Source organism: Hymenobacter algoricola (assembly GCF_039539525.1).
GTDB classification, from domain to species: Bacteria; Bacteroidota; Bacteroidia; order Cytophagales; family Hymenobacteraceae; genus Hymenobacter; species Hymenobacter algoricola.
On the sequence record NZ_BAABDH010000034.1, the window covers coordinates 1 to 57479 of the forward strand.

The following is a 57479-nucleotide window of genomic DNA, read 5'->3' on the forward strand; positions in this document are numbered from 1 at the left end:
CATCGACTGGATTACCAGCCAGGATGCCAAAAACTGGTTCGACCACTGCGGCTACCATACACAGACCACTTAACCACTGGCCACACCGTTCACGAATCCGCTATAGCACGTTGAGCCACTGGATGAAATAGCATTCCTGAAGTGACAGCGCAGGAAGTTAATCATGTCTTATTTTCGAAAAAATTTCTTAACATAATCGGTGTTATAGCCCGCGTCTTGGAATCGGTGCCATTTTTACCCCCACCATCCCAACCCTTGATTTTGGCACTTTAGTTATTTTGCTCCCGTTGGGGGCACCGCTAGTGCTTCCAACCACTCGTACACCTGCGCCAGACCAAGCGTCCCACCTCCACTCGTGCCGCGAATGGTCTTAGTGCCCTCTTCGTACGTCACCAGCAGGGTGACGCGGGGTCGGTGATTCTCATTGCCCGTTCCGTACCGGGTTGAACAAGACGCAAACCGCACGTAATTCAACAGGTCTGCCACTTCGGCCTGCTGGGTCGGGCGTAACTGCCGCTGCCCGTACCTCGCGGACGCGGTGGTATCGTCCGCTGCGCCACTACGGGAGGAGTAGCGGGCCAAGCCCGTGGAATCGATGGCCACCTGGATGTCGTGCTGCCCGTGATAATACAGGCGGGAGGTGTAGGTAATGCTCCGGATGCGGTGGGCCGTCGGACGTTGCTCGTAAGGAATAAATCCACCGCCTTTGTAAGTCAGCAGCAGGGTTCGGCGGCCCGTCAATTCGCCCGATGCACCCCGACGGCGGGCAAAGGATGTATAGCAAAGCATCGACTTTCCTCGTTTTTGCACTACGCGGGCCATGGGCTGGCGCTCGTCAAGTGCGCTGTAAAAATTGCGCACGACGTGCAGCCGGTTGTTGCCAGAATCCAGCACGCAAAAGACGAAAGGGATGTCTCGGCGTCGGCCCACGACCAACAAATCCAGCCAACCGTTGCCATCTAAATCAGCCCGGTACCACGTCTTTCCCTGCCACCGGAAAGCCGTACGGGCGTACGGTTGATAGACTGAGCGAGCGGAGTCCCCGAGCACGAGTTCTTCAAATTCCCACCCGAACGGTCGGACCAAAGCCTGCACCTGCGTATCGGTGGTCAAGGCAGCAATTTGACTGTTAGGCGAGAGGGCTTGGCCCCAAGTGCCGAAAGAAGCCAATAACGCCCCGAGAAGCAGAAAAGAGCGCGGGAGATTCATGCGACAAAATACGCTGTCGTTCCCATTCGTACCGCACTATCAACGACCATCCAAAAAAGTGGTAGAGCTTATAACGTGTTGCAAACGGTCGTCTGCAACACGTAAAACAACGGCCTTAAAGGTCGCTTCCTGAGCCTTAGCGTGCTACATCCTCCGTTTTCTGAGAGGCCCCCTTGTAAGCAGAAAAGCCCTGACGTAACGCATACATCAGGGCTTTCGGCTGAAAAAGCAATTTCTACATTTCAGACGACGGATGGATGCCGCTCGATGCGCGGAATGTCCTTCGTCATTACAAGGCCACGTTAAGCCAGCTCCCGGGCCTTCACCCGGGCTTCCAGCTCTTCCTGGGTAGCGTTGGCGGTTTTGGTGGGCACCACCGTCACCACTACGTACTTGGACGTAGGCGTGTTGCTTACTTTGGCCACGCTGGCAATGGGTACCAGGGGGTTGGCCTCGGGGAAGTAGGCGCAGACGTTGCCCTTCGGGATGTCGTAGGGCACGGCCACGAACTTCTCCACCGTGCGCTGGTCGCCCTGGAAGTGGCTGGTGATGTCGATCAGGTCCTTGGCCTTGATGCCGCGGGTGGCCATGTCCTGCACGTTCATAAACAGCACCCGCCGCTCACCGTGAATGCCCCGGTACCGGTCGTTGTATTCGTAGATGGTGGTGTTGAACTGGTCGTGGCTGCGCACGGTCATCAGCACCAGCTGGTCGGGCTGCAGGGTGTGCTCGGGGAGCTCCGTGGTAGTGAAGTTGGCCTTGCCGTTTTTGGTTGTGAACTTCCGCTCCCGGGGGCCGTTGGGCAGGTAGAACCCGCCGGGGCGGCGCAGCTTCTCGTTGAAGTTCTCGAAACCCGGAATCACGCGGCTGATATGGTCGCGGATGACGTCGTAGCTTTCGGTCATGGCTACCCAGTTGGCGATGTTGGTTTTCTGGCCGAGGGTGGCAATGGCCATGCCGCTGATGATGGCTACTTCGCTCATCATCTGACCGGCCAGCGGCACAAGAACCCCTTTGTTCTGGCTGACTACGCCCATCGAGTTTTCGCAGGAGGTCATTTGCTGGCCGGAGCGCTGCATGTCGATGTCGGCGTGGGTGAAGCAGGGCAGCAGCAGGCTGGTTTTGCCGGTGACGAGGTGGCCGCGGTTGAGCTTGGTGCCCACGAACACGGTCAGGTTCTGCTTGCGCATACCATCGGCAATCAGCTCGGTGTCGGGGCCGGCCGCCAGCAGGTTGCCGCCCAGGCCGAAGTAGACCTTAATGCGGCCATCGACCATGCCTTTGATGGTTTCCACCACGTCGAGACCGTCTTCGCGGGGCGCGGTGAAGGTGAACTCCTTTTCCAGCGCATCGAGAAAGCCGGAATGCACCCGCTCCCAGATGCCCATCGTCCGGTCGCCCTGCACGTTGGAGTGGCCGCGCACGGGGCAGGTGCCGGCACCGGGCTTGCCGATGGCGCCCTTCATGAGCTGCAGGTTCACGATTTCCTGGATGGTCTGCACGCCGTCGCGCTGCTGCGTGACGCCCATGGCCCAGCAGGTGATGATCTTCTGCTTGGTGGCGATGATGTTGGCGGCTTCCAGCAGCTGCGCCCGCGAAACGCCGCTCTGCTCCTCGATATCTGCCCAGGAAGTGCTGCGGATGTTCTGCTCGAAGGATTCGAAGCCGGTGGTGTGCTCCGCAACGAAAGCGCGGTCAACAACCTGGCCCGGATTCAGGTCTTCGGCCTCAAACAAGTGCTTCATGATGCCGCGCAGCAGGGCCATGTCGCCATTCACCCGCACTTGTAGGTACAGGTCGGTAATCTGGGTGCCGTCGCCCATCAGGGCGCCCAGGGCCCGCAGCGGGTTCATGAAATCCTGGGGATTCTTGAACGCGACGAGGCCGGCTTCAATCAGGGGGTTGACGCTGATGATTTTGGCCCCGTTGCGCTTGGCCTTCTGCAGGGCCGTGAGCATGCGCGGGTGGTTGGTGCCGGGGTTCTGGCCGATGATAAGGATGACTTCGGCCTCGTGAATATCGTTGAGCGTGACGGAGCCTTTGCCCAGGCCCAGCGTAGGGCTAAGCGCCGAGCCGCTGCTCTCGTGGCACATATTGGAGCAGTCGGGCAGGTTGTTGGTGCCAAACTGGCGCACGAACAGCTGAAACAGGAAGGCCGGCTCGTTGGGCACTTTGCCCGAGGTGTAGAACGTAGCCTCGTCGGGCGACTTGAGCGCATTCAGCTCATCGGCGATAATCTGGAACGCGGCGGGCCACCCGATGGGGGAGTAGTGGTTGTCGCCGGGGCGCATGACCATGGGGTGGGTGAGGCGGCCGGCGTTGTTCTGGTCCCGGTCGGTCATGCGGGAGAGCTGGGCCAGGCTGTGCTGAGCGAAGAACTCGGGACCCGCGGCTTTGTCGTCGGCGTCGGAGGCGGTGGCTTTCGCGCCGTTTTCGCAGAACTCGGCCACGGAGCGGTGGTTGTCGGGGTCGGGCCAGGCGCAGCTGGAGCAGTCGAAGCCGTCTTTCTGGTTCATGCCGAGCAGGGCCTTGGAGCCGCGGCCTACGCCGCCTTCGGCCCAGCTGAACTGCATGGACTTGATAACGGCCGTAACGCCCGCGGCCACTTTGGACCGCTCTTCCAGCCGCAGGCCGGTCAGGGCCTCGGGGGGCTGAGCCAGGATGGGGAACAGGTATTTGGCGTTAGCCGTTTCGGGGGCGGGAATATGCTGCTGGGGCACGTTGGCGCTGGCTTCGTGGCTGGATTTGGTAGGCTTGTCGGCGTTGGGAATCTCGTAATCGGCGGCGGGCGCGGAGCCCTGGTCGGGCCGCTCACCGCTTTTGGGGGCATTGCTGGCCGCCTGCTCGTGCTGCTTGCCGGCTTTGCTAGGATCAGTGACGGGGGAATCTTCCATGACGTGGGAAAAAATGGCGGTGGGGAGGAATTAGCAAAACCAGAGAACGGGACGCTTAATGCTTGCAGTCTAAATCCTTTTCTACCAGAATATGCAGCACTTGGTTGCCAGCAACTGGTAACTGTCCCCGCAGACTGATGGTTTCGGTGCTGGTCCAGGCGTCGGCAAGCGGGGCGGGCAGGGCAATGGTGATGTGGCCGGGGGCATAGATGAGCTGAGGCTCCGAGCCTGCCAGGTCGGCGGCGCGGACCAGGGCATAGGTCAGCGTGTCGGTGGCCGCCAGCCCCAGCAGTAGTACGGTTTCCAGGCGCCCGGCCCGGCTGAACTCGGTCAGGTCTGCCGCCGAGAGGCGCAGGCGCAGGGTGTTGTCTTCAAGGCGAAGCTTCATAGTAGCACAGATTTACGCAGATTGTCACGCAGATTTCGTTCAGGTGGGACAACCGCCGGGGCCCCGCTTACTGCTGGGTGGGTGTGGGTTCATCCGGGAAAATAATTCTCCGGGGATGGCTGTAGATGTTGAAGCGCTGCTGCCGCACGAAGCCGCAGAGCGTCATGCCAAAATCGTGGGCGGCGGAAACGGCCAGGGAGCTGGGGGCGCCCACCGCAGCCAGCACCGGAATGCCCGCTACGGCGGCTTTCTGCACCAGCTCGAAGCTGGCCCGGCCACTCACCAGGAGTAGCGTGTCGTGCAACGGCAGCTGGCCGGCCAGCAGCGCCGCCCCGATTACCTTGTCCAGGGCGTTGTGGCGACCCACGTCTTCGCGCAGCAGCAGCAGCTCGCCCGCCGGCGAAAACAGCGCCGCCGCGTGCAGGCCGCCGGTTTGCTCAAACAGCGCCTGGGCCGCCCGCTGCCGGGCCGGCAGCTCATGAATCACGGCCGCGTCCACGTAGGGGCCGTCGGGGGGCAGCACGGGGCAGGAAGCGGCGTGCACGGCGTCGATGCTGGTTTTGCCGCACACTCCGCAGCTGCTGCTGGTGTAGAAGTGCCGCTCCAGGCGGGGCAGGTCCATGCTCAGACCCGCGGTCAGCTCGGCGCGCACCACGTTTTCGCGCTCCTCGTCCTTCTCCACATCGGGACAGTAGAGGATGCCCGTCAGGTCGGCCCGGCTGCGGATGATGCCCTCAGTGAGCAGGAAGCCGGCCGTCAGCTCGAAGTCGTGGCCGGGGGTGCGCATGGTGATGGACAGCGTGCGGTGCTCCCGCTGCCCGGCCGGCCCGTAGCCCAGGCGGATTTCGAGCGGCTCCTCGGCGGCCAGCACGTCGGTAGCTTCCTCGGCGCGGGTGCCGGCTACTTTCTGTACAGAGGTGTACTCGTAGCTGGTCGGGGGCAGAAAAACGGGTGGGGTCGGCATCGGCAGGCAAAGAGGCAGGGGCGGGAAACGGCTAAGCTTACGTTAAACTTTCGGCGTAAGCCGTAAGTTTAAGCACGGCTTGCCACCGGGCTCAACTGCGCCGGGTGGTATGATTGCCGGGCCAACCCCGTAGATGCCGGACTGCTGCCTTGGCCGGCGGTGCCTTTTTCTTTTGCCCTTCCACCAGTAGTGCCCATTGCCCGTGCCGCTTACCGCTTCTCCCGCCGCCCATCCTCGTATCCGCTTCGACCGCAACGAGCTGGCCGGCGCTTTCGGCGACCTGGGCACCGACCTGCCCCTGCTCATCGGTATTATTGCCGCCTCCGGCCTCGACAGCGCCGGGGTGTTGGTAGTGTTTGGGCTGCTGCAGGTGTTTTCGGGGCTGTGGTACGGTATGCCCATGCCGGTGCAGCCGCTCAAGGCCTTTGCCGCCCTCGTTATTGCCCAGAAAATTCCCGGCCGCATCATCTTCGGGGGCGGCCTGGCCATTGGCCTCAGCATGCTGGTGCTGGCGGCCACCGGCCTTATCGACGCCCTGGCCCGGCTGATTCCTAAGCCCGTGATTCGGGGTATTCAGTTCGGGCTGGCCCTGCAGCTGGCCACGCTGGCGCTGAAAGAGTACGTGCCCGCCGACGGCCTGCCCGGCTTTGCCCTGGCCGCCGCGGCCTTTCTGATTACGGTGGTGCTGCTCGGCAACCGCCGCTGGCCTGCCGCCCTCATCGTCATTGCCCTGGGCGTAGCCTATGCCCTCATCTTCAAGCTCGACCTGGCTACGGCCCAGCGCGCGGTGGGCCTGCACCTGCCCGGCTTCCACATCCCGCAGCGCGCCGATATCCTGACCGGCGCCCTGCTGCTGGCCCTGCCCCAGATTCCATTGTCGCTCGGCAACTCCATTCTGGCCACCAGGCAGGTGCTGGCCGACCACTTTCCGGAGCGCAAGATTACGGTGCGGCAGATCAGCTTTACCTACGCCTGCATGAACCTGGTGGCCCCGTTCTTCGGGGGCTTTCCGGTTTGCCACGGCTCGGGCGGGCTGGTGGGGCACTACGCTTTCGGGGCCCGTACGGGCGGCTCGGTGGTACTCTACGGGGCGCTGTTTCTGGTCCTGGGCCTGTTTTTCAGCCAGGGCTTCGCCGAAGTGGTCCAGATTTTTCCTCTTCCGGTGCTGGGCGTGCTGCTGCTCTTCGAGGCCCTGACGCTGGCCGCCCTGCTCCGCGACATCATCACCAGTAAAGCCGACCTGACCGTGGCGCTGCTCGTGGGCCTGCTGTGCGCCGGGCTGCCCTACGGCTACCTGGTGGGCCTGGTGGTGGGCACCGCGGGGTACTACGCTATGCAGCGCGGCTGGGTGGGGCTGGGCAAGTAGCGGCGGCAAAGCAGCGTAAACGCGCTAGAGCCTTCTCCAGGGCGCTAGTGGGAAAGCAGGGTGCCGAAGGCACCCTTTTGCTCGAAGGAGCGGATAACTTCTTCTTCCAGCGGGGTGCGCTTCACTGCCGGGTTGTTCTGCCACTGCGCCGCGTTGTAAGTGGTTTTCTTGATGGTGGCCAAGTCGGCCTGGGTTGCGCTGGCGGGGGCGTAGGTGGCGCTGGCGGGGGTGGTCTGCCCGTCGTAGAAGTAGGTGAAGGAGGACGTCTGCACCTGCACTGCATCGCGGAAGGGCCGGGTCAGGGCGGTCTGGTAGCCGATATGAACGTAGCTCAGGCGGGCCGCTCCGGTGGGGTTAAACTCAAATACCAGCTCAAACGTGGTAGCCGGATTCTGGAGCTTAAACATTGGGTTGTTCGACCTGGAGCGGGAATCCGGCGTGGTTAGCTGGAAGCGCAGAATCTGCCCCGAGGCTTCGTCGATGGTCAGGCGGCCCCGGTAGTTGTGCGGATTTACGTCGGGCTTGCTCACAAACCCGATTTCGACCAGCTGCCGGGGGCCATCCTGGGTTACGCCCAGTACGCTGAGCGTGTAGTTGCGGGCCGTGTTCAGGCTCACCACTGCCGTGGAGGCGCTGCTGTCGGCCTTGGTGTCGTAGAGGCTGTAGGCTTTGGTGAAAAAGGAGAAGTTCTTGAAGTTGACCAACGCCTCTTTTTCCGCGTAGCGGGCCTGCGCCAGGGCGGTGCCTTCTACCCCCGCACTGCTGGTTTTAGCGTCCCAGATCATTTCCTGCACCTCCGTGGCGGCGCCGTCGAGGCGGGTAATTTGCCGGTAGAAGGCGTGGGCGTAGGTTTTCTGGGGGTAAGAGCGGTGCAGCTGCCGGTAGGCTTTCTTCAGCAGCTCGGCGGTGTAGCTTCCCGTAGTCACGTCGGGCAGCAGCACGGTGGCGGGCAGCAAGCGGATGCTGAGCGGCCCGCCCGCGGCCACGGCTACCGTGTCGCGCACGTGCGTCAGGGCCGATACGATCAGCCGGGCGGGCAGGCGCAGGGCCGGCAGCTCAAACTCGCCTTCGGCATTGCTGGTCGTGCCCTGGGAGCTGGCGGCGACCACCACGCTGGCGTAGGCGACCGGCTGGCCGGTGGCGGCGTCGGTTATCTTGCCCGTGAGCCGCTGCTGGGCCCGCAGGCCCCGGCTGCCGGCCAATAGCAGCAACAGAAGAAAATAGGATCGGAAGGTCATAAGCAGGGGAGCGCGGGGCGCCGAAAACGTCAGGTTGGTAAAAGGATATAAGCCAGCCCGGAGTTGCCGCTGCGGCGCGGCCGGACTGACTTATATCGGCTGGGTAACTCACCCGCTACCCGGACCTGGCAAACCAAAGCGCCGGGTAGCGGCTGGGGTTTCCGGTAGCCTACAGCGGGATTTCCGTGTCACCGATTACGATGACCCACTCGCCGTTTTCGAGGCGCTGCTCCAGCTCCTCTACTTCGAACAGATTCGTCAGCTCCACTTCGGTGGTGCGGGCTTGGGCGTTGCTAAAATTTTCCATGGTAAAAAAGAAAAAAGGGTTTGAATGTGCGAGTGAAAAAGAACCGCCGTAAGCTCACTCGCTTAAAACTCACGGCAGGTTTGGGGGCTGCTCCGGGGCCGGGCACTACGTAGCTCCGCGCCCTGGGCAGCGGTTATCAGACGGGAATGTCGTAGGGGTAATCGACCACGACGCCGCCGGGGCCCACGTGAATATCCCAGCCTTCATTTTCGAGGCGCTGCTCCAGCTCTTCGACTTCGAACAGGGCGGTGAGGTCCGCGGCAGCGGGGGTAGTCTGGGGCTTGAGGCGCTGGATCATAACGGGGGTTGGTTAGAAGGGTGACCAGGGGAAAGACGAGAGAAAAAGCTTTGCTCAGGTGGCCTGCGCCGGCCGCCAGCGGCTCAACACCAGCAGGTAGCGGATCAGCATCAGGTAAAAGGTGCAGACGATCAGCGGGACCTGGCTGACTTCGGCCAGGGCCGGGGAGCCGGCGGCCAGGTTGCGGAGCAGCTGGAACACCAGGCGGGGGAAGTCAAGCAGCTGGGGGCCGTAGCGAAGCACGGTGTAGGCGGCAAAAACCGCGAACAGCGATGCGTTGGCCACCCCGTAGGCGAAGAGGAAGATGCGGCGGCTGAGCAGTACCCGGCCCCGGCTGCGTACCAGGCGCCGCAGCCCCTGCCACGAAAGTCCTTCCCGGGTGGTGTGCGCGGCCTTGGCCAGCAGGTTGGGCGTATTCGTCAGGTCCGAAAGCAGCCAGTACCCGTCGCGTCGGATGAACGGGTTGAACTGCCACAGGGCCAGGGCGGCGCAGGCCAGGGCGGCTACCAGCAGCGGCGGGTAGGCCACGACCAGGTAGCCGACAGCCAGCAGGCTGGCGTAGAGCAGCTGGCTGAAGATGCCGCCCAGGTTGGTGATGATGCGCCGCTGCCGGCTGGCCTGCCAGATATTGGTGACGTCGGCATACAGCACCGGAAACACGAACAAGTAGAAGCCAAAGCCGATACCACCGTGCCGCACGCCAAAGCGCCGGCAGGCCGCAATGTGCCCGAACTCGTGCACGAAGATGGAGGCGTAGATAAGAGGAATAGCTACCCCAAAGTCGGCGCGGGAAGGTGCTGCCAGGCGGGGGAAGTGCAGGTACACCGCCAGCAGAAACAGCAGCAGGCCGGCAAAAGCTGCCCAGAATACCCGTGGCGCGTACAGGGCCCGGAGCGGGGCCGCGCACAGGCCGGCGGCGCGGGCCGAGAGCAGCTCCACCTGCAGCTTGATGGCACTCGGCGGCGTGGAGCGGGCTTCCTCCTGATCTTGAGTCAGCAGGCCGTAGCCGCCGAAGCGGCTGTAGACCAACGCCTCAAACTCCGCAGGCAGCAGGGCTAGGCCAAACTCTTGGTTGAAGCCGGCGCGGGCCAGCTCCAGGGTGGCGGTTGTTTGCAGCAATTCAAAGAGCCGGGCGGTGGCCGTGTTTACCAGCAGGTTGTGGCCCGTAGGAGTGTTTAGCACCCAGCGGTGGCTGTCGAAGCGGCTGAGGCGGAGGTCGGGGAGCAGGAGCATGGGGCGCACGGGCTTAGCAGTAAGCCGGCGTCAGGGCCCGCGTTTTGGCAAAGACACTCAGGGCATTAAGCGCCGTGCTGGTCGTGAAGATGCGGTTGTGGTCGTCTACCAGCACATTCACCCCAAAGGAGCTGGCCCGCCAGTGCTTTACAGTCTGGGGCTCGTGCACATCGGTGGCCGGAATGCGCAGGATGCGTGAGGGAATCCAGCTGCCGTCGCTGGTCTGGTGGCCCAGCAGCCAGCTGGCGCCCTGCTCGGTGGCCGCGGCGTAGCGTTCAGTCGGGTCGGTCAGCAGCGCCTTGAGGGCCAGGGCAGTGAAGAAAGCGCTGGGCTGGGCACCCGGGGTGTCGTCGTGCCAGGCGCCGGTGGGAGCCTGCCGGGCGGCCAGCCACTGCCGGGCGGCTTCGCAGGCGCCCTCGTGCTCGGGCCGCCGGGCCAGAGCCAGCACGGCAAAGGCCGTGGCGTAGATTGAGCTGGTCCACCAGTATGATTCCCAAGAGCCGTCGGCGTGCTGGTGCCGGACCAGGTAGGCGCAGCTGGCTTCATACTGGGGCGTAAGCTCTTGGTAGAGGGCCAGCACGTAGGCGGCGGCGGCCGTCACGCACAGCTTGGGCGTCAGCCAGGCATCTACGCGCACATGGGCCGGTAGCTCCAGGCGCTGGCGCAGCTGAGCGCCGTTGCGGTAAGTGACCCAGCCCCCATCCGCGTCCATAAAGGCCAGCCAGGTCTGCAGCTGCTGGGGCGTGGTTTCGCCCCATACTTTGCGGCTGAGGCCCATGCTGAAGTTGGTGGAGTCGCCGTCCTGCATGATGCTTTCGTTGTAGGATGCGGGCAGAAACGCCGAGGCATCGAAGGCATCGTGGGCAATGCGCTGACCTTCCTTTATTTCTGCCAGCTGCAGGCCGGCGTAGGCCGTTACCCAAAGCTTGCTTTGCCCGGCGCTGGTCATAAAGTCCGTCCAGCAGCCCTGGGCGTCGCGGCTGAGCCGCAGGTGCTGCAGGCCCTTCTGTACCGCCGTCTGCAACACCTGGGGCGAAGCCGGCGGCAGCTCGGGGTAGAGCGGAGTAAAGCTTTTGCCGGCTTTGATGCGGGTTTTCTGCAGGAGCCGGTCTACGTCCTGCTGGTAGCTCTGGCACTTCACGAGCTGCTGCTGCAGGTAGCGGCCCAGCTCGGGCAGGCCCAGGGCGTCGGCAATGGCGAGGCTGTGGGCGTAGTGGTCGTGGCCGCGCTGCAGCAGCAGCTGGGCCACCCCCGAGGTGTAGAGGTGCCGGTGCCGGGCCGCCAGCGCCAGTTCCCCGACGGCCAGGCCGCCAGCGCGAAGGTGGCTTTCGACCAGGTAGTGGGCGTAGGTGTACTGGCCCTGCTGCCAGTCCTGGCGGAAGTCCTCCACATCGTCGAGGTACTGCAGGGCAACGTGCAGGTGCTGCAGGCAGCGCCGCAGCTCGGCCACGGGCGCCGTGCTGCCACTCAGGCTGCTCAAGGCGTGCACCATGGCGTAGCACACGGCGGATTTGCCCGCGGCAATTTCCTCGAACTGGGTTTCCGTAATGTCGGTGCGCAGCGCCGACAAGTGCTTTTCGCGCAGGTTAGCGGCGGCATACTCCTGCTTGCACTGCCCGAAAGCGGGCCAGAATTCGTCGATGGTCGGGAAGAGCTGCCCCAGCCCGCGCACTGCCTGCTCGTGCATTTCGAGGCTGGAAAACAGGCGCTGGGCCGAGCGGACTCCACTGGTGCTCTGGCTGTCGAGCAGGGAGTCGAGGCCCAGCAGGAAGCGGAAGTAGACGTAGCTGTAGCCCGTCAGGTTGCCCAGCACGGTGGCCGGCAGCGGGGGGAAAGCAGGGGCCAGGTAGCGGGCCAGCCGCAGGTAGAGGCCGTGCTTCTGCAGCAACTGGTCGGCCGCCAGCTCGGCTTTCAGCTCCGCATCGATGGCCAGGGCAGCAATAAACTGTTTGATGGATTCCATGGGTGCGGGGCGTAGTGGCGACCGGTGGGGCCAGCCGAGGTAAACCTGGGGTCGAAAGAGGGAGCGGGGCCGGCAAACTGTTGGAGTGCTAGTGCCGGGCGGGAGGCTGACTCCGCTACCATGTTCCAAGGTTAGCGCCTAGGCCGCTGCGCTGAAATATTAATACACCAATGCCCCGTTGGCCAGTACCAACGTTGTCGCCAGCCGTCTTTGTCACCCCGCATCCGTCCAAAGCGCCGGCGGCAGGCCAGGGCAATTGGTAGCACAAGGTGTGGTAGCTGCAGTCAGCCCGGGGGGCAGGGGCCGTAGCCCTGGGTGGTATGCCAGGTCAGGCAGCGTGACGGAGTGGGTAAGCTGCGGCTGTCAACGTCAGGGGTGACCGGTGTAAAAGCAGCGGCAATCAGCGCAGGAAAGGTGCGGCCGAACGTAGAAACGACGGAAATGAGCGCAGAAACGACGTAGCTGGTCGTGGCGACGACGGTAGCCAGCATGGAAGTACCAGCCATGAGCCTAGAGATGGTAGGACTGGTCAGCCGCGCCAGGGGCGCCACCATCACCGGTAGGGTGGTACGTTGGCCGGTGGTTAGGCCCTATGCTTGTACGTGCCAAAAGCACTGGATTTTCCGTCGCTTTTCCACGGCGCGAGGTGGTGGCCGGCATAGGTGCTGGTGCCGCTGCCCCCTGAAGCCCAGACGCAGCAACGGCTAGCCTATCCGCAGCTGTGCGCAGGGCAGCTGTGGCCGCAGCCAACGGGAAAAATAGTGGCCGTATTACCCCCCAATCGTGCTCATCGACTCGAAGCTGAGCTGGTGTACGGGGCGCTGCCGCTCGGCCTCGAAGCCGTCGGCGGCGCGGTGGCGGAAGGCGTGAGCCAGAGCGGCGGTTACTGCGGCATCTGTAGCGTCGCCGCGCAGCAGGGCCCGCACGTCGAGCACGCCCTGATCGTAGAGGCAGGTTTTCAGGCCGCCCTCGGCCGTGAGGCGCAGGCGGTTGCAGGTGCCGCAGAACGTGCGTGAGTAGGCCGCAATGATGCCCACCACGCCCTGGTGACCGGCAATGGTATACTCCGAAGCCGTGGCGCCGGGCTGCTTGACGATGGGCGTCAGCGCGCCCAGGTGCTGCTCCAGATGCTCGCGGATGCGGATATGGCTCCACGGAATCTGGATGGCGCCATGGCTGCCGCCATTGAAGGGCATTTCCTCAATAAAGCGCACTTCCACCGGCAGGTCGCGGGTGAGCTCGGCCAGGGGCACCAGGTCCTGGGTGTTCTGCCCGTCCATCACCACGGCGTTGATCTTGACCTTGATGCCGGCCGCCAGCAGGGCGTAAAACGTGTCGAGCACCCGGGGCAGCTCGTCGCGGCGGGTGATGGCGGCAAAGCGGGCCCGGTCCAGGGTGTCGAGGCTCAGGTTGACGGTCCGCACGCCCAGGCGCACCAGCTCCGGGATGTGCGGCTCGGTCAGCACGCCGTTGGTGGTCAGGCTGATGTCGTCGATGCCCGGAATCTGCGCCAGGCGGCCGATAAAGGGCACCAGGTCGCGGCGTACAAACGGCTCCCCGCCGGTGAGGCGCACCTTGCGCACGCCCAGCGTAGCCAGCAGCGCCACCACCCGCTCCATCTCCTCATACGTCAGCAGGTCGCGCTTGGGCATGTACTGAATACCTTGTTCGGGCATGCAGTAGAAGCAGCGCAGATTGCAGCGGTCCGTGACGGCCAGGCGCACGTATTCGAGCGGGCGGCCGTGGTTGTCGAACAGGGTGTGGGGAGCAACGGACATAGAGCGGAAAATCGATTAGTGCCTCAACGTAAGCACCGGCTAAAGGGGTTCAGAACAAAAAACGGCAACTTCGCCTTTCTGTTCCGCCCGGCCTGCGTATACCCGCTTCCGGAGCTTGAATAAACAAATGAAACTGACAATTGCTCTTTTTGGCATCGCCAAAGAAATCGTGGGCAGCTCCCAGCTGCACCTCGATACGCCCGACCCGCAGTCGGTAGCCGGCCTGATGGACCAGCTGCGCCGGCAGTACCCCGCCCTGCGCGAGCTGACCAGCTGTGCCGTGGCCGTCAACAGCGACTACGCTGCCGACGACTACCACCTGCGCGAAAACGACGAAATAGCCCTGATTCCGCCCGTCAGCGGTGGCTGAAGTCACTTAAAAGGGAAGAATTAAAAATAACGTGGCCCCGCCCGCAGCGGGCAGTCGTTGCTCTGATTTTTAATCCTTCACTCTCAATTTTTAATTCCTTTCATGCACATTCATCTTACCGACCAGCCCATCGACGTGGCGGCCGTGCTGGCTTCCGTGCAGGACGAGGGCGCAGGGGCCGTGAATACCTTCATCGGCACCGTGCGCAACCAGAGCACCGGCCGCCGGGTGGTGCGCCTCGACTACGAAGCCTACGACGCGATGGCCGTGCACCAGATGCGCCGCGTGGCCGAGCAGGCCCGGGAAAAGTGGCCCATGCTGCGGCAGGTGGCCGTGACGCACCGCAAGGGCCGCCTTGCCATCGGCGACGTGGCCGTGGTCGTGGCCGTGTCCACGCCCCACCGCGCCGACTCGTTTGCCGCCTGCCAGTTTATCATCGACACCATCAAGCAGGTGGTGCCCATCTGGAAAAAGGAGGAGTACGAGGACGGCTCCGTATGGGTGGCCGCTCATCCGTAAAAGGTTGTTTAAGAGAATACGAACGTCATGTTGGGCGAAGTCGAGTAATCTCGCGGGCAGTTGTTGGATTAGTAGCCAGACGACCGCCCGCGAGATGCTTCGCTCAGCATGACGTTGTTTTTTATTGTTCCGTACCCAGCTCCTGCCGGGCCACCGCCGCTTCCTCCGGGGTGTTGATGTTGCGCAGCTCCGTCGGGTCCGGGGCGGCCAGCAGCGCGATGTCGGAGTTGATGAGCGCCTTGCGGGGGCAGGAGTAGCCCAGGCCCAGGAAGCGCAGCAGCACGCCGTAGCTGCGGGGCTCCCAGATCGTAATCAGCGGCTCGGGAAACTCATTTTCGGGGCTCTGAAAGGCCGTGGCGACTTTAGCGCCGTGGCGGTGCCGTACCAGGTGGCGCAGCGTGGCTTCGGACAGAAACGGCAGGTCGCAGGCTACCACCAGCCAGGCCGCATTCGGGTCGAGCTGCATGGCGCTCAGAATACCGCCCATGGGACCCAGGTCCAGGAACCGGTCGGGCAGGGGCCGCAGGCCGGCGGGCAGCCCGGCCACCTGGTCGGGGCGGCAGGAAACGTGGACGTCGGTGCAGACGGCCGCCAGCAGGCTGGCGGCGTATTCGCGCTGCTCCTGGCCGTGGTAGCGCAGCCGGCCCTTGTCGGTTTGCATACGCTGGCTCCGGCCGCCGGCCAGCACTAGGCCGCGCAGAGGCGGCTGATGCAGCTGCCACCACTGCCGGATGAAGGCCGCAACGGCTTCGGTATCGTCCAGCAGCAGGGTCGGAATCTGGCCTTTTTCGGCAAAGTGCGCCAGCAGATACGCTGGCAGCTCGCGCACTCCCTCCGGCAGCAGCACCAGCTGCACGTCGGTGAGGCGGTCGAGCTTACGGTCCAGCGGCTTGGCCGGGTCGAGGATGATGATTTGCTGCTGGGCCCGGAAGTGGTTGCCGTTGACCAGCACCAGGCTCTGGTGGGCCAGCAGCTCCTTCTGCGAAAAGGCATCCAGCTCCCGCTGCTGATCCACGCGGCGGAAGCTGATTTTATCGGTCAGCTCAGCACTGGCCCCGGCCAGCATGATGGGGCTGGCCCCGCCCGCGCCGCCGTCGGCCGCGTCGTCGCCGGCGGCGTGGTCGGCATCCACGTAGCCTACGCTCAGCGCGGGGGCCAGCAGCGGCAGCAGGCGCGTTACCAGCGCCTTGATCTTGCCGCAGGGCGCACCCAGGATGGCCAGCTCGTGGCGGCCGAATTCACCCGTGGCGGGCCGGGTGAGCGCCGCGTGCTTGGGGCGGGGCTTATGGTCGGGGGCGGCGTTAGTCGGCATGGTGGAAATCGTTTTTGCCGCCGGTCTTGTCCAGCAGGCGGGTTTCCTGAATCACGATGTCGTGCGACATAGCCTTGCACATGTCGTACACGGTCAGGGCGGCCACGGAGGCGCCGGTGAGGGCCTCCATTTCCACGCCGGTTTTGCCCGTCACGGTGGCCGTGCAGATGATGTGAATGGCGTCGGGTGCCTGCACCTCAATCTGAATCTGGCAGTCGTCGAGGCCCAGCGGATGGCAGAGCGGAATCAGGTCGGCGGTTTTCTTGGCGGCCATGATGCCGGCCAGGATGGCGGTCTGAAACACCGGCCCTTTGCGGGTGGGCAGGTCGCCGGCCTGCACCAGCTTCAGGATTTCGGCGCCGAGAACCACGCGGCTGCGGGCCCGGGCCAGGCGGCGGGTAGCGGTTTTGGCCCCCACGTCGACCATGGCGGGCTGGCCGGCGGCGTTGAGGTGGGTGAAGGAGGCAGAGAGGTCAGACATGGGGCAGGTGGTATAGCGGGAAAGCGGCAGCGCGGGGCAAAAGTTGCGAGAAATGAGTTAGCCTGCCGGAAGAACTGCCGCCTGGTGGCGCGGCGCGGCGGAACCGGCGCCACCATTTGCCACCCCGCATAAGTGAGGTTGTACGTCTCTACGGCGGACGGGTGTACTTTGCCGCTTCTTGGTTTTGCTCCCTAAATTTCCGTCGCCCATGATTTCCGTCGAAGAAGCCTCGCGCCGCGTGCTGGCCACCGTCCGCCCGCTGCCGTCCGAAACCATCCGGCTCACGGCCGCCACCGGCCGGGTGCTACAAACGCCGCTGTATGCCGACCGGGATTTTCCGCCCTTCCACCGCGTGGCAATGGATGGCATTGCGCTAAGCTTTGCGGCGGTAACAAGCGGCCGGACGGATTTCGTCATCGAGGCCACCCAGCTGGCCGGCGCCCCGCCGCGGCCGTTGCAAAACCCGCGGGCGGCCATCGAGATAATGACCGGTGCCGCCCTGCCGCCCGGCACCGACACGGTGGTGCGCTACGAGGATATCGTCTTCCACGAAGAAGCCGGCCGGCGCATAGCCGGCGTGCAGGTGCCACCCGCGGCCGCGGGCCACAACGTGCACCACCAGGCGGCCGACCGCCAGCAGGGCGACCTGCTGCTGCCCGCCGGGGTGCGGCTGGGGCCGGCCGAAATTGCCGTGGCCGCTACCGTGGGCGCCGTTACGGTGCAGGTGGCCCGGGCGCTGCGGGTGGCCGTGGTCAGCACCGGCGACGAGCTGGTGGAGCTGGACCAGCTGCCGCTGCCCCACCAGATCCGGCGCTCCAATGCCTACATGGTGCGCGCCTCCCTGCTGGAAGCCGGGGCCGAAGCCGAGATTTTTCACTTCAACGACGACCAGCAGGTTCTGCGCCGGGGGCTGCCGCCGCTGCTGGCCGGGTTCGACGCGCTGGTGCTGAGCGGCGGCGTCTCGAAAGGCCAGGCTGATTTTCTGCCGGGCATGCTGCGGGAGCTGGGCGTGGAGCAGATCTTCCACGAGGTGCAGCAGCGGCCGGGCAAGCCGTTCTGGTTTGGGCAGCAGGCGGGCGGCGCGGTGGTGTTTGCCCTGCCCGGCAACCCGGTTTCAACCTTCGTCAACTTCTACCAGTACGTGCGGCCCTGGCTGCGGCAGTGCCAGCAGCCCGCGGCCGGGCCGTCCCAGCCGATGGCCATCCTGGCGGCGCCGGTGGTTTTTAAGCCCAGCCTGACCCACTTTCTGCCGGTGCGGCTGGAAGCTTCGCCCTACGGCCATCTGCTGGCCCACCCGCAGCGGGCCGGCGGCTCCGGCGACCTGGCCTCGCTGCTGCACTGCGACGGGTTTCTGCGCCTGCCGGCCGAGCGGGAAACCTTCGGCGCCGGCGACGCTTTCCCGCTGGTGCGCTTCCGGGAGTAGTCCGGCCTCAGGCTTCGGAGCGCTTGAACTCGTGGCGGCAGTGAAAGCAGTGGTAGCGTTTGCCGCGTAGCGGGTAAGCCAGCACCATCGAGAGCAGCAGCATGGGCCAGCTGTAGGTGTTGGTGGTGGCGGGGCCGAAAGCGACGTCGGGGGAGCCGCACTTCGGGCAGTTTACCTGTTCGGCCCCCGGCTCATCCTCGGGGCCCGAAGCCATCATGGGCACGGTTTCGTAGCGCAGAATCTCGGCCGCGGCGGCCGCGTCCTGCTGGCGCACGTGCAGGCGCACTCCACCCGAAGCCGGCCCGTAGAGCCGGTTGAGCGACACCAGATTCTCGTTGGTCAGGAAGCAGGGAATCTGCTCGGCCTCGAGGCGGCCCTTGGCCAGGTGGGCCGTAATGGGGTCGGCAAAGGATTCGAGCAGCACAATGTGGTCCTCGGGCGGCTGGGAGGTCATGAGGGAGAGTTGAAACGCACTGCCTAAGTAACAAACAAAAGAGCATCCGGCGCGGGGCCGGATGCTCTTTTGTTTGGCGAGAAAGCCGGGGCCGGCAGCCGGCCCGGCGGCGGGCTACTGGAACAGGGCCAGGGCCTTGATGAACGTCTGGGAGACGCCCCAGGCCAGCGGAACGCCCACGTACAGCCAGGCCAGCATCACCTGCAGGCTGGAGGTCGGCGTGGCGTCGGCGCCGGGAGGGGTGGTGCTTTGGGATTCCATAAGAAAAGCGGGTTAAGAGCAGAAGACGAAAACGAAGGAAAACTAGGCGGCTACCTTAGGCGTGGCCGCCTCCTGCACGTGGTAGCGGGAGTTGACGGCCGTTACCAGCAGGTTGGCAATGAAACCGATAACGAGCAGCCCGGCCATGGTGTAGAACACCGTCTGGTAAGCCGCCGCGCCGGTCAGCCCTTTGGCTTTCTGGCTTTCGTGCAGGTAGTTGACAATCAGCGGGCCCAGCACGCCGGCAGTGCTCCAGGCCGTGAGCAGGCGGCCGTGGATGGCGCCCACCTGCATGGTGCCGAACAGGTCGCGCAGGTAGGCCGGGATGGTGGCGAAACCGCCGCCGTACATGCTCAGAATCACGCAGCAAACCACTACAAACAGCGCCAGCGAAGCATTGGCGGCCAGCGTAGGCACCAGAGCGTAGAGCAGGATGCCCAGGCCGAAGTAGATCATGTAGGTGGGCTTACGGCCCATCTTATCGGAGGCCGACGACCAGAAGAAGCGGCCCAGCAGGTTGAACAAGCTCAGCAGGCCCACAAAGCCGGCGGCGGCCGCGGCCGTCACCCCCAGGCCCGCGCCCATCGACTTATCGGAGAAGGTTTCCTGAATCAGCGGGGAGGCCGTTTCGAGCACGCCGATGCCGGCCGTCACGTTCATGCACAGCACCACCCAGAGCAGCCAGAACTGCGGCGTTTTGATGGCCGTGTCGGCATCCACGTTGTGGGTGGTAATCATGGAGTTGCTGGCCGGGGCGGGTACGTAGCCTGCGGGCTTCCAGCCCTCGGCCGGCACGCGGATGGTGAACACGCCAAACAGCATGAACACCAGGTAAATCAGGCCCATGGTGAGGAACGTGGGCGCCACACCCATCGGGGCCGAGACTTTGTAGTGGTCCATCAGGGCCACGGCCAGCGGGGAGCCAATCATGGCTCCGCCGCCAAAGCCCATGATGGCCATGCCGGTAGCCACGCCCGGCCGGTCCGGAAACCACTTGATGAGCGTGCTCACCGGCGAGATGTAGCCGATGCCCAGTCCGATGCCGCCCACGAAGCCGTAGCCGAAGTACACCAGCCACAGGTTGTGCAGGTGCACGCCCAGCGCCCCGATGAAAAAGCCGCCGCTAAAGCACAGGGCCGAAGCCAGCATGGCCTTGCGCGGCCCCACGCGCTCCAGCCATTTGCCAAATACGGCGGCTGACAGGCCCAGCAGCACGATGGCAATGGAGAAAACGACTCCGAGCTGGGCCGGGGTCCAGTCGGTGGCCGCCGGGGCATCCACGTTGCCGCTGATAAGGGCGCCCATGGGCTTTTTGAAAACGCTGAAAGCGTAGGCCTGCCCGATGGCGAGGTGAATGGCAAGGGCGGCGGGGGGAATCAACCAGCGGTTGTAGCCCGGGCCCGCAATGGTGCGGCTGCGGTCCAGTAAAGAAACTGCCATGGAGGGTTGGTGGTGGGTTTAAGAAAAGAGAAGAGCGTGTGGCAAGCTAAAGTCCGGGTTCGGCCAAAGGCCAGCCCCATTTTACTTGCGGGTAAGGAAGATAGGCGCTTTAACGGCCCATCCTCAAAGGCGCATGAATAAATATTGCTAAATAGCTATAGCAAGCCGGCCTGTTACTGCTCGGCCGGCGCCTGCCGCAGCCAGCCCCGCAGCCCCGGGGCCCGGCTGGCGCGCAGAAATTCCTCCAGGCCCGCCCGCATCCGCTCGGCCAGCTGCTGCTGAAACTGCGGGTCCAGCAGCCGCTTCTCATCCCCGGGGTTCGACACAAAAGCCGTTTCGACCAGCACGTTGGGGTATTCGGTCGGGCCATTCAGGCCAAAGTTGAAGCTGCCCACGTTGCCGAAGCCCTGCAGACCGGTTTTGCGCATCTCCTGGTACAGCGCCAGCGCCAGCGGGCGGAAGGCGGCGTAGCGGTAATAGGTGCTTGTGCCCTGCACCGTGGGGCTGCCTGCGGAGTTGACGTGGATGCTGACCAGCAAATCCGGGTTGAGCTGCCGCAGCCGCAGCACCCGGTCGCCGTTGTCCACGGTGACGTCGGCTTCGCGGGTCATCAGCACGCGGGCGCCGGCCTGCTCCAGCTCCTGCCGCAGCTTCCGGGCAATGGCCAGCGTGAGGTCTTTTTCCTGGCTGCCGCCGGGGCTGGTGGCCCCCACGTTTTCGCCGCCGTGCCCGGCGTCGATGGCGACGGTGATGCCGCGCAGGCGCAGGCGGGCCGGTGGCCGCTTTACTTTGATGACCAGCGTGTTGCCCCGGTAGCCGATGCTGTAGCCCCAGGCCTGGGCGTGCCGCAGCGGGATGATCAGGCGAAACACGTCGGGCTGCAGCTGCTGGTAGCGCACGTCGCCCACCTCCCGGATTCCGTCGCGCTGGGTTATCCAGTTGGTGTTCGACGTAGCCCCGAACACGTCCACGACGAGGGTAGTCGGGTTCTGCAGCAGCTCGGAGCGGTAGGGCAGGCGGGCCTCGAGCGGCACGCGGACGTAGTCGTAGAGCGAGTCGCCGGCTACGCTCCAGGAGCCGGTCAGGGAGGCGGGCACGAAGCCGCCGGGCGGCAGCAGGCGCGCCACGTCCCGGGGTACCCAGGCCTGCTGGTTTTCGGCCAGCCGCACCCGGTACTGGCTGCCCACCAGCCCCGTAATGTGCAGCACCACCAACGAGTCGAGGTAGCCCATCTTGGCCCCGCCGAGGCGGTCTTCACCCAGGCCGTAGTTCAGATAGACCAGCGCGCCCTTAGTAACGGCCAGCTGAGGCTCATTCAGGCTCATAAACCGCACTTTGGTGCGACTGACGGCCGCGGCCAGCACCATACTGTCGGGGCGCAGCATCTGAAACGCAATGGGCCGGTCGTGAAGCGTATCGCCGGGCAGCACTGTATAAGTACCCTGATAGATGCCGCGCTGGCCTTTGGTAAGGGCCGGGGCCAGCTCCGTCATCGGCTGGCCGTTCAGAAAGCTGACGCGCTGTCCTGGCCGGCCCTTCAGCCGCACCTGCAGCCGGTCGCCGGGCTGCAGCCACTGGCCGACGGCGGGCACCGTCTCGGCACTTTCAATCGGACTCTGGGCCCGGGCCATGATGGGCAGCAGGCCGACCAGCGCCAGCAGACGCAAAAAGCCCCGTGGATGAAACGGGGCTTTGATGGGGGCGAAAGGCACGGCTAGTTTTTAACGGCCTGGCCGAGGTCTTTCACGTCGCGGCTGGTTTCCATGGCCGTAAACTCGGCCTGCAGCGCCCGGATATGCAGCTCGTTGCGGCCTTTCACGTCGAGCCGGACGGCATTCAGGCGCGCGTTCAGGCGCTTGTAGATAGCGGTGGCATAATCCCAGTCGCGCTGGGTCCAGGCTTTGCGCCGGGCCCGGACCTGCTGCAGAAACTGCTTGTAGGCGGGCTCAATAGTGGAGGGGGTAAGCTGTTCGATGCCCGAAAAGATGCCTAGCAGCTCGGCGTTGAAGGTTTCCAGGCTGGTGTTGTCCAGCGGCTGCCGGTTGCGGGACCGGGAAACCGAGTCGAACGTGGCGGCGCGGCGCCCGGCGTTTTTGAGCGTGGCGGCCGTGCGGTCCGCCAGACTGTCGAGGTTGCGGGCTTCGTTGCGTACTATCTCCTGCCGCTCACGGGGCGTGGTGTCGCAGCTGGTAAGCGCCGGGGCGGCCAGCAGCGCCAGCGGCAAAAGGAACAGGCTAGATCGTTTCATGCAGCCGTGTACGTAAGCCGGCCCGGTCAGGATTAGCCGGGCCCGGCGAAAGGGGGCTGACCTAGCGCAGGCCGCTGGTGATGACGGCCGGGGCCTGCTGCAGGCGGAACGTGAACGGCAGCTCATACACAACGGATACCGCCCGGCCATCCTTGCGGGCCGGAATCCACTGGTCGGGAATGGCGCGGCACACGCGCATGGCTTCCTCGTCGCAGCCGCCGCCCACGCTCATCAGGAGCTTATGGTTCGAGGCCCGGCCCAGCGTGTCGATGGTGACGGCAATGAGGACTTTGCCCTGCAGGTTGCGCTCCTGAGCCGCCGGCGGATACACCAGCTTGGTCGTGTAGCTGGCCAGGGCCGGGTCGCCGCCGATGAAGAGCGGGGGCTGGTCGACGCGGCTGCGGGTCCACTCGCCGGGGCCCAGCTCCACCTGGTACGGAATATCCTCGATGGGCCGGTAAAAGACCAGCTTTCTGGCCGTGTGGTCGTACTTCTGCACCGATACCTGCCGCCCGTCGCGGGTGTGGGCAAAATATTCCCAGACGCCCACCTTGTTGCCCTTCTCAAGCATGCCGCTCTCAAATTCGGTGGTGCGCATGCGCTGGGCCTGGGCGCACAAGGGCAGCAGCACAAAGGCCAGCAGGCCGAGGAGTAGGGGTTTCATCATCACTGTGGGAATTTGGGGCGGAAAGGGCAGTACAATTACTCAGGAGGCACGCGAAGGCAATTACTTGCCCCAGTTGTTTGGGCTCGGCAAAATATTTTATACGATAAATCATATTTTGGTAAGCTCAACAATGAAGCTTATCTGCCGATGATCTATTGTAAGCTACAAAGGTATAACACATTAAGCACTGTGCTCAACGGGGAGGGCCAAACCTTTGGTAGGGGAAATTTACAACTATTCCCGCAACTGACAAAATCACTGCTGCTTACAGACTGGCGCCGTCGAGCCGGTCGCGCAGGTCGCGGAGCTGGGTTTGCAGGTCCGGCAGCTGCGGGCAGATACGCTCCAGCCGGAGCAACACGCGCAGGGCGTTACGGTCTTCGCCCAGCATGCGCAGAATGGTGACCCAGCCGGCCAGCGCGCCAAAGTGCCGGGGCTCCCGGCGCAGGGTTTCGGCAATGTCGAGCAGGGAGGCGCGGTACTCGCCCCGCAGGTAGTAGGCCGTGGCGCGCTTGTTCCAGCCCTCGGCAAAATCGGCCCGGGCCGTGACGAGGGCGGAAAAGCTGTGGATGGCCGGGGTATAGTCGCCGGCGGCCAGGGCGCGCATGCCCACTTCCAGCGTCTTGTCGAGGGCCGGGTCGCCGGTTTCGAGCCAGAGCTGCCAGATGCCGTTCTGCAGGGCCTCTATTTCGGCCGGAACCGTAGCCAGGCGCAGCTGGGCAAATAAGTCATCGAGTGCAGCCAACGGCGGAGCAGGTAAGGAGATGGAGGAGTGCTGGCATTTACGCGCCCTCGGCCGCTTCCGTTTTCCCACACCAGACACTGCGGTAGCCGCCGCTGCCTGCGTCCAGGCCAGGGCTACGGTTAAAACTCAACAATGAAGCCGATGGTGGGCAGCACCAGGGTGCTGTTGTTATCGAGCAGGAACGGCACGCCGTTGGAGCCGTCGGGGCGCAGGGGCTGGCCATCGGTGGTGACGAAGGCACTGTTGTCGGGGGTGCGCTGGAAGGTGTAGCTGGGGGCGGCGGGAGCCTTGAGAGCCAGTACGTTCTGCACGTCTGCGTAGAGGTCGAAGGTGAGGCGGCGCAGGTTGATTTTCCGGTCGACACGCAGGTCCAGCTGCTGAAAGGTGCGCAGGCGCTGGGTGTTCAGGCGGCTATAGTCGAGCACACCCTGTCCGATGGTAAGATAGTTCTGCTGCGAGGCCGCGTCGTCGAAGGGCGTGTAGGGGGAGCCCCCGCCCAGGCGGTACTTCACGCCCAGCTCCCAGCCCCGCCCAAACTTGCGCCCCAGCAGCACCGAAGCCAGGTGGCGCGTATCCCAGGCCGAGGGCTTGTAGCGCCCATCGCGGCCCGTAAACTCGCTCCGGAACAGCGTGTAGGACGTCACGGCAAACAGGTTGCGGGTCAGCTTCTGCTGAAAGAAAAACTCGCCCCCGAAGGCCCGGCCGCGGCCGGTGCTGGTGACAGCCTCATTGCCGAGGGCCACGAAGTCGCCGCCCAGGTTGGCCAGCGAAATCCCGTCGCGCGTGTTCACCGGGTAGTGGTTGTACTGCTTCCAGAAGCCTTCCACCGTGAAGCGGCGGCTGGCGCTGGGCAGAAACTCCAGCCCCGCCACGTAGTGCGTGCTGCCGATGTAGCGGTTGGGCCGGTTCACGAGCTGGCCGGCCGCGTCGCGGAAGCCGAGCAGGGTGGAGGGCGGAATCTTGTAGTAGCGCCCGATGCTGGCGTTCAGGTTCCAGCGCGAAGCCAGCGCGTAGGAGGCCGACACCCGCGGCGACAAGGTGCGCAGCAGGTTGGCCCCGCCCTCGGTGAAGGAGTTGCCATCGGCGCGCAGCCCGGCCGAGAGCGTCAGGCGGTCGTCGGTCAGGAAGGGGCGCGTTACCTGGGCAAAGGCTCCGAAGCGGGCAAACTGCAGGTCGGACTGGAACTGCACGCTCACGGCCGGCTGCTGCACCGAGCCGTCGGGGTTCAGCACGGCCTGGCGCAGGCGGTTGAAGTAGCGGTTGTCGTACTCGATAAGCTGGCCCACGGCCCCGTAGGCGTACTGCCACTTGCCCAGGCTGCGGTTCACGTCGAGGCGGAGCTTGTTCTCGGTTTCGCCGGAGCGGGTCTGGAACACGCGCCGGCTTTCGTCGCCCGCAAACTCGGTGCCGCCCTCGAAGAAATCGGCCTGGTTGCTGAGCTGGGTACGGCTCAGGGCCAGGTTCAGGTAGCCGCGCTCCAGCAACTGCCGCAGGCTCACGCCCACGGTGTAGTTCCACTGGTCGATGGTGGGCGTGTTGCGGATGGAGTACGTGTTTTCGGGCGTCGATTTGCGGGGCACGGCCACTTCAAAGTGGTCGAGGGCGCCCAGACCCAGCGCCGTAAGCGTGGTTTTGGACCCAAGCTTGGTGGTAATTTTGAACTGCGAGTCCCAATAGTCGGGCCGGATGGGCAAGTCAATCAGCTTGAAGAGCACCTGCAGATAGGAGCGGCGCACCGAAGCCAGAAAGGTGGTGTTTTGGGCCAGCGGCCCTTCCAGCGTCCCGGCCACTTCGGTGCCGCTCAGGCGCACGTTGCCCTGCACCCGGTCGGGGTTGCCGTCGCGCTGCCGGAACTGCAGCACGCTGCTCAGCGTGTTGTCGTAGCGGGCCTCAAAGGCCGAGGTGCTCAGCGTCACGTCCTCGATAAAGCTCACGTTGAGCATGCCGGCCGGCCCACCGGCGCTGCCCTGGGTCTGGAAGTGGTTGATGACGGGCACCTCAATGCCGTCGAGGTAATACACGTTTTCGTTGGGCGCGCCGCCCCGGATAATAATGTCGTTGCGGAAGCCGGCGGTGCCGCCCGTGCCGCCGCCGCCCACGCCGGGCAGCACCTGCACCACCTTCGAAATGTCGAAGTTGCCGCCGGGGTTGCTTTTGATTTCCTCCACGTTGAGGCGCTGCACGCTCAGCGGCGTTTCGGCCGTGGCCACCCGAATGGCGCGGCTGGCCGTCACGGTCACCTCGCCCAGGGCCTGCGCCGCCGGGGCCAGCTGCAGACTCACGATGTTGGCGTTGCCGCTGGTAATGACTGTATTAGCGCGCAGCAGCGGCTCGTAGCCCACGAAGGAGACGCGCACGTTGTAGCTGCCCGTCGGGATGTCTGCCAGCCGGAACCGGCCCTGCTCGTCGGTGGCCGTGCCCTGGCTGGTGCCTTCCAGCGCCACCGTCACGCCGGGCAGCAGCTGCTGGGTGGCCCGGTCGCGGATGGTACCGCTGAGGACGCCCGTATTCTGGCCAAAACTGAGGCTGCCAATGCTCAGCATCAGCAAAGTAAGCGCGTAGAAAAGTCGCATGGCAAAAACAGTCTTTAGTGTTATATCACACAAACTTAAAGACGATTAATATGTTTTAAAACTAAATAGAATTTTTTCATACCTTTCCCCAGCCCGCTGGTTACCTCGCTACGCATGAATTATTCCTTCCTAAAGCAGCTACTGGAGCAGGTCGAGGAATTTGACCGGCTGCGCCCCACCCGCGGTGCGCCCGCCGACCTGGCCAGCTTTGCCGCGTGGCTGCACGCGCGCACGGCTCCCGTCCCGAACAGTTTGCCGACCAGTGCGCAGGAAGCCGCAGTAGCAGCAGCCCCGCCAATGTCGCCGGAGGCGGACATCGGGCGGCTGATTATCTTCATGAACCGCTACGCCCGGGCCTACATCCGGCTGGGTCTGGCCGGCACGCCTCTGCTTACGCCCGACGACTTTGCCTACCTGGCTACCGTATTTGGCCACCAGCCGTTGTCGAAAACGGAGCTGATTGCCCGCAACATGCACGAAAAGGCCTCCGGCACCGAGGTTATCAAACGCCTGCTGGCGCGGGGCCTGGTGGCCGAGCAGGCCCACGCTACCGACCGCCGCAGCAAGCAGCTGACCGTCACCGCTCTGGGCATGGAGGTGCTCGGGCGGGTATTTGGGCCGATGGACCAGGCGGCCCAGCTTATTGCCGGCGACCTGACGCCCGCCGAGCGGGCCCAGCTTTTATATCTGCTGCAAAAGCTGGACGCGTTTCACCATCCTATCTATGCCGGCCCGCGGGCCGAAAGCTTCGAGCAGCTCCTGCAGCAGCTGCCGCCCGCCCCGGCCGAAACGCCGGCCGTTTAGAACAGCTCCGCCGCCACCCGCCGGATGGATTCCGACTTGCCCATGGAGTAGTAGTGCAGGCAGGGCACGCCGTGGGCCATCAGCTCCTTGCTCTGGTTGACGCACCACTCGATGCCAATCTGCCGGGCCGCCTCGTTGTTGGGCGCCTGGTGCACGGCTTCGGCCAGCGCTTCCGGAATGTTGAGGTAGAAGGAGCGGGGCAGCATGGTCAGCTGGCCTTTGGTAGTCAGCGGCTTCAGGCCCGGGATGATGGGCACGGTGATACCGGCGTCGCGGCAGCGCTTTTCGAAGCTGAAAAACTGCTCGTTGTCGAAGAACATCTGGGTCACGATGTACTCGGCGCCGCGGTCGACCTTATGCTTGAGGTAGCGCAGGTCGGCGCCGTAGTTGGGGGCTTCAAAGTGCTTTTCGGGGTAGCCGGCCGTGCCGATGCAGAAGTTGGTGGCCCAGGTATCATCCTGCTCCTCATCCAGATACTCGCCCTTGTTGAGGTTGGCCATCTGTCCGATCAGGTCGCAGGCGTAGGCGTGGCCGTCGGGCTCGGGCTTGAAGTGGCCTTCACTCTTGATCGGGTCGCCGCGCAGGGCCAGCACGTTGTCGATGCCCAGGAAGTGCAGGTCGATGAGGGCGTTTTCGGTTTCCTCCTTCGAGAAGCCCCCGCAGATCAGGTGGGGCACGGTGTCCACGTCGAAGCGGTTTTTGATGGCCGCGCAGATGCCCACGGTGCCGGGCCGGCGGCGCACGGTCTTCTTCTCCAGCAGGCCGTTGGGGTGCTGGCGGTACACGTACTCCTCGCGGTGGTAGGTGACGTCGATAAACGGGGGCTTGAATTCCAGCAGCGGCTCGATATTGGAAAACAGCGTCTGGATATTCTCGCCCTTGCGGGGCGGCAGCACTTCGAAGGAAAACAGCGTTTTGCCGTCGGCGCGGGACAGGTGTTCGGTTACTTTCATGGTCGTGGTGGCGCGACTTGGACGCCTCACCCCCCGGCCCCCTCTCCGAAAGAGGAGAGGGGGTGCCAGACGGCTGATTGCAGACAAGAGTAAAGAGTTAGTTGGCAGAAACGGGCAGGAGGGCTTTAATAGCCGCCAGCACTTCGGGAAGGCGCTGAGTTACCTGCTCGTTGGGAAAGCGCAGAACCTGATAGCCCAGTTCCGTCAGCAAGGCCGTGCGTCCCTGGTCATAAGCGGCCTGATCGGACTGCTGATGCACGTCGCCGTCCACCTCCACAATCAGCTTGGAGCCAATGCTGACAAAGTCCACGATGTAACGGTCAATGCTGTGCTGGCGGCGAAACTTCGAGCCCAGCTTATTGTCGCGCAACGCCTGCCAGAGCACTTCTTCCGCTTCCGTGGGCTGCTGCCGCATTTCCCGGCTTCGTCCTTTCAGGTCCAGCTTGCCGTACTGCCGCTTATCGGCCGTAAGAACTTTATCCGGCGGGTAAAAATGCTCGGCAGCTGGCGTTGTCGTCTGGCTCCCCCTCTCCTCTTTCGGAGAGGGGGCCGGGGGGTGAGGCGCACTACTCGCCACCTCGTAGTTCAAATTCGGCGACAACCACCGCTCCAGCTCCGCTACCGGCATATTCTTGCGCCCGGCAATGTCGGTCACCTGGTCCTTGCCGATTTTACCGAGGCCGAAGTAGCGCGAGTCCGGGTGGGCGTAATACAGGCCGCTGACCGAGGAGGCCGGGTACATGGCCAGGTTCTCGGTGAGCGTGATGCCGGTCTGCTGGTCGGCGTCGAGGAGCTGAAACAGGGTGACTTTCTCGGTGTGGTCGGGGCAGCCGGGGTAGCCGGGGGCGGGCCGCACGCCGCGGTATTGCTCCTGAATCAGCTCTTCCTTGGTTAGCTTCTCCCCGGCCGAGTAGCCCCAGAACTCCTCACGCACCCGCTGGTGCAGGCGCTCGGCAAAGGCCTCGGCCAGCCGGTCGGCCAGGGCCTTGATCATGATGCTGGAGTAGTCGTCGTGGTCGGCCTCAAACTGCCCGATGAGCTTCTCGATGCCCAGCCCGGCTGTCACGGCAAAGCCGCCGATATAGTCGGCGCGGCCCGACTCTTTCGGGGCCAGGAAGTCGGAAAAGGCCAGGTTGGGCACGTTCGGACCTTTCTCGCCCTGCTGGCGCAGGGTGAAAAATTCGGTTGTCACCTGCTGGCGCTGGTCGTCGGCGTAGATTTCGATGGTGTCGGCGCCCACAGTGTTGGCGGGCCAGAAGCCGACCACGGCGCGGGCAGTGAGCAGGTTTTCGGCAATGACCTTTTGCAGCATGGCCTGGGCGTCGGCGAAAAGCCTGGTGGCGGCTTCGCCCAGGGTTGCGTCGTCCAGGATGCGCGGGTAGCGGCCCTTCAGCTCCCAGGTGTGGAAAAACGGCGTCCAGTCGATGTACTCAGCCAGCTCGGCCAGCGGGTAGTGGTCGAGGACTTTGGTGCCCAGAAACGTGGGTTTGGTGATGGGCGCGGTAGCCCAGTCGGCCTTAAAGCCGTTGGCCCGGGCGGCTTCGATGGGCAGGTAGTTTTTGTCGCGCTGGCGGCTGGCGTAATCCTGGCGCAGGCTGGTGTACTCGTCGCGCACGGTGCGGCCGTAGGCTTCGGCGCTGGAGCCGAGCAGGCTGGCCGCCACGCCCACCGAGCGGGACGCGTCGTGGACGTGCACGATGGGGCCGGAGTAGTTGGGCGCGATTTTCACGGCCGCGTGCAGGCGCGACGTGGTGGCGCCGCCGATGAGCAGGGGCGTTTTCAGGCCGCGCTTCTCCATTTCCTGGGCCACGTACACCATCTCATCGAGGCTGGGCGTAATCAGGCCGCTGAGGCCGATGATGTCGACCTGCTGCTTCACGGCCTCGTCCAGAATCCGCTCCAGGGGCACCATCACGCCCAGGTCCACGATGTCGAAGTTGTTGCAGGCCAGCACCACGCCCACGATGTTCTTACCGATGTCGTGCACGTCGCCTTTCACCGTGGCCAGCAGGATTTTGCCGGCCGTCTGCCGCTCCTGCCCGCGCTTGTCGGCCAGCAGGTAGGGCTCCAGGTAGGCCACGGCCTTTTTCATCACCCGGGCCGACTTCACCACCTGGGGCAGAAACATCTTGCCGGCCCCGAACAGGTCGCCGACCACGTTCATGCCGGCCATCAGCGGGCCTTCAATAACTTCCAAAGGCCGGCCGACCTGCCGGCGCACTTCCTCGGTGTCCTGGTCGATAAACTCGGTGATGCCGCGCACCAAGGCGTGTTGCAGCCGCTCGGCCACGGGCAGGCTGCGCCAGGCGTCGGCCACCACTTCCACCTTGCCTTTCTGCTGCACGGTTTCGGCGAAGTCGACCAGCCGCTCGGTGGCGTCGGCGCGGCGGTTGAGCAGCACGTCTTCCACCAATTCGAGCAGGTCTTTGGGCACCTCGTCGTACACGGCCAGCTGGCTGGGGTTCACGATGCCCATATCCAGGCCGGCGCGGATGGCGTGGTAGAGGAAGCTGGAGTGAATGGCCTCGCGCACCACGTCGTTGCCGCGGAAGGAGAAGCTGATGTTGCTGATGCCGCCGGAAGTCAGCGCCCCGGGCAGGTTGGCCTTGATCCAGCGCACGGCCTCGATAAAGTCGAGGGCATAGTTGCGGTGCTCCTCCATGCCGGTACCCACCGTGAGGATGTTGGGGTCGAAGATGATGTCCTGGGGCGGGAAGCCCACTTCGTTCACCAGAATGTCGTAGCTGCGCTTGCACACCGCAATTTTCTTCTCAAACGTGTCGGCCTGGCCGGTTTCGTCGAAGGCCATGACCACCACGGCGGCGCCGTACTGGCGCACGGTGCGGGCGTGCTGCCGGAATACGTCCTCGCCCTCTTTCAGCGAAATCGAGTTGACGATGCTCTTGCCCTGCACGCACTTCAGGCCGGCTTCGAGCACGGTCCACTTCGAGGAGTCAATCATCACCGGCACCCGGGAAATGTCGGGCTCGGAGGCAATCAGGTTCAGAAACGTCGTCATGGCCTGCTCCGAGTCGAGCATGCCTTCGTCCATGTTCACGTCGAGCACCTGGGCACCGCCTTCCACCTGGTCGCGGGCCACCTGCAGGGCGGCTTCGTAGGAGCCGGTGCGGATCAGGCGGGCAAAGGCCCGGGAGCCGGTCACGTTGCACCGCTCGCCCACGTTCACAAACAGGCTGTCGGGGTAGATATTGAAGGGCTCCAGACCAGACAAGCGCGTGGCGCTTGAATTAGTAATTAGTAATTGAGAAGTAGTAATTGGCTCGTCGGCTTGCTGGTCGTCGGCAATTCTTAATTCTTCATTACTAATTACTAATTGCGCATTGCGGAGCTGAGGAAGTGGGCGTGGCGCGTAGCGCTGAGCCAGCTTACTCAGCTCCGCAATGTGCTGGGGCGTGGTGCCGCAGCAGCCCCCGGCCACCGTCACGATGCCTTCCTTCAGGTAATTCTCGACCACGGCCGCGAATTCCTGGGCCGACTCGTCGTAGCCGCCGAAGGCATTCGGCAGGCCGGCGTTGGGGTAGGCGGAAATATGCACGTCGGCAATCCGGCTCAGCTCCCTGACGTAGATGTGCAGCTGGTCGGCGCCCAAAGCGCAGTTCAGCCCCACGCTCAGCAGCGGTAAGTGGCTGATGGAGTTCCAGAAGGCTTCCACCGTCTGCCCCGACAACGTGCGGCCGGAGGCGTCGGTGATGGTGCCCGAAATCATGACCGGCACCACTTTGCCGCCTTCGTCGAAGAACTTCTGCACCGCGTACAGCGCGGCCTTGGCGTTGAGCGTGTCGAAGATGGTTTCGATAAGCAGCGTGTCGGAGCCGCCGTCGATCAGGCCGCGCACCTGCTCCAGGTAAGCCGCGGCCAGCTCGTCGAAGGTCACGGCGCGGAAGCCGGGCCGGTTCACGTCGGGCGACAGGGAAGCGGTGCGGTTGGTGGGCCCCACGGCCCCGGCCACGAAGCGCGGCTTGTGCGGCTCGCGGGCGGTGAATTCGTCGGCTACCTCTTTGGCAATCCGGGCTGATTCGAAGTTGAGCTCATATACGATATGCTCCAAACCATAATCGGCCTGGGCGATGGTGGTGCCGCTGAAGGTGTTGGTTTCCACCATGTCGGCCCCGGCGGCGAAGTAGTCGTGGTGGATGCCGCGGATGATGTCGGGGCGGGTCAGGCTCAGCAGGTCGTTGTTGCCGCGCAGGGGCTTGGGATGATCCGCGAAGCGCGGGCCGCGGAAGTCGGCCTCTTCCAGCGGGTGGCGCTGAATCATGGTGCCCATGGCGCCATCGAGCACGAGGATGCGCTGCTGCAGAATAGCGTAAAGCGGGGAGTCGGGGCGGAGCGTCGGTTGCATAGCGGCTTCTCTTCTAATGAGGCGGTACCAAAAAGCCTATCCAGAAAGAGCCGCGCAAGGGCGAGTCCGGTACTTATCTTTATTCGCCGCCGAAACGCCGAAATGGGAGTTGGCACCTTGTGTAGCAGGTTGCCAAGACGTCGTCGGGCCCAGTCCCTCGGTCTTTCTGGATAAGTAACATCACGAAGATACTGCAGGAAACTCCGGAATCCAATTTTGGCCCGAGGGCGCGCGTTATCTGTTACGTTTGGAATATTACCCCTAATTCGGGCGTTTCCGCTAGCTGCTGCTCATGCTGTGTCGTCTCCGCTTCCGGCTATTGCTTGCCACGCTGCTGCTGCTGCTGCTGCTGGCCGGGCGGCTGCGGGCGCAGCCGCGGCCCGCCACGCCCGGCGACGGCCTGCGCGGGCACTACTACGACGGCCAGAACTTCGGGCAGCTCGTGCTGACCCGCGTTGATCCGACCATCGACTTCAACTGGACCATTGAGGGCCCCAGTCCGGCCGGGCGCACCTTTGCGGCCCCGGGGCCCGGTGTGCCGCCCGAGTATTTCTCGGTGCGCTGGCTGGGGCACATCTACATTCCCGTCACGGGCCGCTACACGTTCCGCATTCTCAACGACGACGGCATGCGGGTGTGGCTGGGCGGCAAAAGAATTCTCAGCGCCTGGCGCGACCAGGTCGCCACCGAGTCGGCCGCCGAAATTCAGCTTACCGGCGGCCGCTACTATCCGCTGCGGGTAGAATATTGCCAGGTGCAGTGGGATACCCGCGCCCAGCTCACCTGGCAGCAGCCTGGTGCAGCGGCCGAGCCCCGGCCCATCCCGACGGCCAGCCTCTACGCCACGCTGCCGCCTTCCGCCCGCCCGATTTCGGCTCCCGCCACTGCCCGGCCGGCCGCTCCGACGGCGCCGGCCGCGGCCCCCGCTCCCCCGTCCCGGGTTGCGTCCAGGCCCACCGTGCGGCCCACCGTCTCGCGGGGAGCCAAGCCGGCGCCGCGCCGGCGGCCAGTGCTGCCCCGCCGCGGCGCCGCGCTGCCCGCCGCCGATAGCCTCACCACCGCGGTGCCCGACCTGGCCACCCTGCGTAAAGGTGCCGTAGTGCCGCTGACCAATCTGTATTTCACCCAAAGCACTGCCACCCTGCTGCCCGCCTCGCGCCCCCTGTTGAACCAGCTGGCCCGCACCCTGCGCGCCCGGCCCGCGCTGCGCCTGGAAATTGCCGGCCACACCGATAACGTGGGCGAGCCGGCCCTGAACCTGCGCCTGTCGGAGCAGCGGGCCCGCACCGTGCGGCAGTACCTCGTGCAGCAGGGTATCGACTCGGTGCGCCTCACGGCCCGCGGCTACGGCGGCACCCGTCCCGTAGCCGACAACCACGACCCCGGGCAGCGCCCCCGCAACCGCCGGGTGGAAGTGGTGGTGCAGTGAGCCGGCGGGTTAAGGCCGGCCGGCGGAGCCGGGTAGGATTTCCAAGCTCAGAATATCGGCCCCCAGCGCCGGCAGCCACAGGCGCTGCCGGACGTGGTGCCGGCGCAGAAAATCGGCCACGGCCGGGGTGGGCGGCGTGTTCGGGTTCAGGTCGAACAGCATCATAACCGGCTGGCTGGTCCGCAGGGGCTGGTGGGCCAGCAGGGAGTCGACGTCCAGAATGACGTGGCCGGCCAGGCGGGCGGCTATTTCGACGCGCTTGTTGTAGTAGTTGCGACCCACGATGATGGGCTGGCCGGGGTGCGCGGTGCGCAGCAGCCGGTCGAGGCGGGCCACGTCGGCGGGCCGGCCCGGGGCCTTGTCGATGGAAAAGGCCGGCTCGGTCAGCAGCAGCCGGGCCGTGCGCCGGCCGCGCGTGGCCACCGCCAGCAGCAAAGACGCCGCCAGCAGCCCCAGCACCGCCGCGCGCAACCCGGCGGGCCGGAGCGCGGGCCGGCTCACTGCTACGACCAGCACCATTGCGGAAATACTCATAAAGGCCGGCAGGAAGTAGCGCGTATCGGCCACGTAGGTCCAGCGGCCCCCGGCAAACCAGCCGACCAGCGCGGCGGGGTAGCGCAGGGAAATAGCCGTCAGCAGCCCGGCGCAGAGCAGGGCCGTGCCGCCCGCCAGCAGGTGAAACAGCACCGGCCGCGTGGGCCAGAGCCGGCCCCGGCGGTGGGCCGCCCGCCCCACCCGGCGCCAGCCCCGCCACAGCCCCGTGGCCACCACCGCCGAAACAAGCAGCACCGCGGCTGTCCGCAGTCCCGCGCCCGTGGGCAGGCGGCTGAAGTCCAGCTCATTCGAGAAAAAGCTGTGGTACAAAACCGGGTCGAACTGCAGCAGGTGGTGCCAGTACAGCCCCAGCGTGGCGGCGCCGGCCGGCTCGGTGGTGAGCTGGGTGTAGAACTTGGTGATGTAGTAAGCGTCGCCCGCCACGCGGGCCTGATACAGGAGCAGCCCGCAAATGAGCGCCACCAAAAACAAGAGCCCCGCCAGCGCCGGCCGCACCAGCCGGGGCCGCCAGCGCCAGCCGAACAGCAGCAGCGCCAGCGGCAGAAAGAAAGCCAGCGGGTAGTAGGCAAACCGGAAAAGGCAGGCCGCGAAGCCCAGTCCAGCCATGAGCAGCGCCGCCCCGAGCAGCTGGTGCCGCTGCCCGGCGGGCCGGGTGAGTAAGTTGAACAGCACTGCCAGTCCGCCCGAATAGCAGGCCAGGGCCAGCAGATCGGTACCGAACAGCAGGTGAAAGGGCGCGTTGCTCAGGCCCCAGAACAGGAAAACAACCGTCGGCGCGTAGGGCGCCAGGTCGCGCCGCAGCGGCTTGAGCAGGTACCACCACGCCAGCAGCAGCCCCAGCAGCCCGGCCCAGTGCGTGGCCTGGGTAGCAGCCAGGACTTCCGGCGGCCCCCCGCGCAGCAGGCCCGCCAGCAGCCAGGCGTAGCCGGGCGGCCACAGGTTGAGCGGCTCAAAAACCGGGGCCGACAAATCCAGCCAGTTGGCGCGGGCCAGGCTGATGCCGTGGCCGCGCAGCAGGTTGACGGCGCTTTCGGTCTGGGTCTGCATGTCGCGGGTGAGCGGGGGCATGGCCAGCTCGTGGGCCCAGCGCAGCAGCACGGCCAGCCCGAAGGCCACACGATTGAGCAGGGGCCAGGGCAGCTTGTGGGGCATAGAGGCAGCAATACGCGGCGGCCCGCAACCGGGGCCGGGCCGAAGGTAGCAGCCGGCCGGCTATCGGGCCAAACTCCCGGCGGGCTGCTGGTCCGCCGCCGTCAACTTTTCGGCCGCGGCGCGGTTTATACCCGCATCTGCCCAATGGGCAGGTGGCCCGCCCCGGTTGGGGCGGGCTCCGGCGTTTACTCTTTTCCCTTATGTCCCAGACCCAATCCCTGCTCTTTCTGCCTGCCCGCCTGGGCGGCATTGCGCTTAAAAACCACGTGGTAATGGCGCCGCTCACGCGCAGCCGTGCCCTGGGCAACGTGCCCAACGCGCTGATGGCTACTTACTACGGCCAGCGCGCCGGCGCCGGCCTCATCATCACCGAAGGCACGTCGCCCGCGGCCAACGGGCTGGGCTACTCCCGGATTCCGGGCCTGTACAGCCCCGCGCAGGTGGCCGGCTGGAAGCTGGTAACCGACGCGGTACACGCCAAAGGCGGCCATATTTTCGTGCAGCTCATGCACACGGGCCGCATCTCCCACCCCCTGAACCTGCCGGCCGGGGCCGAGATGGTCGCGCCTTCGGCCCTGGCCGCGGCCGGCGAAATGTGGACCGACCAGGAGCAGATGCAGCCCCAGCCCACGCCCCGCGCCCTGACGACGGCCGAGGTGAAAGAGCTGGTGCAGCAGCACGTGCAGAGCGCCCGGCTGGCCATCGAAGCCGGCTTCGACGGCGTGGAGCTGCACGGCGCCAACGGCTACCTGATTGAGCAGTTTCTGAACCCGGCCGCCAACCAGCGCACCGACGAGTACGGCGGCAGCCTCGAAAACCGCAGCCGCTTCGCCCTGGAAGTAGCCGCCGGAGTTGTGGCCGCCATCGGGGCCGAGCGGGTGGGCATCCGCCTCTCGCCCTACAGCCAGGCCGGCGACCTGAAGCCCTTCGACGACCTGGACGCGCAGTACCTGTATCTGGCCGAGCAGCTGCAACAGCTGGGGCTGGTGTACCTGCACCTCGTCGACCACTCCAGCATGGGCGGGGCCAAAGTGCCGACGGAGCTGGTGGCCGGCATCCGGGAGCGGTTTACCAACACCCTGATCCTGAGCGGGGGCTACGACAAGCCGCGGGCTGAGGCCGACCTGCAAAGCGGCAAGGGCGACCTTATCACCTTCGGCCGGCCTTTCATCTCGAACCCCGACCTGGTGGCGCGGATGCAGCAGGATGCCGAGCTGGCCCAGCCCAACCCCGACCTGTTCTACACCCCCGGCCCCGAAGGCTACACCGACTACCCGGTGCTGGCGCAGGCCAAAGCCAAGGCCTAAGCCGGGGCTGAACCCCGTAGCCGAATCCCCGGTCTGCCAGTTGGCGGGCCGGGAATTGTCGTTTTAGCGGAGCCCGGTAGCTTGTCACATAAATGGAAAAAATAAAAAAAAGTGTGACACGGGCTGTCACACTTTTTGAAAAAACGGGACTTAGTGTGACACGGGTTGTCACACTTTTTAAAAAAAACCGGCTTGGTGTGACAACGACGGGTGCCCGTCGGCCGGCCGGGGACGGGCGCAATAAAATCGGGCGGCCGGCGGCGGCGGGTTTGGCTGCCGCCCGGGATTTTGCGTAAGCAAAGGCTCTACTCCTTACTGCTTCGCTATGCCCGCCAAAAAAGCCGCCGCTGCCGCCAAAACCACCGCTGCCAAAGCCCCCGCCAAGAAAGCCGCTCCCGCTGCCAAGCCCGAAACCCGCCCCACGGCCAAGGACATGAAGCAGGCGGCCCAGAAGCTGCCCTACCCCGCCCGGCAGGCCGATATGAAGCTGCAGCCCGACACCGACTTTGCCAACTACAAAGCCGCCGGCAAGCTTACCGGCAAGGTGGCCCTCATCACCGGGGCCGACTCCGGCATCGGGCGGGCCGTAGCCATTGCCTTCGCCCTGGAGGGCGCCGACGTGGCCGTGCTCTACAACGAAAACGACGTGGACGCCCAGGAAACCCAGCGGCGGATTGAGAAGGTAAAGCGCCGCTGCCTGCTGCTCAAGCTCGATGTGCGCGACCCGGAGCAGTGCCGGCAGGCCGTACGCCGCACCCTTGCCGAGCTGGGGGGGCTCAATATTCTGGTCAACAACGCCGCCTTCCAGATGAGCCAGGCGAAGTTTGAGGACATCAGCGAGGAGCAGATCCGCCGCACCTTCGACACCAACATTCTGGGCTACATCTGGATGGCCCAGGCCGCTATTCCCCACCTCAAAAAGGACGACAGCATCATCAACACCGGCTCCATCGTGGGCCTGACGGGCATCCCGATTCTGGTAGACTACGCCAGCTCCAAGTCGGCCATTCACGCCCTGACCAAGAGCCTGGCCCAGTACCTGGGTGAGAAGGGCATCCGGGTAAACTGCGTGGTGCCCGGCCCGGTCTGGACGCCCAACATTCCGGCCACCATGCCCCGGGCCGAAATCGAGAAGTTCGGCCACGAAGTAGCCCTGGCCCGCCCGGGTCAGCCCGAGGAAATAGCCCCCGCCTACGTGCTGCTGGCTTCCCAGGACGGCTCGTTCATGACCGGCAGCCTCGTCCACGTCACGGGTGGCAAAATGAGCTCCGACCAGTAGCCTGGCCAGGTCGTTGAAAGCAAAAAAAGGGGCGGCTCCGCAATGGAGCCGCCCCTTTTTTTGCGAATAGTCTGCCCGTTACTCCACCACAATGCGGCGGCCGGTAGTCTGGCCTTCGGTGCTGAGGCGGAGCAGGTACATGCCTTTGGCGAGGCCCTGCAGATCAAGCGGATGCTGGGTGGCGCCGCCGGCATGGCGGACCTGCTGCCGCAAAACCGGGCGTCCCAGGGCGTCCAGCAGCTGCAGGTCGAGCAGGCGGGCCGGACCGGCTACGGCCAGCGTCAGCGGGCCGGCCGTCGGGTTGGGGTAGCACGAAACGCTCAGCTCCCGCAGGGCCGCCACCGTGGCCGTGCCCTGCTGAATAGTGAGCGTAACCGGGGTGGCGGGGCTCACGCAGGCATTCAGCGAGTCGACCACGAAGTAGGTGTAGGTGCCCAGCGCCGTGCGGCCCGTGGCGAAGCTGGGCCCGGCAAACAGGCGCTGGGTCAGGGCGGCATTGCCGTACCACACGGCCACGCCGGGGCTGGTGGTGGCGGCCGTCAGGTTGGGAATAGCCTGGCCGAAAACTCCGACCTGATTGGCCGCGGCCGGGGCCGGGCGGGCGGAGGCCGCAAACTCGAACGCGCCGATGTCGGGGGTAGCGGCGTTGCGGGTGGCCCCGGTGATGTCGGTCGGCACGTTGGACAGGGCGCGGGCCCGGCCGTCGAGGTTGCAGTTGGCATTGGTTACGGGCCGCAGGTCGCCGGGCGTCGTCAGCACAAACACGGGCCGGGTAACCAGGCTGGCCGCATCCTGGCCGGTGGCGGTGCGCAGGGCCGCCAGCGTGGGCCGGTCGGCGCCATTCAGGTACGCCAGCGTGGCCTGCGGGCCCTGGGCCGAGTAGGCATTGTTGTCGGAAGCGGTGAGGGGGGAGGTGGCCGGGGCCGAATACAGGGCGTAGGCTTTGCCGCCGGCGGCCGTGGTCGTCTGCTCGTTCACCAGCAGGTTGTTGACCAGTGACACGTCCGTAACGCCGGTGTTGACCGTCACGGCCCCCGACACCGGGGTCGTGCCCTCGGCCAGGTTGCCGGTGAGGCGAATGGTATTGTAGGCCAGCTTGTAGCCGCCGCCCGCGTTCATATACACGCCGTGGGGCGTAAAGGCCACGCCGTTGTCGCCGCTGCTCACGATGTCGGAAATGAAGTTGTTGACCACCGAAATATTGGCATTGCTGCCCGTGGCCGACAGCCGGATGCCCGTGGCCCCGAAGCTGTTGGTGGTGCCCGTGCCGGTGTGCGCCACGTCCCGGATCCGGTTGCCGCTGACGATGCCGTCCACGGCCGTGGTGCCCACCACCACGCCGGCCACGGCCGGGCTGGTGGCCCGCGTCACGCCGGCAATGGTGTTGTTGCTCACCGCAAAGCCCGTGGTGGCCAGCACCACGATACCGCTGCTGCCGACTTTATCCGCGGCCGCGGTGCTGCCGATGACGTTGCCGGCGGCCACGAAGTTCACGCAGCTGGCCTGGGCCTGAATGGCGGTGGCGGTGCGGGCAATGTTGCACTGGCGCACGGCTCCGTCGGTGGCGCCGCTGAAGGCCACTCCGTAGGCGGTAAGCGGGCTGGCCGCCCGCAGCTCCAGGCCGCGCAGGGTTACGTTGGCGCCCGTCACGAACACCACGCCGCTGCTGGCGGCCGTGCCCGCGTTGGCCAGGCTGAGCGAGCCGCTGTTGCCGACGGGCGTAGCGCCTTCAATCGTCACGTTGCTGGCCTCCACGATAAGCAGGGGCGTGGGGGTATTGGCCGTCAGGGCTACGGCCCGCAGCGGAGCCGGCCGGATCAGCACGGTATTGGTGGCGCTGGAGCCGGGGTTGGCCGCCAGGGTGATGGGAAACGTCTCGGTGGGGTAGGTGAGGTCGATAAGCTGCAGGATGAGGGCCCCGCTCAGCTCATTGTTGCTCAGCGCGGTGGCCGCGGCCGTCAGCGTGGGGTAGTCGGCGGCCGCGGAGATGCCCACGGTTTTCACCCCGCTGATCAGACCCAGGATGCGGTAGGAGCCGGGCGGGGTCGGGGCACTGCTGATGCTGGCCACGGAGGTGGCGGCGAAGCCCGGGCCGGGCGAGGCACTCACGTTGGGCGGCGTGGCCAGATCCTGGGCCGTGACGAAGTACTCGATGACGTCGCCGGGGGCGGGGGCGCTGCGCAGCTTGCTCACGTCGAGGGTGAAGGTGTAGCTGGTGGTGGGCGCCGGGCCGGCGGGCACCCACTTCCAGCCGTTGCCGGGGGCGTTGTTGGGGGCCGTGAAAACGTTGGCGTCGGTGCTCTTTTTGTAATATAGCCGCGGCCCGAAAGCGGTGTTGTCCAGGCCGCTGAGGTCAGTTATGACCACGCTCAGGCTGCGGTTGCCCAGGCTGGCGGTGTTAGGCAGTGCCGCGTACGTGATGCTGGGGCCCGACAAGTCCACGATCAGGAAGCTGCCTTCGTCGGCGCCCAGATCGGGCCGGGCTACCACCCGGGCTTCGGCGTCGATATCGGTCGGCACGGGCAGGGGCGCGGCCACCAGGCTCAGGCCGCCGCTTTCCGCCTGCGTCGCCGCGCCGGGCTGGAGGTGCGGGTCGGTCAGCGGATTCACAAACGGCACGTTTTCCGTCACCGCGCTTTGGTCGGCCGGGGCGGCCCGCTGCTGGTACTGGGCCAGGGTCTGGTCGACGGCCGGGGTGGTGGCCACGCCGTAGAAGATGGGCTTCTCGGCCGAGGGCAGCCCGGCGTAGAACAGGTTGTTGTTCGAGGCGGCGGCCAGGTTGGTGAGCACGGCGGTGCTTTTGAAGAAGGCCGCCGCCACGCCGCCCCCGCCGGCGGGCAGGCTCACCAGGTTCACGAAGATGTTGTTGCGCAAGTCCACCGCCGGGGTGCCCGAAATGTAGAAGGCCCCGCTCTTGTTGGCCGGGGCCGTGGGCGTGTAGCTCAGCACCACCGTATTGTGGTAGCAGTAGTTGTTGGTGCCGCCGCGGAAGCTCAGCGCCCGCACCGAGGTGCCCGCCGTGCTGGCCAGCGCCCGGATGTCGTAGACGAAGTTGTTGAACACGTTGTTGGTCGTGCCCGCCGTGATGTCCATGCCCGAGGCAAAGCCCGAGGTGCCCAGCGCGGCAATGTCATAGGTGCGGTTGCGGCCGATGTTGTGGAGCGTGCCGCTGTTGACATAGATGCCCTGGGCCGCCGAGGTGCTGCCCGTACCCGTCAGGGCGTGCACGCGGTTGTCGAGGATGTCGACCGTATTAACGGAGCCATTCGAGTAGATGCCGTACACGGCGCTCGACGAGCTCAGGCCCGATACGTCCATATTTGAAACCCTGGCCGCGGTCTGGCTGCGCAGGTAGATGCCGTACACCGTGCCCGTCGTGGGTCCGCCCGCCGTGGGGTAGCCGATGCTCAGCACCCGGCCCGGCGCTCCGCCCGGCACCGTCCCGATTTCGTTGCCGCTGTCGGTGAGCGTGCTGCCCGCGTCGAGGTTGTAGCCGTTGAAGCAGTCCTGCACGGTGTTGGACAGGAAGCGGTTGGCGTTGTTGCCGCCGTCCTGCCCAAACACGCCGAAGGTGCGGGTGGGGTTGGTGCGGTTCAGGTCCACGGTGCAGTTCTGCACGAGGTTGTTGGTGGCCCCGCCCTTCAGCCACAGGCCGTACTCCAGCTGCTGGGCGGCCGTGGTATTGGCCGCTGCGTCATTGATATCGATACCGTCGAGGGTCACGTAGTCGGCCCCGTCGAGGGTGAGGCCGGCATCGGTGGCGCCGGTGCCCGCGCCTTCGAGGCGGGGGTTGGCGGCGGGGCCGTCCTTGCGGAAGATGATGGGGTTGGCGGCCGTGCCGCTGGCCGTAATAGCCGGGGGCAGCTCGGCAAACACCGTCCCGCTCTTCACCCGAAACGTGACTCCGCCCGCGCCGACGCCGCCGGCATTCAGCGCCGCCACGGCGGCCGAGAAAGTTGCGTAGTTGTTCGGGCCCGTCCCGCTGGGGTCAATGGTTTTGGGGCCCGCAAGCTGGGCGTGGGCGGCGGGACTCAGACCCAGCGCCAGCAAAGAGTAAAGCAGTCGTTTCATACGCAGTGAGGTGAGGCGGAATGTGGTGTGGAAGATAGAAAAAATAGGAACGAAGTTGTGCGGCCGGCTGACCCCGCAATTCGCCGGCCGCCGGAAAACCGGTGGCAACCCAGACAAAAGGCGGCTTGGGCGGTTCTGCCTGGGTGCGGCCGCGCCGCCTGCATAACCTTCGGCGAAGCCCGGCAGTACTGCTAGTGGTTGCCCGGCTTCTCGTTTCTTCCTTTCTCCCCATGCCTGATTCTTCTTATCCGGCCGGCACGGTCCGGGCCCTGCTTCCCACCGATCTGGTGACGCCCGCCACCCGCGCCGCACTGGAAGCCCGCCTGCTGGCCCCGCCCTACGAGCCGCAGTTTTTCGAACCGGAAACCTACGCCCTGCTCCGCGCCGTGGCGGCCCGCCTGCTGCCCCAGCCCGACCGTGCCGCGCCCATCGAGCTGGCCCCGGCCATTGACCGGCGCCTGCTCCAGGGCGGCTCCGACGGCTGGCGCTACGACGCGCTGCCCCCCGACCGGGAAGCTTTTCGCCTGGGTCTGGGCGGTATCCGCCAAAGTGCCCGGGCACTGTTTCAGCAGGAGTTTGAGGCGCTGCGCCCCGATGATCAGGATGCCGTGCTCCGGGCCGTGCAGGCCGGCACGGCCCCCGGCGAAGCCTGGCAGGCCGTGCCGCCCGCCCGCTTCTTCGAGGAGCTGCTGGCCGAGCTGACCGAGAACTATTATGCCCACCCGCTGGCCCAGGAGGAAATCGGGTACGTGGGCATGGCCGACGTGCCCGGCTGGACCCGCATCGGCCTCAACGAGCGGGAAGACCGGGAGCCAGAATCAAGTAGTAAGTAAGAATTACTACTTATTAATTCGATAGAAACATGCCTGACGAAGAAGTATTGGAAGAAGGCGTTCTGAACCCCGCGCAGACCGAGGTGCAGGACCCGCTGCTGCAAAGCATTCTGGCCGAAAATGCCGCGCCTGAGGCCCCGGTTGAGCTGGAAAAAGCCCTGGAAATCCCGGGGTCGGCCGACGAAGTCGACTGCGTGGTCATCGGGACCGGGGCGGGGGGCGCGCCGCTGCTGGCCCGGCTGGCCATGGCCGGCCTGAAGGTGGTGGCCCTGGAGGCCGGCCCCTGGCACGACCCGAAAAAGGACTTTGCCACCGACGAAAAAGCCCAGGAGTTTCTGTTCTGGAACGATGAGCGGCTCTCGGCGGGCAAAGACCCGGTGGCCTTCGGCAAGAACAACTCCGGCATCGGCGTCGGCGGCTCCACCCTGCACTACACGGCCTACACCCCCCGCCCCCGGCCCGCCGACCTGCACCTGCACCGCGACTTCGGCGTGGGCGTCGACTGGCCTTTCGGCTACGAGGAGCTGGAGCCCTACTTTGAGGAGCTGGAGCAGTTTCTGGGCATTTCGGGGCCTACGCCCTACCCCTGGGGGCCCGGCCGGAAGAAAGGCTACCCGCTGGCTCCGCTGCCGCTGAACGGCGCGGCCCAGCTCATGCAGCGCGGCTGCGAGAAGCTCGGCATCCAAACCTCGCCGGCAGCCAATGCGGCGCTGTCGGCACGCTACTACCAGGCGGGTGTGGGCTGGCGGGAGGCCTGCACCAACCGCGGCTTCTGCCAGGCCGGGTGCAGCACCGGCGCCAAGGCCAGCATGGACGTCACCTTTCTGCCCCTGGCCGTGGCCCACGGCGCCGAAATTCGCCCCGGCAGCTACGTGACCGAGATTGAGCGCGACGACACGGGCCGCATCACCGGCGTGGTGTACCAGCAGAACGGGCAGGAGCTGCGGCAGCGCTGCCGCCACCTGTTTCTGTGCGCCGGCGCCATCGAAACGCCCCGGCTGCTGCTGCTCAATGAGCTGGCCCTGAACAGCGGCCACGTGGGCCGCAACTTCATGGCCCACCCCGGCGTGCAGGTGTTCGGCACGTTCGAAGAAACCGTGCGGCCCTACAAAGGCATTCCCGGCGCCCTGATTTCGGAAGACACCCACCGGCCCCACGACGCCGACTTTGCCGGGGGCTACCTGCTGCAGAGCATCGGCGTGATGCCCGTGACGTTTGCCGGCGAGGTGGCCCGGGGCCGCGGCTTCTGGGGCCAGCAGCTGCGCGACTACATGCGGCAGTACAACCACGTGGCGGGCATCAACATCCTGGGCGACTGCCTGCCCCACGCCGACAACTTTCTGGAGCTGGCCGAGGAGAAGGATGCCCGCGGGCTGCCCAAGCCGCGGGTGCACTTCACCAACCAGCAGAACGAGCTGCGCATGAGTGCCCACGCCGAGAAGCTGATGCGCCGCATCTGGGAAGCGGCCGGCGCCACCGATATCTGGTCGTTTCCGCGCAATGCCCACATCATCGGTACGGCCCGCATGGGGCTGAGCGGCGACGATGCGGTGGTGGACGCCAGCGGCCGCGCCTTCGACGTGCCCAACCTCTACATCTGCGACAACTCCGTATTTCCGAGTGCGCTGGGCGTGAACCCGGCCCTGACCATCATGGCCCTGAGCCTGCGTACGGCGGACAAGTTCCTGGAAAACCTGAGGTAGGCCCGCTGGTGGTAGCGCGAAGCACCGCTTCGCGACCGTTTGTGCCGCCGGGTTCGGTTTCCGCTTATTCTTACTTCACTCCTCACTGCGCGGACGAGCCGCGAAGTGAAACTTCGCGTTACAGTGTTATGGCCAAAAGCTTTTTAACCCAGATTACGGAGCGTTTCGGCGCGGGCGGCTACGCCGGCGACCAGTACGGCGGGGCCGGGGGCCAGGACGGCAGCGGCCTGCCCACCGGCTCGCCCGGCAGCTTCATGTTTGCCACCGGCATCGAGTGCTCGTACCCTACCATCGACCACGGCAAAACCCGCCGCGACCTGCTGGCCGAGTGCGACCACTACAACCGCTACAAGGAAGACCTGGGGCTGGTAAAGGAAATGGGGCTGAAAGTGCTGCGCTACGGCCTGCCCTACTACAGCATTCAGAAAGCGCCGGGCAAGTACGACTGGGAGTTTGCCGACCTGGCCATGGCCGAAATGCAGCGCCTGGGCATCACCCCGATTCTGGACCTGATGCACTTCGGCGTGCCCGACTTCATCGGTAACCTGCAGAACCCGGAGCTGCCGGTGCACTTTGCCGAGTATGCCGGGGCCGTGGCCAAGCGCTACCCCTGGGTGCGCTACTACACGCCGGTCAACGAAATCTACGTCACGGCCAAGCTCAGCGCCAAGGACGGGGTGTGGAACGAGCAGCTCAAAACCGACAAGGGGTTTGTGACGGCCCTTAAGCACACGGTGGCGGCCAGCATCATGGGCACCCAGCAGATTGCCCTGCAGCGCCCCGACTGCATCATCGTGCAGAGCGAGTCGGCCGAGTTTACCCACGAGCTGCGGGCCACCCGCACGCCGGCCATTCAGATGGAAAACAAGCTGCGCTTCCTGGCCCTGGACCTGCTCTACGCCCACCACCCCGATGCCGAAGTGCTCAACTACCTGCTGGATAACGGCATGACCCGCCGCGAGTACGACTGGTTTATGGCCGGAGAGCCGCCGGGCTACCAGATTATGGGCAACGACTACTACGGCCGCAACGAGAAGATCGTGCTGCCCGACGGCACCGTGCAGACCAGCATGGACGTGCTGGGCTGGTATCACATCACCCACGACTACTACCAGCGCTACCTCAAGCCCGTGATGCACACCGAAACCAACGTGTTTGACCCGAAGGAGGCGCCCGTATGGCTCTGGAAGCAGTGGGTGAACGTGCTGCGCATGCGCAAGGAAGGCGTGCCGGTGCTGGGCTTCACCTGGTACTCGCTCATCGACCAGGTCGACTGGGACATCGGCCTGGGCCAGAAGCTGGGCCGCGTAAATGCCTGCGGCCTCTACGACCTGGACCGCAAGCCCCGCCCCGTGGCCGAAGCCTACAAGATGCTGCTCCGCGAGTACGGCAACATCACCATCGTGCCCCACGGCGAGCTGTTCGAGGTAACCAAGCGGCCCGCTACGCTGAAGGTGGAGGTGTAGTGGTGGGTCCGGGTTTCAGCAGAGTGCTACTTTTACAGCTATGAAAACCCGTTGGCTTCTGCCTATTTCCTTGCTGCTGGTAGCCACAAGCTGCTCCAAAACCCCTGGCTCCGTGACGTTTGGGGTGCACGACTCGGCCCAACTCACCGTGGCCATGAATACTCCGCCCGGTACGTTTGCCCCCTTGTTGCCGGTGGCAGTGGTTTCAAATAGCCTGACCATATATGCTCAGAACAATACGGACGCCGACCACGTGCAGGATGTGTCCCTCGACTACCTCACGCTGACCAGCCCTGATGGCCGGCCGCTGGATTACCTGCGCCGCGTGGAGGTGTACCTGAGCCCCGCGGCCGGCAGCCCGGATCAGTTTCTGCTGGCCTCCGCCGCTGCTGTGCCCGATGGAGTGACCGGCCTGCGCCTGGCTTCGGCCGGCAATAAATTCGACCAGTTCGTGAGCAGCGGCCGGTATGTGCTGGTGCTGAAAGTAGAAACTGACCAGCCCCTCCCGAACGACCAGCCCCTGCGCGTTGATCTGGACTTCCTGGTAAAAGCCCGCCCTCGGTAGCAAGCAGCAACTGCAAAGTTCCACGGTACGCATACGCCGGACTTTCAGGTGAATCGGTTTCGCTTATTGCCCAATGCTAATAGCCGTGTTTCGCTCGCCATGACAATAAAAAAGGCCGACTCCCCCCCCACGGAAGCCGGCCTTTTCGCGCCTATCAATGAGTGCTTTATATCGTAGCCTAAGCGTGCTGCATCGGCATCTCGGCGTCCACACCCAGGCCTTTGGCCACGGCCATGCCCAGGCGGATGTCGGCGCGGAACCAGTGCCCGAGCTGTCGGTGCTGGCTGATATCGACACCAACCCGATGGTGAAGCGCTTTGCCGCGCCCCAGCCGGTGCGGGAGGTGAGCCTGGTGGTGCACCACGGCTTCGTGCGGCTGCCGCTGCTGCACACGCTGCGCGAGATTATTCTGGCCCGGCTGCCCGAGCGGCTGCGGGTGGGGCAGGCCGGGCAAAAGATTCGCTGGAAGTAAGCAGACATTTGCCGGCGGCCGCGGTTCTGATTCCGCTACCCCGCCGCCCCTCGCTCTTGCCCCACGCTATGCCCGATCCTGCCCCGCTTACGTTTGTCTGTCTGCACTATTGGGCGGGTTCGGGCCTGGAATGGCAGGCGGTGGCCGAGGCGCTGGCACCCGACTACCCCGTAGTGGGCCTCAGCCTGGGTGGCTTCGGCGGGGCGCCGGCGCCGGCCGGGGGCTACACCGTAGCTGCCTACGCCGACCAGCTGGCCGAGCTGATCCGGCAGCACCAGCCGGCGCTGCGGCGCTACGTGCTGGTCGGGCACAGCATGGGCGGTAAGCTGGCTATGGCTCTGGCCGCCAGGCTGCCCGCGGGCCTGGCGGGCCTGGTGCTGCTGAACCCGTCGCCCCCCTCGCCCGAGCCCATGACCGATGCCGAGCGGCAGGCCAGCCTGAAAGCCTGGGGTAAGCCCAAGGAGGCCGAGAAGACCTTTCGCAAAATCGTGGTGCGGCCGGTGCCGGAAGGGGCGCACCAGCAGATTGTGGCCGACAACCTGCGCAGCACCCGGAGCGCCTGGGAGGCCTGGCTGCTGCACGGCAGCCGCGAGGATATCACTGCCCGCCTGAGCCGGGTGCAGGTGCCCTGCCTGATCATTGCCGGGGGCTCCGACCCGATTATGTCGCCTTCGGTGCACGGCCTCGAAACGCTGCCCCACCTGCCCGAAGGCACGCCGCTGGAGATTCTGCCCGGCGTGGGCCACCTGCTGCCCTACGAGGCGCCCCGGGAGGTAGCCGGGCTGCTGCGGGAATTCGCCGGGAAGCACCAGATAGCGGCCGGCGCCTAGTCAGTAGAAAGGGGCGACGGGCAGCGGTGGTTCGTGAGGTTCGGAACGAATCGTTTGCTGCCGTCAGCAATGACTCGCCAAGTTTTACTGCGCCTGTGCCTGTGGCCGTATCCTGATCCGGAAACTCCTCTGCGCCTGCCCCAGTCGTGGTAGAAAGCCGGATTGCTGCGGGCTTTTCAGCAACTTTGCTCTCATGAAGATATTGCTGCTCCTGAGTTTGCTGAGCATCACCGCTGCCTGCGCGGTTCTATCCCAGTCGAAGGCGACCCCCGTTGATTTTGCCGCCTATCCCACCTATGCCGGCTCCGACCTGGGCCTGACCTTCGGGCGGGAGCAGGCCCGGCTGCGGGTGTGGGCGCCCACGGCCCAGGCGTTGCAGCTCAAGCTCTACGCCGAAGGCACGGGTGGGGCGCCGGTAGCTACTTACGCCATGGAAAAGTCGACGGGCGGCACCTGGGTGTATCAGCTGCCGACGCCGCTGCCGGGCCGGTTTTACGTGGTGCAGGCCACCATCCAGGGCCGGCAGCTGGCCGAGGTGCCCGACCCTTACGTGCACGCCGTGGGCCTCAACGGGCTGCGCGGGGCGGTGCTCGACCCGGCCACCGCCAGCCCGGCCGGCTGGTCCGACGACCGGCGCCCCGAGCTCGGGCAGGCTACCGACATCGTCATCGGCGAGGCCCACGTGCGCGACCTGACCATGCACCCGCAAGCCGGCGTGCGGCAGCAGGGCACGTTCCTGGGCCTCGCCGAAACCGGTACCACCGGCCCCGCGGGCGTCAGCACCAGCCTGCAGCACCTGCTCGAGCTGGGCATCACCCACCTGCACCTGCTGCCCACCAACGACTTTGCCTCGGTGGATGAGAGCCGGCCCGCCGCCAACCGCTACAACTGGGGCTACGACCCGCTGCACTACTCGGTGCCCGAAGGCTCCTACGCCACCGACGCCGCCGACCCCGCCAGCCGCATCCGGGAGCTGAAGCAGCTGGTCCGGACCCTGCACCGCCGCGAGCTGCGCCTGGTGCTCGACGTGGTGTACAACCACACCGCCGACGCCGCCCGCAGCTCCTTCGAGCAGCTGGTACCCGGCTACTACTACCGCCACAAGCCCGACGGCACGTATTCGGATGCCACAGCCTGCGGCAACGAAATAGCCTCCGAGCGGCCCATGGTGCGCAAGCTCATTGTGGAGTCGGTGGCGTACTGGGCCCGGGAGTACCACGTCGACGGCTTCCGCTTCGATCTGATGGGCGTGCTCGACCTCCGCACCATGCGGGCCGTGCGCGTGGCCCTGGATGAGGTTGACCACAGCATTTTCATCTACGGCGAAGGCTGGACGGCCGGGGCCAGCCCGTTGCCCGAAGCCGAGCGGGCCGTGAAGGCCAACGTGCTGAAGCTAAACCGCGTGGCCGCCTTCGGCGACGAGCTGCGCGACGGCGTGAAGGGCCACTACGCCCGGCAGGCGGAGCCCGGCTTTGCCAGCGGGCAGCCCGGGCTGGAGGAAAGCGTGAAGTTCGGCATCGTGGCCGCCACCCGGCACCCCCAGCTCGACTACGCCAAGGTGAACTACTCGAAAGCGCCCTGGGCCAATGAGCCGGGGCAGGCCATCAACTACGTCGCCTGCCACGACGACCGGGTGCTCTGGGACAAGCTGACGGTGGCCAACCCCGGCGCGACGGAAGAAGAGCTGATCCGGATGGATCTGCTCAGCAACACCATCGTCTTCACCTCCCAGGGCGTGCCGTTTCTGCCCGTCGGCGACGAGTTTCTGCGCACCAAGGGCGGCGCCCACAACTCCTATAACCTGCCCGACAGCGTGAATCAGCTCGACTGGGCGCGCAAGGCCCGCTACCGCCGCATTTTTGGGTTCTACCAGCAGCTGATTGCCCTGCGCCGGGCGCACCCCGCTTTTCGCCTGCCCACCCAGGCGCTGGTGCAGCAGCACCTGGCGTTTCTGCCCGGGCTGCCGGCCAACACCATCGGCTACCAGCTGCTCGGCCACGCCGGCGCCGACGCCTGGGGCACCATCACGGTGCTCTTCAACGGCAACCGCACCGACACCGCCGTGCCGGTACCCGCCGGCAGCTACACGGTGGTGCTGCGCGGGGGCGAGGTGAACCCGAAAGGCCTGCACAAGCTGCTGCAGCCCGCCGGCCAGCCCCTTATCCTGCCCGCTTCCACGGCGATGATTCTGGTGCAGTAGGGCTTTCATTGCGAGGCCAGGGGCCGAAGCAATCCGTCCTCTGGAATGCAAAAAGCTCCTTTTTACCTGCAAACCGTTGGCGTTGTGTGCAACGCGAAGTTCTACTTCGCGAGGCGTCCGCGCCGTAGCAACTACTACTGTTCAGCGTGTCGCGAAGTGCAACTTCGCGTTACATCTAAACGCCCCGACGTCAGACAGACGTCGGGGCGTTGTAGTGAAACAAGGCTTGCCACATTTCAGACAACGGATTGCTCCGGCTGCGCTTGAGGCGCAGAACGCTCGCAATGCAGAGCCCCTTTGCACCGCTTCCGCGCTTAGTCCAGCGACCGGTCGCGGAACAGGACGTAGCCGATGTGGGCGAAGACGCCGAACTGGTAGTTGGGGTCGTCGTAGCGGATAAACTGCAGGGCGGCCGGGCCCACCGGCGTCTGGTAGACCAGGCCCGTCATGGCCGTGAAGTAGGGGCGGCTGATGGTGGTGCCGCGGTCGGCGAGCAGGCCGTTGCCGGGCTGGCGCACAAAGGGCCGGATCATGGTGTGGGCGTACACCTCGGTCCGCCACTCCAGCGCGCCGACCACGGCTTTCACGTAGCGCAGGCCGCCGGCGGCGTAGGCGGTGCCCCGGTAGCGGTCCAGAAACAGGGTGCGCGAGTCGGGCAGGGGCAGAAAGGCCGGGGCCATGGTCAGCGAGGCCCGGTAGGTGGCAAAGGAGCCCTGGGTGGAAGCCACCACCTGCACCATGTAGCCCCAGGCATGCACCCGGGTGCCCACCGAATCGGTCTTGTTGAAGGTGAAGTACTGCTCGTTCAACAAGTCCAGCTTGAGGAATTGGTGGTTCTGGGTCAGGCCCTCCAGGTCGCCGGCAGTCGAGCCGGGGGCGTAGGTTTCCTGGGCCGATACGGCCCGCGCGCTGGCTTCCACGCGCCGGCCGCTCACGGCGTACTGCCGCCGGTTCAGGGAGTTGCGGTCGAAGCGCGCCGAGGCCGTGATGCCGTCGAGGCGGTCCTGGTCGAGGGCCGCGTTGCTGCTGATTTCGTTGGTGTTGGCGTACCGGTCGCGGTTGGTGAACACGCCGCCGGTCAGGGTGTAGCGGCTGCGGAAGTTGGGACTCAGCCCGACCTGCATCTCAAATTTCACGTCGCGCTGCTGCAGCTGGGTATTCTGGGCCGACGAGCCCAGCAGGCCGCCGGTATCCTGGTAGTTGAAGTTGTTGAAGGTCACCGTCGGCTCGAAGTACAGCGGCGTGCGGCCCGGCACGCTGATGCGGAACGAGCCCCGGGCACCGTTGTAGAAGCGGCCCACGGTCGCGTCGGCCTTTATGGTGTAGAGGTAGCGGTTGAGGTAGCGGTAGGCCAGGCCCAGGTAGAAGTTACTCATCGAGCGGGTCGAGAGCAGCACGCCCAGGTCGGTGGTCAGGTTGCTGTTCTGCCGCGCGTCGATGCCCAGCACGTAGCCCTGCTGCTTCTGGTCGTAGCGCACGCGCGGGTACACGTTGTTGAAGAAGTCGTTGTTGACCAGCCGGTAGTAGCCTTCCTCAATGTCGCCGGGCGAGTAGCGTGAGCCGGTCTTCTGGAAGAAGCGGCGCACGAAATCCTGCTGCTGCCGGGGCAGGCCCTGCACGGTTATCTGCGAGAACTCCGGCTTGGGCGCCCGCTCCTGAAAGACGCGGCGGCGCTGCTGCAGGGCCACGGTATCTTCGCGGCGCTGGATGCGGCTCAGCGTCAGCTCCAGCTTGCGCTCGGTGGCCTGCTCGCCCAGCAGAATCAGCTGCTTGACCTTGTTGAAGTCGGCAGCGGTGATTTCGCCCAGGTCGGGCTGGATGAAGATGCCGTTTTTGCCTACCGAGGCCGTATCGGCCACGTTGGAACCCAGAAACAGCAGCGTGCTGGTCAGCAGCGCGTCGTCCTTTTCCTTGGGGTACTTGCTGAAGGCCACGTCGCCCACGTTCACGCCGATGATGACGTCGGGCTTAAACTCCTGGCGCATCACGCCGGTAGGGAAGTTGTCGACCACGGCGCCGTCGAACAGGTAGCGGCCATCAAGGCCGCGGATGGGCCGGAAGGCCAGCGGAAAGGCCATCGAGCTGCGCACCGCGTCGGACAGGGAGCCACTGCGCTGCACCACTTTCTCGCGGGTAAACACCTCGGACGCCACGCTGCGGTAGGGCACCAGCAGCTTGTCGAAGTCGTAGCCCGAAATGGCGCCGGCGGGGGCCAGCATGGTGGCCAGCACGTAGTTCAGGGTCACGTCGTCGACCAGCTTGGGCGTCACGCGGGCCTTCAGGCTCGAATCGACGGCCAGGCGCAGGTGCAGGGCCGCGGGCGTGGGCTCGGCGTCGTAGTAGTTGTAGACCTTATCTTCCAGCGGCTCGCCCGACACCCAGTTCTGAAACTCGGGCTTGAGCACGATTTCCTCGATTTCGCGGGGCGAGTAGCCCGCCGCGTACAGCGCGCCCACGATGGCGCCCATGCTGGTGCCCACGATGTAGTCGATGGGAATGCGGTTTTTCTCCAGCGTCTTCAGCACGCCGATGTGGGCCAGGCCCTTGGCGCCGCCGCCGCTGAGCACCAGGCCGACTTTCTGGGCGGCAGCCGGGGAACTAGAAAAAGCCGAAATCAGGGAAAGCAGCAGCCAGCAGTAGATTTTGCGCATAGGTGGGAAGGTGAGGCTACCGGCGAAGATAGCGGGTTTCCTACGCAGGAAGCGCAGGGGAGTTGCCGGGCCGGAAAGCCGGGCCGGGCCGGCGCAAGCTGAGCGGCCCGGGGGCGGGGCCACGCGGCCCGGCCGGCCCGGCCGGGGCCGTTTCGGGGGGCGCTACCACTTGCGGAAAATGACGTAGACGGCGGCCAGCAGCAGCCCGAAGCCGACCAGGTGGTTCCAGGCCAGCTTCTCGGTTTTGAACACGTACACGGCGCAGAGCGTGAACACCGCCAGGGAAATAAACTCCTGAATCACCTTGAGCTGAAACAGGCTGAAGGGGCCGCCGTTTTCCGCGAACCCGAGGCGGTTGGCGGGCACCTGAAACACGTACTCGAAAAACGCCAGCCCCCAGCTCACCAGAATCACGCCCACCAGCCCCAGGCCCTGCAGCCACGAAATCTTTTTGAACCCCAGGTGCCCGTACCAGGCAAAGGTCATAAACAGGTTGGAGATGGTGAGCAGCAGAATGGTGTAGACAGCTTTCATGGGCAGCAAAACAGAAAAGGGTGGCGGCCGGGCCGGGGCGCCGGCAAGGTACGGCGGGCGCCGAAACTCCTTACCTTGGCGCCGCTATGGCTGCTTCCCGACCCTCTGCTCCCGCCGCCCCGCCCAGTGCCGTCGATCCGGGCATCGGGGTCAACTTTGGCCGCGCCACCCGCCGGGCCATCAACCACGACGGCACCTTCAACGTGCGCCGCCGCAGCCGGCAGTTTCAGGTCCACGACCTGTACCAGGAGCTCATTACCATGAGCTGGGGCCGGTTTCTGGCGCTGGTGCTGGGCACGCTCACGCTGGTCAACGGGCTGTTTGCTGCCGGCTACCTGCTGCTGGGCCTCGACCAGCTGAGCGGCACGGCGGCCCTGACCCACATTCCCCCGTTTCTGCAGGCGTTTTTCTTCAGCGTCCAGACCTTTACCACCGTCGGCTACGGCAACGTGTCGCCCAACAGCGTGGGCACCGGGATGCTGGCCAGCGCCGAAGCCATGACGGGCCTGCTGATGGCGGCCCTGGCCACGGGCCTGCTCTACGGCCGGTTTTCGCGGCCCCGGGCCAGCATCCTGTTCAGCCGCACGGCCCTGATGACCCGCCGCAGCTCCGACGGCACGCCCACGCTGCAGTTCCGCATTGCCAACCGCCACCGCAGCACCCTGGTCGAAATGCGGGCCCGGGTGCTGCTGCAGTTTACCACCCCCGACGGCAACCGCAGCTACCACGACCTGAAGCTGGAGCGCGACTCGGTGTACTTTTTTCCCCTGAACTGGACCGTCGTCCACGAAATAACCGCCGACAGCCCCCTGCACGGCCTGGCCGCGGCCGACCTGGCCTCCCGCGCCGCCGAAGTGCTCATTCTGCTCAAAGGCTACGACGACACCTTCGCCCAGGACGTGCACGCCCGCAACTCCTACCGCCACGAGGAGCTGGAGTGGAACCGCCGCTACGTCCGCGCCTACGACATCGAGCCCGACGGCATGGTGGTGCTGGACCTCGACAAGCTCCACGAGACGGAGGAGATTTGATGTGCTGTGCTGCTGGGCCGAGTCGCACTCGTGCCGTAGGGCGGCCCTGTCATTGCGAGGCCAAAGGCCGAAGCAATCCGTCCTCTGAAATGTGCCCAGTACCTTTCCAGCCGAAAGTCTTAACCAAGCCGCGCCGCCAGCCGGCTCTTCCAACCCGATAGCAATACCTTTTACCCATGGCACTACCCCTGACCGATTTCTGGGACGCTACGCCCCCCGTTGCGCCGCCGGTGACGGAGGCGGCAATCCAGTACGTTGAGCAGCAGCTCGGCGTGCGGCTGCTGGCGGAGCTCAATGAGCAGGTAGCAATGGGCAAGGAGCAACTGTCCGGCCCCGGCCGAACGCCATTGCTCAGCCATAGCTACCCAGCAAGAAAGGCGGACCCGATGCTTCGGGGCCGCCTTTTTTCAAATAGAATACGGTGGAGAAGTACGGAAGGCCTGCCACCGCGTCCTGCCTCTCAGCAGGGGGCTGCTGGGTCGCCTGAGCGGTACCGCCGGCCTGCGGAGGACTCTCCGCTACCGGGATAATAAACCTCCGGCCGGGCGGCGGCAGAACCCGGGCCGCTACTCCACGGCCAGCGCCTGGCTAACCCGGCGGCTGCCGGCCTGTACCCACAGCCGGTACAGGCCCGGTGCCACTCCAGCCAGGGAAAGCTCGGCGGAAGTGCCGCCGGCCGCCAGGCGAACCTGCTCGGTGCGCACCACCCGGCCCAGGGCATCGACGAGCTGCAGGGTAGCCTGCGAGGTGCCCGGCAGGGCCGGCAGCCGCACCGTGGCCGCGGCATGCGCCGGATTCGGATACAGGCTGAGCGCCAGGGCGGGCTGCGCGGCCGCGGCGGCCAGCACGGTGCTGGAGTAGAAGCCCACCCGCACCATAGACTTGCTGGCATCACCCGTCGCGGTGAAGTCGCCGCCGGTGTAGAGGCCGGTGGGGGCAGGGAGCAGGGCCGCCACGAAGGCATTGACGCCCGTGCCCAGCCCCGACCAGCTCGTGCCGTTCCACCGGGCCACGTTGCGGGTGGCTACCCCACCGGCCGTGACGAAGTCGCCGCCGGCATACACGGTGCCGGCCCCGCTCACGGCCACGGTCCGCACGGTGTTCGTCGGGTTCGAGGCGCCGATACCCGTGCCCATCGCCGACCAGGCCGTGCCGTTCCAGCGGGCAATATTGTTGGCCACTACCCCGCCGGCCCTGGTGAAGTAGCCGGCGGCATACACGGTGCCAGCCCCATCCGCGGCCAGCGCGTTCAGGCCGCTGCCATCTACGCCCGCGCCCAGCGCCGCCCAGTTCGTGCCGTTCCACTTGGCCACGTTGCTGGCGGGCACGCCGCCGGCCGTGGTGAAGATGCCGCCCGCGTACAGGTTGCCGCTACCGTCCAGGGTCAGGGCAAACACGGTGTTGAAGGGGCCTGGTCCGCCCACGCCCGCGCCCAGCGCCGCCCAGCTCGTGCCGTTCCATTTGGCTACGCCGTTGGTGTCGAGGCCATCGGAGCGGTTGAAGTTGCCGCCGGCGTAGAGGTTGCCGGCCGCATCCAGCGCCAGCGCGAAGACCCAGCCGTTCATGCCCCCGCCCAGCGCCGACCAGCTGGTGCCATTCCACTTAGCGGTGCCGAACACGGAAAGGCCCCCGGCCTCGCTGAAGCGGCCGCCGGCGTAGAGGTTGCCGGCGCCATCCAGCACCAGGGCGTACACGTAGGCGTTGGTGCCGCTGCCCAGCGCCGACCAGCTCGTGCCGTTCCAGCGGGCAATGTTGTTGGCCGCCACGCCGCCGGCCGTGGTAAAGCTGCCGCCCGCATACACGTTGCCGTTGCCATCCACGGCCAGCGCCCGGAGGGGTCCGTTGGGCCCGTTGTTCTGGAAGGCATTCGACCAGAACTCGTCGCCGGTGCCCAGCGTGCCAGAAAACCGCGCCGCGCCGGCCGGCCGAAACACCGGGCGCCCGTCGGGGGCAGTTTGCAGGGTGTAGCCGCGGGCATCGAAGGAGCCGCTTACTCCGGCGCGCAGGGTGCCATCGGGTGCCAGGGCGGTACTCAGGGCGGTAGTGGTGGCCCGGGCCGGGCCGGCCAGTAAAACTGTCAGCAGTAAGCCGGCCCACGAGGCTTTGCGGCGGGCCGCGGCAGCGTAACGGTTGCTCATAAGAAGAGAGGGTAAATAGGGAGGAGGAGTTGAGTAGCTGAATTCGGCCGGGAAGGTAGGCAGTCCTGGCGAAGATCCGCTGCCTGCCGGGGTATGGTGGCATCCTATCCGCGTGGCGACAGGGCCGTGCGCATGGCCGGCTGCCCTTGCGAGGCCTAAGCCGAAGCAAGCCAGCCGCTCAGGTGGGAAAAAGCTTCTTCTGGCCTGAAAAGCCAGTGCCTGTGCCCGACATCGGGGCTGTTCTGTGCCCTGGGTGGTTTTTACTGCTCAGGACCGACGGCCGCGCTTTGCCCGCCACGACAGTTTCCTTGGCTCAGGACGAACTGCAGCTTCTAATCTTCGTGCCCCGGCACGGCGGCCTGGGCCGGGGCGCTGCGCAGCTCCAGCGCCTCCCGGGCCAGGCGCTTCTTCTCGCTTTCGGAAGCCGTTTTGGGCAGCTGATCGAGGTCGGGCTGGCCGGCATCTACCCAGCAGGTGTACCAGTAGGAGCTCACCAGGTGCACGGCCAGCCGCAGCTGCCGCTCCACCTGCCCGTTCAGACGCTGGTGGTACTCGGTGCTGAAGTCGCGGGAGTACACGCGCACAGTGGCGTTGCCGCGCTCCTCGAAGCCATACTTGCGGTCATCCGAAAACGTAGCCGTCAGCTGCTGCTCGAAGCGCAGCACCGAGTCGACGGCGGCGTGGGAGCGGCCCACCACCTGCCAGATGGTTTCGGTGGGGTTTTCCAGGTAGGTGGCGGGTCCCACGAAGAAGTCGTAGTTGGCGCTGAGCATTTCGGGCAGGCGGCTTTCCCAGAACCCGTGGATGCCGCGCTGCCCACTGAGCTGCCCGTTGTAGTTGCGGGTGGTGTGCAGGGGCACGCAGGCATCGGCAATGTAGTGGCCCATATCGGCCGACAGGCGCAGGATGTTGTCGGCGTCGCGGCTGCGGAAGGCTTCGGTGAGCTGGTACTTCATGCGGGCCACCTGCCAGGGTACAATGCCGTGGCGCAGCAGCGAGTCTTCGCCGTAGC

The 57479-nt window shown here is 65.5% G+C and carries 45 protein-coding genes and 1 riboswitch (1 of these 46 running past the window's edge); of the genes, 16 read left to right on the forward strand and 29 right to left on the reverse strand.

The genetic code is table 11. The features are described from left to right. Positions 1 to 273: 273 nt before the first annotated feature. The 4 genes from ABD842_RS08940 to fdhD form a co-directional block, all read right to left on the reverse strand. Positions 274 to 1209 (reverse strand): hypothetical protein, encoded by a 936-nt coding sequence (locus tag ABD842_RS08940; protein WP_345112706.1) that lies wholly within the window; start codon positions 1207 to 1209, stop codon positions 274 to 276. A 302-nt stretch (positions 1210 to 1511) separates the two neighbouring features. Beyond that, on the reverse strand, positions 1512 to 4103 hold the full coding sequence (locus ABD842_RS08945; RefSeq protein WP_345112708.1) for an FdhF/YdeP family oxidoreductase: 2592 nt from the start codon (positions 4101 to 4103) through the stop codon (positions 1512 to 1514). Between the two features lie 55 nt (positions 4104 to 4158). Next, a complete protein-coding gene (locus ABD842_RS08950; RefSeq protein WP_345112710.1) occupies positions 4159 to 4491 on the reverse strand; it encodes a DUF7009 family protein in 333 nt (110 codons plus the stop codon). A 67-nt stretch (positions 4492 to 4558) separates the two neighbouring features. Further along, positions 4559 to 5455, reverse strand: coding sequence for a formate dehydrogenase accessory sulfurtransferase FdhD (fdhD, locus tag ABD842_RS08955; protein WP_345112712.1), 897 nt, complete (start codon positions 5453 to 5455; stop codon positions 4559 to 4561). 202 nt (positions 5456 to 5657) lie between these two features. Between fdhD and ABD842_RS08960 the strand changes: the two genes are divergently transcribed. Then, positions 5658 to 6821 (forward strand): putative sulfate/molybdate transporter, encoded by a 1164-nt coding sequence (locus ABD842_RS08960; RefSeq protein ID WP_345112714.1) that lies wholly within the window; start codon positions 5658 to 5660, stop codon positions 6819 to 6821. A gap of 44 nt (positions 6822 to 6865) precedes the next feature. Here the strand turns inward: ABD842_RS08960 and ABD842_RS08965 are convergent, their stop codons facing one another. The 7 genes from ABD842_RS08965 to moaA form a co-directional block, all read right to left on the reverse strand. After that, positions 6866 to 8059: a carboxypeptidase-like regulatory domain-containing protein gene (locus tag ABD842_RS08965; RefSeq protein WP_345112716.1), complete on the reverse strand. Its 1194-nt coding sequence runs from the start codon at positions 8057 to 8059 to the stop codon at positions 6866 to 6868. Between the two features lie 169 nt (positions 8060 to 8228). After that, on the reverse strand, positions 8229 to 8366 hold the full coding sequence (locus ABD842_RS08970; protein WP_345112718.1) for a hypothetical protein: 138 nt from the start codon (positions 8364 to 8366) through the stop codon (positions 8229 to 8231). A 136-nt stretch (positions 8367 to 8502) separates the two neighbouring features. Then, entirely contained in the window at positions 8503 to 8664 is a 162-nt protein-coding gene (locus ABD842_RS08975) for a hypothetical protein (protein WP_345112719.1), read from the reverse strand. 54 nt (positions 8665 to 8718) lie between these two features. Beyond that, the gene (locus ABD842_RS08980) at positions 8719 to 9897 is read right to left on the reverse strand and encodes a site-2 protease family protein (RefSeq protein WP_345112720.1); all 1179 of its coding nucleotides are present in this window, start codon (positions 9895 to 9897) and stop codon (positions 8719 to 8721) included. Between the two features lie 13 nt (positions 9898 to 9910). Further along, on the reverse strand, positions 9911 to 11860 hold the full coding sequence (locus ABD842_RS08985; RefSeq protein ID WP_345112721.1) for a prenyltransferase/squalene oxidase repeat-containing protein: 1950 nt from the start codon (positions 11858 to 11860) through the stop codon (positions 9911 to 9913). Between the two features lie 284 nt (positions 11861 to 12144). Next, the gene (locus ABD842_RS08990) at positions 12145 to 12366 is read right to left on the reverse strand and encodes a hypothetical protein (protein ID WP_345112722.1); all 222 of its coding nucleotides are present in this window, start codon (positions 12364 to 12366) and stop codon (positions 12145 to 12147) included. 264 nt (positions 12367 to 12630) lie between these two features. Beyond that, on the reverse strand, positions 12631 to 13638 hold the full coding sequence (gene moaA, locus ABD842_RS08995) for a GTP 3',8-cyclase MoaA (RefSeq protein ID WP_345112724.1): 1008 nt from the start codon (positions 13636 to 13638) through the stop codon (positions 12631 to 12633). 127 nt (positions 13639 to 13765) lie between these two features. On the opposite strand from moaA, the gene ABD842_RS09000 reads away from it, so the two are divergent. Both ABD842_RS09000 and ABD842_RS09005 read left to right on the forward strand, forming a co-directional pair. Continuing rightward, positions 13766 to 14008, forward strand: a complete 243-nt coding sequence (locus ABD842_RS09000; RefSeq protein ID WP_345112726.1) for a MoaD/ThiS family protein — start codon at positions 13766 to 13768, stop codon at positions 14006 to 14008. 102 nt (positions 14009 to 14110) lie between these two features. Then, positions 14111 to 14527, forward strand: a complete 417-nt coding sequence (locus tag ABD842_RS09005; protein WP_345112728.1) for a molybdenum cofactor biosynthesis protein MoaE — start codon at positions 14111 to 14113, stop codon at positions 14525 to 14527. Positions 14528 to 14648: 121 nt separating this feature from the next. Here ABD842_RS09005 and ABD842_RS09010 read toward each other — a convergent pair whose 3' ends face one another. After that, complete coding sequence (locus ABD842_RS09010) at positions 14649 to 15839, reverse strand: NTP transferase domain-containing protein (RefSeq protein WP_345112730.1); 1191 nt, start codon at positions 15837 to 15839, stop codon at positions 14649 to 14651. After that, entirely contained in the window at positions 15829 to 16320 is a 492-nt protein-coding gene (gene moaC, locus ABD842_RS09015; RefSeq protein ID WP_345112732.1) for a cyclic pyranopterin monophosphate synthase MoaC, read from the reverse strand. The genes ABD842_RS09010 and moaC overlap by 11 nt, the downstream gene beginning before the upstream one ends. A 208-nt stretch (positions 16321 to 16528) precedes the next feature. On the opposite strand from moaC, the gene ABD842_RS09020 reads away from it, so the two are divergent. Further along, the gene (locus tag ABD842_RS09020) at positions 16529 to 17743 is read left to right on the forward strand and encodes a molybdopterin molybdotransferase MoeA (RefSeq protein ID WP_345112734.1); all 1215 of its coding nucleotides are present in this window, start codon (positions 16529 to 16531) and stop codon (positions 17741 to 17743) included. Between the two features lie 7 nt (positions 17744 to 17750). On the opposite strand, the gene ABD842_RS09025 is transcribed toward ABD842_RS09020, so the two are convergent. The 8 genes from ABD842_RS09025 to ABD842_RS09060 form a co-directional block, all read right to left on the reverse strand. Then, on the reverse strand, positions 17751 to 18197 hold the full coding sequence (locus ABD842_RS09025) for a putative signal transducing protein (RefSeq protein ID WP_345112735.1): 447 nt from the start codon (positions 18195 to 18197) through the stop codon (positions 17751 to 17753). Between the two features lie 114 nt (positions 18198 to 18311). Further along, positions 18312 to 18458 carry an MFS transporter small subunit gene (locus ABD842_RS09030; protein WP_345112736.1) on the reverse strand — a complete coding sequence of 49 codons (147 nt, stop codon included), beginning with the start codon at positions 18456 to 18458 and terminating at the stop codon, positions 18312 to 18314. A 42-nt stretch (positions 18459 to 18500) separates the two neighbouring features. Next, on the reverse strand, positions 18501 to 19898 hold the full coding sequence (locus tag ABD842_RS09035) for an L-lactate MFS transporter (protein WP_345112738.1): 1398 nt from the start codon (positions 19896 to 19898) through the stop codon (positions 18501 to 18503). Positions 19899 to 20071: 173 nt separating this feature from the next. Further along, positions 20072 to 21610, reverse strand: coding sequence for an N-acetylmuramoyl-L-alanine amidase (locus tag ABD842_RS09040; protein WP_345112740.1), 1539 nt, complete (start codon positions 21608 to 21610; stop codon positions 20072 to 20074). A 2-nt stretch (positions 21611 to 21612) separates the two neighbouring features. Beyond that, positions 21613 to 22146: a hypothetical protein gene (locus tag ABD842_RS09045; RefSeq protein WP_345112741.1), complete on the reverse strand. Its 534-nt coding sequence runs from the start codon at positions 22144 to 22146 to the stop codon at positions 21613 to 21615. Positions 22147 to 22207: 61 nt separating this feature from the next. Then, positions 22208 to 22810 carry an energy transducer TonB gene (locus tag ABD842_RS09050; protein ID WP_345112743.1) on the reverse strand — a complete coding sequence of 201 codons (603 nt, stop codon included), beginning with the start codon at positions 22808 to 22810 and terminating at the stop codon, positions 22208 to 22210. A gap of 268 nt (positions 22811 to 23078) precedes the next feature. Further along, positions 23079 to 23558 (reverse strand): tetratricopeptide repeat protein, encoded by a 480-nt coding sequence (locus ABD842_RS09055; protein ID WP_345112745.1) that lies wholly within the window; start codon positions 23556 to 23558, stop codon positions 23079 to 23081. Positions 23559 to 23677: 119 nt separating this feature from the next. After that, on the reverse strand, positions 23678 to 26131 hold the full coding sequence (locus ABD842_RS09060; RefSeq protein ID WP_345112747.1) for a TonB-dependent receptor: 2454 nt from the start codon (positions 26129 to 26131) through the stop codon (positions 23678 to 23680). A gap of 114 nt (positions 26132 to 26245) precedes the next feature. On the opposite strand from ABD842_RS09060, the gene ABD842_RS09065 reads away from it, so the two are divergent. Beyond that, entirely contained in the window at positions 26246 to 26935 is a 690-nt protein-coding gene (locus tag ABD842_RS09065; RefSeq protein ID WP_135497698.1) for a MarR family winged helix-turn-helix transcriptional regulator, read from the forward strand. Here the strand turns inward: ABD842_RS09065 and metF are convergent. Both metF and metH read right to left on the reverse strand, forming a co-directional pair. Next, positions 26932 to 27888, reverse strand: a complete 957-nt coding sequence (gene metF / locus ABD842_RS09070) for a methylenetetrahydrofolate reductase [NAD(P)H] (protein WP_345112750.1) — start codon at positions 27886 to 27888, stop codon at positions 26932 to 26934. The two genes, ABD842_RS09065 and metF, sit on opposite strands and share 4 nt — an antisense overlap. Positions 27889 to 27985: 97 nt before the next feature. Beyond that, positions 27986 to 32251 carry a methionine synthase gene (metH, locus tag ABD842_RS09075; protein WP_345112751.1) on the reverse strand — a complete coding sequence of 1422 codons (4266 nt, stop codon included), beginning with the start codon at positions 32249 to 32251 and terminating at the stop codon, positions 27986 to 27988. A gap of 70 nt (positions 32252 to 32321) precedes the next feature. After that, positions 32322 to 32428, reverse strand: a riboswitch (SAM riboswitch). Positions 32429 to 32543: 115 nt separating this feature from the next. On the opposite strand from metH, the gene ABD842_RS09080 reads away from it, so the two are divergent. Then, positions 32544 to 33680 (forward strand): PA14 domain-containing protein, encoded by a 1137-nt coding sequence (locus tag ABD842_RS09080; protein WP_345112753.1) that lies wholly within the window; start codon positions 32544 to 32546, stop codon positions 33678 to 33680. Positions 33681 to 33689: 9 nt separating this feature from the next. Here ABD842_RS09080 and ABD842_RS09085 read toward each other — a convergent pair whose 3' ends face one another. After that, a complete protein-coding gene (locus ABD842_RS09085; protein ID WP_345112755.1) occupies positions 33690 to 35387 on the reverse strand; it encodes a hypothetical protein in 1698 nt (565 codons plus the stop codon). A gap of 200 nt (positions 35388 to 35587) precedes the next feature. On the opposite strand from ABD842_RS09085, the gene ABD842_RS09090 reads away from it, so the two are divergent. Both ABD842_RS09090 and ABD842_RS09095 read left to right on the forward strand, forming a co-directional pair. Further along, entirely contained in the window at positions 35588 to 36694 is a 1107-nt protein-coding gene (locus ABD842_RS09090; protein ID WP_345112757.1) for an alkene reductase, read from the forward strand. Positions 36695 to 37127: 433 nt separating this feature from the next. Continuing rightward, complete coding sequence (locus tag ABD842_RS09095) at positions 37128 to 37973, forward strand: SDR family oxidoreductase (protein WP_345112798.1); 846 nt, start codon at positions 37128 to 37130, stop codon at positions 37971 to 37973. A gap of 78 nt (positions 37974 to 38051) precedes the next feature. On the opposite strand, the gene ABD842_RS09100 is transcribed toward ABD842_RS09095, so the two are convergent. Further along, a complete protein-coding gene (locus ABD842_RS09100) occupies positions 38052 to 42044 on the reverse strand; it encodes a T9SS type A sorting domain-containing protein (protein ID WP_345112759.1) in 3993 nt (1330 codons plus the stop codon). Positions 42045 to 42274: 230 nt separating this feature from the next. Here ABD842_RS09100 and ABD842_RS09105 point away from each other — a divergent pair, with 230 nt between their 5' ends. The 7 genes from ABD842_RS09105 (at position 42275) to pulA (ending at position 50113) form a co-directional block, all read left to right on the forward strand. Beyond that, complete coding sequence (locus ABD842_RS09105) at positions 42275 to 42877, forward strand: gluconate 2-dehydrogenase subunit 3 family protein (RefSeq protein WP_345112761.1); 603 nt, start codon at positions 42275 to 42277, stop codon at positions 42875 to 42877. 29 nt (positions 42878 to 42906) lie between these two features. After that, positions 42907 to 44580 (forward strand): GMC family oxidoreductase, encoded by a 1674-nt coding sequence (locus ABD842_RS09110; RefSeq protein ID WP_345112763.1) that lies wholly within the window; start codon positions 42907 to 42909, stop codon positions 44578 to 44580. A gap of 128 nt (positions 44581 to 44708) precedes the next feature. After that, the gene (locus tag ABD842_RS09115; RefSeq protein WP_345112764.1) at positions 44709 to 46046 is read left to right on the forward strand and encodes a family 1 glycosylhydrolase; all 1338 of its coding nucleotides are present in this window, start codon (positions 44709 to 44711) and stop codon (positions 46044 to 46046) included. Between the two features lie 40 nt (positions 46047 to 46086). Beyond that, complete coding sequence (locus ABD842_RS09120; RefSeq protein WP_345112766.1) at positions 46087 to 46611, forward strand: hypothetical protein; 525 nt, start codon at positions 46087 to 46089, stop codon at positions 46609 to 46611. A 184-nt stretch (positions 46612 to 46795) separates the two neighbouring features. Beyond that, positions 46796 to 47083, forward strand: a complete 288-nt coding sequence (locus ABD842_RS09125) for a type 2 periplasmic-binding domain-containing protein (protein ID WP_345112768.1) — start codon at positions 46796 to 46798, stop codon at positions 47081 to 47083. 68 nt (positions 47084 to 47151) lie between these two features. After that, positions 47152 to 47913 (forward strand): alpha/beta fold hydrolase, encoded by a 762-nt coding sequence (locus ABD842_RS09130; protein ID WP_345112770.1) that lies wholly within the window; start codon positions 47152 to 47154, stop codon positions 47911 to 47913. Between the two features lie 193 nt (positions 47914 to 48106). Continuing rightward, on the forward strand, positions 48107 to 50113 hold the full coding sequence (pulA, locus tag ABD842_RS09135) for a type I pullulanase (protein WP_345112772.1): 2007 nt from the start codon (positions 48107 to 48109) through the stop codon (positions 50111 to 50113). Between the two features lie 314 nt (positions 50114 to 50427). On the opposite strand, the gene ABD842_RS09140 is transcribed toward pulA, so the two are convergent. After that, the gene (locus tag ABD842_RS09140) at positions 50428 to 52764 is read right to left on the reverse strand and encodes a patatin-like phospholipase family protein (RefSeq protein ID WP_345112774.1); all 2337 of its coding nucleotides are present in this window, start codon (positions 52762 to 52764) and stop codon (positions 50428 to 50430) included. Between the two features lie 162 nt (positions 52765 to 52926). Next, positions 52927 to 53298: a DMT family protein gene (locus ABD842_RS09145; protein ID WP_345112776.1), complete on the reverse strand. Its 372-nt coding sequence runs from the start codon at positions 53296 to 53298 to the stop codon at positions 52927 to 52929. Positions 53299 to 53384: 86 nt separating this feature from the next. Here ABD842_RS09145 and ABD842_RS09150 point away from each other — a divergent pair, with 86 nt between their 5' ends. Then, a complete protein-coding gene (locus tag ABD842_RS09150; protein ID WP_345112778.1) occupies positions 53385 to 54329 on the forward strand; it encodes an ion channel in 945 nt (314 codons plus the stop codon). A gap of 566 nt (positions 54330 to 54895) precedes the next feature. Here ABD842_RS09150 and ABD842_RS09155 read toward each other — a convergent pair. Together ABD842_RS09155 and ABD842_RS09160 are read right to left on the reverse strand one after the other, a co-directional pair. After that, on the reverse strand, positions 54896 to 56467 hold the full coding sequence (locus tag ABD842_RS09155) for a T9SS type A sorting domain-containing protein (RefSeq protein WP_345112780.1): 1572 nt from the start codon (positions 56465 to 56467) through the stop codon (positions 54896 to 54898). 332 nt (positions 56468 to 56799) lie between these two features. Beyond that, positions 56800 to 57479, reverse strand: the 3' portion of a protein-coding gene (locus ABD842_RS09160; protein WP_345112781.1) for a zinc dependent phospholipase C family protein. Its footprint extends 298 nt past the window's final position; 680 of the gene's 978 nt are visible here — the last part of the coding sequence; the start codon falls outside the window, past its right edge; the stop codon is at positions 56800 to 56802.

Excerpts from the sequence above, each read along its gene's own strand:
- ABD842_RS08940 (WP_345112706.1), bottom strand. The coding sequence starts at position 1,209 with ATGAATCTCCCGCGCTCTTTTCTGCTTCTCGGGGCGTTATTGGCTTCT.
- ABD842_RS08945 (WP_345112708.1), bottom strand. The coding sequence starts at position 4,103 with ATGGAAGATTCCCCCGTCACTGATCCTAGCAAAGCCGGCAAGCAGCAC.
- ABD842_RS08950 (WP_345112710.1), bottom strand. The coding sequence starts at position 4,491 with ATGAAGCTTCGCCTTGAAGACAACACCCTGCGCCTGCGCCTCTCGGCG.
- fdhD (WP_345112712.1), bottom strand. The coding sequence starts at position 5,455 with ATGCCGACCCCACCCGTTTTTCTGCCCCCGACCAGCTACGAGTACACC.
- ABD842_RS08965 (WP_345112716.1), bottom strand. The coding sequence starts at position 8,059 with ATGACCTTCCGATCCTATTTTCTTCTGTTGCTGCTATTGGCCGGCAGC.
- ABD842_RS08970 (WP_345112718.1), bottom strand. The coding sequence starts at position 8,366 with ATGGAAAATTTTAGCAACGCCCAAGCCCGCACCACCGAAGTGGAGCTG.
- ABD842_RS08975 (WP_345112719.1), bottom strand. The coding sequence starts at position 8,664 with ATGATCCAGCGCCTCAAGCCCCAGACTACCCCCGCTGCCGCGGACCTC.
- ABD842_RS08980 (WP_345112720.1), bottom strand. The coding sequence starts at position 9,897 with ATGCTCCTGCTCCCCGACCTCCGCCTCAGCCGCTTCGACAGCCACCGC.
- ABD842_RS08985 (WP_345112721.1), bottom strand. The coding sequence starts at position 11,860 with ATGGAATCCATCAAACAGTTTATTGCTGCCCTGGCCATCGATGCGGAG.
- ABD842_RS08990 (WP_345112722.1), bottom strand. The coding sequence starts at position 12,366 with ATGGCTGGTACTTCCATGCTGGCTACCGTCGTCGCCACGACCAGCTAC.
- moaA (WP_345112724.1), bottom strand. The coding sequence starts at position 13,638 with ATGTCCGTTGCTCCCCACACCCTGTTCGACAACCACGGCCGCCCGCTC.
- ABD842_RS09000 (WP_345112726.1), top strand. The coding sequence starts at position 13,766 with ATGAAACTGACAATTGCTCTTTTTGGCATCGCCAAAGAAATCGTGGGC.
- ABD842_RS09005 (WP_345112728.1), top strand. The coding sequence starts at position 14,111 with ATGCACATTCATCTTACCGACCAGCCCATCGACGTGGCGGCCGTGCTG.
- ABD842_RS09010 (WP_345112730.1), bottom strand. The coding sequence starts at position 15,839 with ATGCCGACTAACGCCGCCCCCGACCATAAGCCCCGCCCCAAGCACGCG.
- moaC (WP_345112732.1), bottom strand. The coding sequence starts at position 16,320 with ATGTCTGACCTCTCTGCCTCCTTCACCCACCTCAACGCCGCCGGCCAG.
- ABD842_RS09020 (WP_345112734.1), top strand. The coding sequence starts at position 16,529 with ATGATTTCCGTCGAAGAAGCCTCGCGCCGCGTGCTGGCCACCGTCCGC.
- ABD842_RS09025 (WP_345112735.1), bottom strand. The coding sequence starts at position 18,197 with ATGACCTCCCAGCCGCCCGAGGACCACATTGTGCTGCTCGAATCCTTT.
- ABD842_RS09030 (WP_345112736.1), bottom strand. The coding sequence starts at position 18,458 with ATGGAATCCCAAAGCACCACCCCTCCCGGCGCCGACGCCACGCCGACC.
- ABD842_RS09035 (WP_345112738.1), bottom strand. The coding sequence starts at position 19,898 with ATGGCAGTTTCTTTACTGGACCGCAGCCGCACCATTGCGGGCCCGGGC.
- ABD842_RS09045 (WP_345112741.1), bottom strand. The coding sequence starts at position 22,146 with ATGAAACGATCTAGCCTGTTCCTTTTGCCGCTGGCGCTGCTGGCCGCC.
- ABD842_RS09050 (WP_345112743.1), bottom strand. The coding sequence starts at position 22,810 with ATGAAACCCCTACTCCTCGGCCTGCTGGCCTTTGTGCTGCTGCCCTTG.
- ABD842_RS09060 (WP_345112747.1), bottom strand. The coding sequence starts at position 26,131 with ATGCGACTTTTCTACGCGCTTACTTTGCTGATGCTGAGCATTGGCAGC.
- ABD842_RS09065 (WP_135497698.1), top strand. The coding sequence starts at position 26,246 with ATGAATTATTCCTTCCTAAAGCAGCTACTGGAGCAGGTCGAGGAATTT.
- metF (WP_345112750.1), bottom strand. The coding sequence starts at position 27,888 with ATGAAAGTAACCGAACACCTGTCCCGCGCCGACGGCAAAACGCTGTTT.
- metH (WP_345112751.1), bottom strand. The coding sequence starts at position 32,251 with ATGCAACCGACGCTCCGCCCCGACTCCCCGCTTTACGCTATTCTGCAG.
- ABD842_RS09080 (WP_345112753.1), top strand. The coding sequence starts at position 32,544 with ATGCTGTGTCGTCTCCGCTTCCGGCTATTGCTTGCCACGCTGCTGCTG.
- ABD842_RS09085 (WP_345112755.1), bottom strand. The coding sequence starts at position 35,387 with ATGCCCCACAAGCTGCCCTGGCCCCTGCTCAATCGTGTGGCCTTCGGG.
- ABD842_RS09090 (WP_345112757.1), top strand. The coding sequence starts at position 35,588 with ATGTCCCAGACCCAATCCCTGCTCTTTCTGCCTGCCCGCCTGGGCGGC.
- ABD842_RS09095 (WP_345112798.1), top strand. The coding sequence starts at position 37,128 with ATGAAGCAGGCGGCCCAGAAGCTGCCCTACCCCGCCCGGCAGGCCGAT.
- ABD842_RS09100 (WP_345112759.1), bottom strand. The coding sequence starts at position 42,044 with ATGAAACGACTGCTTTACTCTTTGCTGGCGCTGGGTCTGAGTCCCGCC.
- ABD842_RS09105 (WP_345112761.1), top strand. The coding sequence starts at position 42,275 with ATGCCTGATTCTTCTTATCCGGCCGGCACGGTCCGGGCCCTGCTTCCC.
- ABD842_RS09110 (WP_345112763.1), top strand. The coding sequence starts at position 42,907 with ATGCCTGACGAAGAAGTATTGGAAGAAGGCGTTCTGAACCCCGCGCAG.
- ABD842_RS09115 (WP_345112764.1), top strand. The coding sequence starts at position 44,709 with ATGGCCAAAAGCTTTTTAACCCAGATTACGGAGCGTTTCGGCGCGGGC.
- ABD842_RS09120 (WP_345112766.1), top strand. The coding sequence starts at position 46,087 with ATGAAAACCCGTTGGCTTCTGCCTATTTCCTTGCTGCTGGTAGCCACA.
- ABD842_RS09130 (WP_345112770.1), top strand. The coding sequence starts at position 47,152 with ATGCCCGATCCTGCCCCGCTTACGTTTGTCTGTCTGCACTATTGGGCG.
- pulA (WP_345112772.1), top strand. The coding sequence starts at position 48,107 with ATGAAGATATTGCTGCTCCTGAGTTTGCTGAGCATCACCGCTGCCTGC.
- ABD842_RS09140 (WP_345112774.1), bottom strand. The coding sequence starts at position 52,764 with ATGCGCAAAATCTACTGCTGGCTGCTGCTTTCCCTGATTTCGGCTTTT.
- ABD842_RS09145 (WP_345112776.1), bottom strand. The coding sequence starts at position 53,298 with ATGAAAGCTGTCTACACCATTCTGCTGCTCACCATCTCCAACCTGTTT.
- ABD842_RS09150 (WP_345112778.1), top strand. The coding sequence starts at position 53,385 with ATGGCTGCTTCCCGACCCTCTGCTCCCGCCGCCCCGCCCAGTGCCGTC.
- ABD842_RS09155 (WP_345112780.1), bottom strand. The coding sequence starts at position 56,467 with ATGAGCAACCGTTACGCTGCCGCGGCCCGCCGCAAAGCCTCGTGGGCC.